The 55,320-nt window shown below is 56.5% G+C and carries 57 protein-coding genes and 1 pseudogene (1 of these 58 only partly in view); 14 read left to right on the top strand and 44 right to left on the bottom strand.

Annotated elements, in window-relative coordinates:
* The 13 genes from ftsZ to mraY all read right to left on the bottom strand — a co-directional run.
* A protein-coding gene (ftsZ, locus tag ACO6EE_RS10500; protein WP_064087023.1) for a cell division protein FtsZ crosses the window boundary here: on the bottom strand, positions 1-144 show its 5' portion. 1,029 nt of this gene lie to the left of the window's left edge; the window shows 144 of its 1,173 coding nt (coding positions 1-144); the start codon lies at positions 142-144; the stop codon falls past the left edge of the window.
* A gap of 99 nt (positions 145-243) precedes the next feature.
* Complete coding sequence (gene ftsA, locus ACO6EE_RS10495; RefSeq protein WP_023887031.1) at positions 244-1,482, bottom strand: cell division protein FtsA; 1,239 nt, start codon at positions 1,480-1,482, stop codon at positions 244-246.
* A 128-nt stretch (positions 1,483-1,610) separates the two neighbouring features.
* The gene (locus tag ACO6EE_RS10490; RefSeq protein ID WP_485960951.1) at positions 1,611-2,366 is read right to left on the bottom strand and encodes a cell division protein FtsQ/DivIB; all 756 of its coding nucleotides are present in this window, start codon (positions 2,364-2,366) and stop codon (positions 1,611-1,613) included.
* Complete coding sequence (locus ACO6EE_RS10485) at positions 2,350-3,270, bottom strand: D-alanine--D-alanine ligase (RefSeq protein WP_485960950.1); 921 nt, start codon at positions 3,268-3,270, stop codon at positions 2,350-2,352. The genes ACO6EE_RS10490 and ACO6EE_RS10485 overlap by 17 nt, the downstream gene beginning before the upstream one ends.
* A 73-nt stretch (positions 3,271-3,343) precedes the next feature.
* Complete coding sequence (locus ACO6EE_RS10480) at positions 3,344-4,390, bottom strand: hypothetical protein (RefSeq protein ID WP_485960949.1); 1,047 nt, start codon at positions 4,388-4,390, stop codon at positions 3,344-3,346.
* 3 nt (positions 4,391-4,393) lie between these two features.
* Entirely contained in the window at positions 4,394-5,443 is a 1,050-nt protein-coding gene (locus ACO6EE_RS10475; protein ID WP_485960948.1) for a hypothetical protein, read from the bottom strand.
* The gene (murC, locus tag ACO6EE_RS10470) at positions 5,436-6,833 is read right to left on the bottom strand and encodes a UDP-N-acetylmuramate--L-alanine ligase (protein ID WP_485960947.1); all 1,398 of its coding nucleotides are present in this window, start codon (positions 6,831-6,833) and stop codon (positions 5,436-5,438) included. The genes ACO6EE_RS10475 and murC overlap by 8 nt, the downstream gene beginning before the upstream one ends.
* Positions 6,834-7,153: 320 nt before the next feature.
* A complete protein-coding gene (gene murG, locus ACO6EE_RS10465; protein WP_485960946.1) occupies positions 7,154-8,224 on the bottom strand; it encodes an undecaprenyldiphospho-muramoylpentapeptide beta-N-acetylglucosaminyltransferase in 1,071 nt (356 codons plus the stop codon).
* 10 nt (positions 8,225-8,234) lie between these two features.
* Entirely contained in the window at positions 8,235-9,389 is a 1,155-nt protein-coding gene (gene ftsW / locus ACO6EE_RS10460) for a putative lipid II flippase FtsW (RefSeq protein ID WP_070630751.1), read from the bottom strand.
* A 110-nt stretch (positions 9,390-9,499) separates the two neighbouring features.
* Positions 9,500-10,117: a hypothetical protein gene (locus ACO6EE_RS10455; protein ID WP_485960945.1), complete on the bottom strand. Its 618-nt coding sequence runs from the start codon at positions 10,115-10,117 to the stop codon at positions 9,500-9,502.
* A 43-nt stretch (positions 10,118-10,160) separates the two neighbouring features.
* On the bottom strand, positions 10,161-11,504 hold the full coding sequence (gene murD / locus ACO6EE_RS10450) for a UDP-N-acetylmuramoyl-L-alanine--D-glutamate ligase (RefSeq protein WP_485960944.1): 1,344 nt from the start codon (positions 11,502-11,504) through the stop codon (positions 10,161-10,163).
* A 98-nt stretch (positions 11,505-11,602) separates the two neighbouring features.
* Positions 11,603-11,908 (bottom strand): hypothetical protein, encoded by a 306-nt coding sequence (locus tag ACO6EE_RS10445; protein WP_485960943.1) that lies wholly within the window; start codon positions 11,906-11,908, stop codon positions 11,603-11,605.
* A 109-nt stretch (positions 11,909-12,017) separates the two neighbouring features.
* Positions 12,018-13,100 carry a phospho-N-acetylmuramoyl-pentapeptide-transferase gene (gene mraY, locus ACO6EE_RS10440; protein ID WP_485960942.1) on the bottom strand — a complete coding sequence of 361 codons (1,083 nt, stop codon included), beginning with the start codon at positions 13,098-13,100 and terminating at the stop codon, positions 12,018-12,020.
* Positions 13,101-13,384: 284 nt separating this feature from the next.
* On the opposite strand from mraY, the gene ACO6EE_RS10435 reads away from it, so the two are divergent.
* Positions 13,385-14,152, top strand: a complete 768-nt coding sequence (locus ACO6EE_RS10435; protein ID WP_485960941.1) for an alpha/beta fold hydrolase — start codon at positions 13,385-13,387, stop codon at positions 14,150-14,152.
* Between the two features lie 93 nt (positions 14,153-14,245).
* On the opposite strand, the gene ACO6EE_RS10430 is transcribed toward ACO6EE_RS10435, so the two are convergent.
* The 7 genes from ACO6EE_RS10430 to mraZ all read right to left on the bottom strand — a co-directional run bounded on the left by ACO6EE_RS10430 (position 14,246) and on the right by mraZ (position 21,782).
* Positions 14,246-15,304, bottom strand: coding sequence for an MBL fold metallo-hydrolase (locus ACO6EE_RS10430; protein ID WP_485960940.1), 1,059 nt, complete (start codon positions 15,302-15,304; stop codon positions 14,246-14,248).
* Positions 15,294-16,676: a UDP-N-acetylmuramoyl-tripeptide--D-alanyl-D-alanine ligase gene (locus ACO6EE_RS10425; RefSeq protein ID WP_485960939.1), complete on the bottom strand. Its 1,383-nt coding sequence runs from the start codon at positions 16,674-16,676 to the stop codon at positions 15,294-15,296. Before ACO6EE_RS10425 ends, ACO6EE_RS10430 begins: the two co-directional genes overlap by 11 nt.
* 113 nt (positions 16,677-16,789) lie before the next feature.
* The gene (locus tag ACO6EE_RS10420; RefSeq protein ID WP_485960938.1) at positions 16,790-18,271 is read right to left on the bottom strand and encodes a UDP-N-acetylmuramoyl-L-alanyl-D-glutamate--2,6-diaminopimelate ligase; all 1,482 of its coding nucleotides are present in this window, start codon (positions 18,269-18,271) and stop codon (positions 16,790-16,792) included.
* 20 nt (positions 18,272-18,291) lie between these two features.
* The gene (locus ACO6EE_RS10415) at positions 18,292-20,028 is read right to left on the bottom strand and encodes a peptidoglycan D,D-transpeptidase FtsI family protein (protein ID WP_485960937.1); all 1,737 of its coding nucleotides are present in this window, start codon (positions 20,026-20,028) and stop codon (positions 18,292-18,294) included.
* A gap of 89 nt (positions 20,029-20,117) precedes the next feature.
* Entirely contained in the window at positions 20,118-20,381 is a 264-nt protein-coding gene (gene ftsL / locus ACO6EE_RS10410) for a cell division protein FtsL (RefSeq protein WP_023887048.1), read from the bottom strand.
* On the bottom strand, positions 20,374-21,330 hold the full coding sequence (gene rsmH, locus ACO6EE_RS10405; protein WP_485960936.1) for a 16S rRNA (cytosine(1402)-N(4))-methyltransferase RsmH: 957 nt from the start codon (positions 21,328-21,330) through the stop codon (positions 20,374-20,376). The genes ftsL and rsmH overlap by 8 nt, the downstream gene beginning before the upstream one ends.
* Positions 21,327-21,782, bottom strand: a complete 456-nt coding sequence (gene mraZ, locus ACO6EE_RS10400) for a division/cell wall cluster transcriptional repressor MraZ (RefSeq protein WP_485960935.1) — start codon at positions 21,780-21,782, stop codon at positions 21,327-21,329. The genes rsmH and mraZ overlap by 4 nt, the downstream gene beginning before the upstream one ends.
* A 259-nt stretch (positions 21,783-22,041) precedes the next feature.
* Here mraZ and ACO6EE_RS10395 point away from each other — a divergent pair, with 259 nt between their 5' ends.
* The 5 genes from ACO6EE_RS10395 to ACO6EE_RS10375 all read left to right on the top strand — a co-directional run bounded on the left by ACO6EE_RS10395 (position 22,042) and on the right by ACO6EE_RS10375 (position 25,762).
* A complete protein-coding gene (locus tag ACO6EE_RS10395; protein WP_485960934.1) occupies positions 22,042-23,193 on the top strand; it encodes a class I SAM-dependent methyltransferase in 1,152 nt (383 codons plus the stop codon).
* A 258-nt stretch (positions 23,194-23,451) separates the two neighbouring features.
* The gene (locus ACO6EE_RS10390; RefSeq protein ID WP_485960933.1) at positions 23,452-23,991 is read left to right on the top strand and encodes a transposase; all 540 of its coding nucleotides are present in this window, start codon (positions 23,452-23,454) and stop codon (positions 23,989-23,991) included.
* Positions 23,981-24,481, top strand: coding sequence for an aldo/keto reductase (locus ACO6EE_RS10385; protein WP_485960932.1), 501 nt, complete (start codon positions 23,981-23,983; stop codon positions 24,479-24,481). Before ACO6EE_RS10390 ends, ACO6EE_RS10385 begins: the two co-directional genes overlap by 11 nt.
* Positions 24,435-25,559 (top strand): low temperature requirement protein A, encoded by a 1,125-nt coding sequence (locus ACO6EE_RS10380; RefSeq protein ID WP_485960931.1) that lies wholly within the window; start codon positions 24,435-24,437, stop codon positions 25,557-25,559. The genes ACO6EE_RS10385 and ACO6EE_RS10380 overlap by 47 nt, the downstream gene beginning before the upstream one ends.
* Positions 25,556-25,762, top strand: a complete 207-nt coding sequence (locus ACO6EE_RS10375) for a hypothetical protein (RefSeq protein WP_485960930.1) — start codon at positions 25,556-25,558, stop codon at positions 25,760-25,762. The genes ACO6EE_RS10380 and ACO6EE_RS10375 overlap by 4 nt, the downstream gene beginning before the upstream one ends.
* 432 nt (positions 25,763-26,194) lie before the next feature.
* Here the strand turns inward: ACO6EE_RS10375 and ACO6EE_RS10370 are convergent, their stop codons facing one another.
* From ACO6EE_RS10370 to mnmM, 3 genes are all read right to left on the bottom strand, one after another.
* Entirely contained in the window at positions 26,195-26,566 is a 372-nt protein-coding gene (locus ACO6EE_RS10370) for a SirB2 family protein (protein WP_023887054.1), read from the bottom strand.
* 160 nt (positions 26,567-26,726) lie between these two features.
* Positions 26,727-27,164, bottom strand: a complete 438-nt coding sequence (locus ACO6EE_RS10365) for a hypothetical protein (protein WP_485960929.1) — start codon at positions 27,162-27,164, stop codon at positions 26,727-26,729.
* Between the two features lie 5 nt (positions 27,165-27,169).
* Complete coding sequence (mnmM, locus tag ACO6EE_RS10360) at positions 27,170-27,754, bottom strand: tRNA 5-(aminomethyl)-2-thiouridylate-methyltransferase MnmM (RefSeq protein ID WP_485960953.1); 585 nt, start codon at positions 27,752-27,754, stop codon at positions 27,170-27,172.
* 108 nt (positions 27,755-27,862) lie between these two features.
* Between mnmM and gshA the strand changes: the two genes are divergently transcribed.
* Positions 27,863-29,206 (top strand): glutamate--cysteine ligase, encoded by a 1,344-nt coding sequence (gshA, locus tag ACO6EE_RS10355; protein WP_485960928.1) that lies wholly within the window; start codon positions 27,863-27,865, stop codon positions 29,204-29,206.
* A gap of 184 nt (positions 29,207-29,390) precedes the next feature.
* Here the strand turns inward: gshA and ACO6EE_RS10350 are convergent, their stop codons facing one another.
* From ACO6EE_RS10350 to rpe, 4 genes are all read right to left on the bottom strand, one after another.
* Positions 29,391-30,728, bottom strand: a complete 1,338-nt coding sequence (locus ACO6EE_RS10350; RefSeq protein ID WP_485960927.1) for a sodium-dependent transporter — start codon at positions 30,726-30,728, stop codon at positions 29,391-29,393.
* 341 nt (positions 30,729-31,069) lie between these two features.
* Complete coding sequence (locus tag ACO6EE_RS10345; protein WP_070630723.1) at positions 31,070-31,618, bottom strand: carboxymuconolactone decarboxylase family protein; 549 nt, start codon at positions 31,616-31,618, stop codon at positions 31,070-31,072.
* Positions 31,619-31,918: 300 nt separating this feature from the next.
* Entirely contained in the window at positions 31,919-33,631 is a 1,713-nt protein-coding gene (locus ACO6EE_RS10340; protein WP_485960926.1) for a proline--tRNA ligase, read from the bottom strand.
* Between the two features lie 270 nt (positions 33,632-33,901).
* A complete protein-coding gene (gene rpe, locus ACO6EE_RS10335) occupies positions 33,902-34,585 on the bottom strand; it encodes a ribulose-phosphate 3-epimerase (protein WP_485960925.1) in 684 nt (227 codons plus the stop codon).
* Between the two features lie 183 nt (positions 34,586-34,768).
* Between rpe and ACO6EE_RS10330 the strand changes: the two genes are divergently transcribed.
* Positions 34,769-35,176, top strand: coding sequence for a Spy/CpxP family protein refolding chaperone (locus ACO6EE_RS10330; RefSeq protein WP_003822497.1), 408 nt, complete (start codon positions 34,769-34,771; stop codon positions 35,174-35,176).
* A 134-nt stretch (positions 35,177-35,310) separates the two neighbouring features.
* Here ACO6EE_RS10330 and ACO6EE_RS10325 read toward each other — a convergent pair whose 3' ends face one another.
* The 12 genes from ACO6EE_RS10325 to ACO6EE_RS10270 all read right to left on the bottom strand — a co-directional run bounded on the left by ACO6EE_RS10325 (position 35,311) and on the right by ACO6EE_RS10270 (position 47,391).
* On the bottom strand, positions 35,311-36,546 hold the full coding sequence (locus ACO6EE_RS10325) for a sugar transferase (protein ID WP_485960924.1): 1,236 nt from the start codon (positions 36,544-36,546) through the stop codon (positions 35,311-35,313).
* Positions 36,547-36,600: 54 nt separating this feature from the next.
* Positions 36,601-37,464, bottom strand: coding sequence for a glycosyltransferase family 2 protein (locus tag ACO6EE_RS10320; protein WP_485960923.1), 864 nt, complete (start codon positions 37,462-37,464; stop codon positions 36,601-36,603).
* The gene (locus tag ACO6EE_RS10315) at positions 37,461-38,285 is read right to left on the bottom strand and encodes a beta-1,6-N-acetylglucosaminyltransferase (RefSeq protein WP_485960922.1); all 825 of its coding nucleotides are present in this window, start codon (positions 38,283-38,285) and stop codon (positions 37,461-37,463) included. Before ACO6EE_RS10315 ends, ACO6EE_RS10320 begins: the two co-directional genes overlap by 4 nt.
* A 24-nt stretch (positions 38,286-38,309) precedes the next feature.
* Complete coding sequence (locus tag ACO6EE_RS10310; RefSeq protein WP_485960921.1) at positions 38,310-39,395, bottom strand: glycosyltransferase family 52; 1,086 nt, start codon at positions 39,393-39,395, stop codon at positions 38,310-38,312.
* Positions 39,388-40,587 carry an oligosaccharide flippase family protein gene (locus ACO6EE_RS10305; RefSeq protein ID WP_485960920.1) on the bottom strand — a complete coding sequence of 400 codons (1,200 nt, stop codon included), beginning with the start codon at positions 40,585-40,587 and terminating at the stop codon, positions 39,388-39,390. The genes ACO6EE_RS10310 and ACO6EE_RS10305 overlap by 8 nt, the downstream gene beginning before the upstream one ends.
* Before the next feature lie 437 nt (positions 40,588-41,024).
* Complete coding sequence (gene pseI / locus ACO6EE_RS10300) at positions 41,025-42,077, bottom strand: pseudaminic acid synthase (RefSeq protein WP_485960919.1); 1,053 nt, start codon at positions 42,075-42,077, stop codon at positions 41,025-41,027.
* Positions 42,078-42,129: 52 nt separating this feature from the next.
* Positions 42,130-43,758 carry a UDP-2,4-diacetamido-2,4,6-trideoxy-beta-L-altropyranose hydrolase gene (gene pseG, locus ACO6EE_RS10295; protein ID WP_485960918.1) on the bottom strand — a complete coding sequence of 543 codons (1,629 nt, stop codon included), beginning with the start codon at positions 43,756-43,758 and terminating at the stop codon, positions 42,130-42,132.
* A 31-nt stretch (positions 43,759-43,789) separates the two neighbouring features.
* Complete coding sequence (locus tag ACO6EE_RS10290) at positions 43,790-44,296, bottom strand: hypothetical protein (protein ID WP_485960917.1); 507 nt, start codon at positions 44,294-44,296, stop codon at positions 43,790-43,792.
* A 57-nt stretch (positions 44,297-44,353) separates the two neighbouring features.
* On the bottom strand, positions 44,354-45,109 hold the full coding sequence (locus tag ACO6EE_RS10285) for a pseudaminic acid cytidylyltransferase (RefSeq protein ID WP_485960916.1): 756 nt from the start codon (positions 45,107-45,109) through the stop codon (positions 44,354-44,356).
* A gap of 235 nt (positions 45,110-45,344) precedes the next feature.
* Positions 45,345-46,070, bottom strand: a complete 726-nt coding sequence (locus ACO6EE_RS10280) for a nitroreductase family protein (protein WP_485960915.1) — start codon at positions 46,068-46,070, stop codon at positions 45,345-45,347.
* Between the two features lie 93 nt (positions 46,071-46,163).
* On the bottom strand, positions 46,164-46,889 hold the full coding sequence (locus ACO6EE_RS10275; protein WP_485960914.1) for a leucine-rich repeat domain-containing protein: 726 nt from the start codon (positions 46,887-46,889) through the stop codon (positions 46,164-46,166).
* A 76-nt stretch (positions 46,890-46,965) separates the two neighbouring features.
* Positions 46,966-47,391: a YqaA family protein gene (locus ACO6EE_RS10270; protein WP_485960952.1), complete on the bottom strand. Its 426-nt coding sequence runs from the start codon at positions 47,389-47,391 to the stop codon at positions 46,966-46,968.
* Positions 47,392-47,537: 146 nt separating this feature from the next.
* Between ACO6EE_RS10270 and ACO6EE_RS10265 the strand changes: the two genes are divergently transcribed.
* Positions 47,538-47,762, top strand: a complete 225-nt coding sequence (locus tag ACO6EE_RS10265; RefSeq protein WP_485960913.1) for a DUF1653 domain-containing protein — start codon at positions 47,538-47,540, stop codon at positions 47,760-47,762.
* A 156-nt stretch (positions 47,763-47,918) separates the two neighbouring features.
* Complete coding sequence (locus ACO6EE_RS10260) at positions 47,919-48,731, top strand: formate/nitrite transporter family protein (RefSeq protein WP_064086905.1); 813 nt, start codon at positions 47,919-47,921, stop codon at positions 48,729-48,731.
* Positions 48,732-48,801: 70 nt separating this feature from the next.
* Here the strand turns inward: ACO6EE_RS10260 and pseC are convergent, their stop codons facing one another.
* The 3 genes from pseC to pseB all read right to left on the bottom strand — a co-directional run bounded on the left by pseC (position 48,802) and on the right by pseB (position 51,688).
* Positions 48,802-49,959 (bottom strand): UDP-4-amino-4,6-dideoxy-N-acetyl-beta-L-altrosamine transaminase, encoded by a 1,158-nt coding sequence (gene pseC / locus ACO6EE_RS10255; RefSeq protein WP_485960912.1) that lies wholly within the window; start codon positions 49,957-49,959, stop codon positions 48,802-48,804.
* 83 nt (positions 49,960-50,042) lie between these two features.
* Complete coding sequence (locus ACO6EE_RS10250; RefSeq protein WP_485960911.1) at positions 50,043-50,513, bottom strand: hypothetical protein; 471 nt, start codon at positions 50,511-50,513, stop codon at positions 50,043-50,045.
* Positions 50,514-50,689: 176 nt separating this feature from the next.
* Positions 50,690-51,688 (bottom strand): UDP-N-acetylglucosamine 4,6-dehydratase (inverting), encoded by a 999-nt coding sequence (gene pseB / locus ACO6EE_RS10245; RefSeq protein ID WP_485960910.1) that lies wholly within the window; start codon positions 51,686-51,688, stop codon positions 50,690-50,692.
* A 250-nt stretch (positions 51,689-51,938) separates the two neighbouring features.
* On the opposite strand from pseB, the gene ACO6EE_RS10240 reads away from it, so the two are divergent.
* The 4 genes and pseudogenes from ACO6EE_RS10240 to ACO6EE_RS10225 form a co-directional block, all read left to right on the top strand.
* Positions 51,939-52,469, top strand: a complete 531-nt coding sequence (locus ACO6EE_RS10240; protein WP_485960909.1) for an alpha/beta hydrolase — start codon at positions 51,939-51,941, stop codon at positions 52,467-52,469.
* A 315-nt stretch (positions 52,470-52,784) separates the two neighbouring features.
* Positions 52,785-53,213, top strand: coding sequence for a 50S ribosomal protein L13 (gene rplM, locus ACO6EE_RS10235; RefSeq protein ID WP_023887079.1), 429 nt, complete (start codon positions 52,785-52,787; stop codon positions 53,211-53,213).
* Positions 53,214-53,225: 12 nt separating this feature from the next.
* Positions 53,226-53,618 (top strand): 30S ribosomal protein S9, encoded by a 393-nt coding sequence (gene rpsI, locus ACO6EE_RS10230; protein WP_003822527.1) that lies wholly within the window; start codon positions 53,226-53,228, stop codon positions 53,616-53,618.
* Between the two features lie 126 nt (positions 53,619-53,744).
* Positions 53,745-54,069, top strand: a pseudogene (locus ACO6EE_RS10225) (transposase); the annotation flags it as partial.
* A 69-nt stretch (positions 54,070-54,138) separates the two neighbouring features.
* On the opposite strand, the gene ACO6EE_RS10220 reads toward ACO6EE_RS10225, so the two are convergent.
* Positions 54,139-54,663 carry a hypothetical protein gene (locus ACO6EE_RS10220; RefSeq protein WP_485960908.1) on the bottom strand — a complete coding sequence of 175 codons (525 nt, stop codon included), beginning with the start codon at positions 54,661-54,663 and terminating at the stop codon, positions 54,139-54,141.
* A 12-nt stretch (positions 54,664-54,675) separates the two neighbouring features.
* Positions 54,676-54,954, bottom strand: a complete 279-nt coding sequence (locus tag ACO6EE_RS10215) for a hypothetical protein (protein ID WP_485960907.1) — start codon at positions 54,952-54,954, stop codon at positions 54,676-54,678.
* Positions 54,955-55,320 lie beyond the last annotated feature (366 nt).

Raw genomic sequence — 55,320 nt, 5'->3', positions numbered from 1 at the left:
GGTGTTGGCACTAATAAACTCAACGCCTTGCACCGTGTTGTCTATCATATTGTTAATAGCATTACAGCCACCGCCACCAATACCGATAACTTTAATGACTGCCGGACTGGCTGCGGATTCGACAACATCATAAACCAACTGCATTTAACACTCCTTTTGCGCCCCGGAAGGCTACCTGAAAAATGAAATCGCCCGTATTATAAAGGTTTGAACGGATTTTGTGTGCAAGAATAAGCAAAAAGCTTAGAAATTGTTTTTCAGCCACTCTTTGAGGCGGTAGAAAACAGAATCTCCCTCTGCAGCCTGTCGCACGGTGTTATGCGTGCCATGTTGGCTGCTGTATTCGGCAGCGGTTTGCAGGAGGCCGATGGCGGTGGCGTAGCGCGGGTTACGGATGCGTTCCGACAAACCGCCCATTTCCTTCGGCACACCGACGCGGGCGGGCAGGTTGAATACGTCTTCGGCCAGTTCCACCACACCGGAAAGCAAAGAGGCTCCGCCGGTGAGCACCACGCCGGAGGTGAGCACTTCTTCGGGGAAACCGGAACGGTGCAGTTCATTGCGGGTCAGTTCCAAAATTTCTTCCACGCGCGGGCCGATAACGCTGGCCAACACACGGCGTGAAATCTGGCGCGGGCTGCGGTCGCCCACGCTGGGCACTTCAATCATTTCATCCAAGCCATCGCCGGTAGCCAAGGCCACGCCATGGTTGATTTTGATGTATTCGGCGGCGTTGTAAGGGGTACGCAGGGCTTGCGCCAAATCGCGGGTAATCAAATCGCCGGCCACCGGGATTACCGCAGTGTGTCGGATTGCGCCGTTGGTGTACACGGCGATATCGGTCGTGCCGCCGCCGATATCGATGACGCACACGCCCAGTTCTTTCTCGTCTTCAGTCAACACGGCACGGCCGCTGGCCAAGGGCTGCAGAATCATATTGTCGATGTGCAGGCCGCAGCGTTCGATACATTTTTGAATGTTCTGCATGGCAGTAACCGCACCGGTTACGATATGAATGCGCGTATCCAGACGCACACCGCTCATGCCGATAGGCTCGCGCACGCCGGGCTGGTTATCAATGATGTATTCCTGCACCACGGTGTGCAGAATCTGGTGATCCGGCGGAATATTTACAGCTTTAGCGGTTTCGATGGCACGGTCGATGTCGGCCTGCGTTACTTCGCCTTCCTTGATTTTCACCACGCCTTGCGAATTCATACTGCGGATGTGGTTGCCGGCAATGCCAGTTACCACGCTGCCGATTTGGCAATCGGCCATCAGCTGGGCTTCTTCCATAGCCTGGGTAATGGCTTGGGCGGTGGCATCAATATTGGTTACCATGCCGGCTTTCAAGCCGTGTGACGGCGCTTGGCCAAAGCCGATGATGTGGATTTCTTTGTCGTCTTGCACTTCGCCGATTAAAACGATGGTTTTCGAGGTGCCGATGTCCAGCGCGCCCACCAATTGTTTGTTGTTTGACATAACTCTGTCTCGCTTATTGTTAAAATGGTTGTTTATAGCTAAAGCTCTCATCTTCCTACTGCGTTGGCTCGTCTTGCCGTACCAGTTGTACTGTCTGCAACTTGCCGTCGTGTAGAAAAATCACTGCTTCAGTCATGCCCGCCCGATTGCGGTTGTTGGTTGTTGTTATCTTCATTTGCCGCGCCCTGTTTGTAGCGCACGGCAAAGCCATCTTTATAGCGCAAATCCACGTATTGTACGTCGGCTGCGCGTTCTTTCAAGATTTCGTGCCATGCCTGCACAAAGCGGCGCAAACGATCTTGCGCGTCGACGCGGCCAAGATGCAGCCGGATGCCGTTCTCCAAAGCCAGCTCCCGCGAGGAGCGCGAGCTGTAGTCCATACGGCTGATTTTCAGATTAGTCGGCGCCAAGATGGCTTGGAACTCAATAAATTCCTCCACCATAATTTTACGCATTCCGGGCGTACCTGCAAATACGGGAAAGTTTTCATCGGTAGGCGCATCGAAGCCTTTGCCTTCGCTATCCACCAGCCCGCCGCCTTCCCAGCGCGCCACCGGCTGCCGCTCTTCCACCCGGATTTGCACCGTATCCGGCCAGATTCGGCGCACTTCCACCTTAGCCACCCAAGGCAGCGTTTCAAACGCCTGCCGTGCTTCGTTCAAATCGGCTTTAAATATATTGCCGCGGATGTGGCGGTGGGCGGTTTGTTGCAGTTGCGTGGCACTTAAGCGATGCAGTTCGCCGTCAATCTTCACCAGCTTTACCGGGAAATACGGCGAATTCATCATCCACATCACCGCTGCCACAATCAGGCCGACAGCAGCCAAAAGATAGAGGCTGCTGTTGATGCGTTTGAGCGCGCCGGCGTTATCCCAAAGTCGCATGGCTCAATACTTCAACGCATAAATCGGCAAAATCCAAGCCGGTTTGCGCGGCGGCTTTCGGCACCAGGCTGTGGCTGGTCATACCGGGCACGGTGTTGATTTCCAACAAATAAAGCTTTCCGCTTTGGCTGCGCAGGAAATCCACCCGGCCCCAGCCGCGCCCGCCGATGGCTTCAAAACCAGCTTTGGCCAGGCGGCGGATTTCGGCCTCACCAGCTGCATCCAAATCGCTGGGGCATTGGTATACCGTGTCGTCGCGGAAATACTTGGCGTCGTAATCGTAAAACTCGGTGGCCGGGATGATGTGGATACTGGGCAGTGCCTGTTGGCCGAGCACGGCGCAGGTGTATTCGCCGCCGTCGATAAAGCGTTCGGCGATGATTTCGCCGTGCAGATGGCGTTCGCGCAACTCGCGATACACTTTGGGCAGTTCGCCCGCCTGCTTCACTTTCACCACGCCCACGCTGCTGCCTTCGGCGGCAGGCTTCACAAACATCGGCAGGCCAAGCTCCGCTTCCACAGCGGCAAAATCCGTATCATCGTGCAACACGGCAAAATCGGGCACAGGCAGGCCGAGCGCCTGCCAAATCAGTTTGCAGCGGTATTTGTCCATGCCCAGTGCGGAGGCGGCCATGCCACAGCCGGTATAGGGGATGCCGATGGAGTCGAGTAGCGCCTGCACGGTGCCATCTTCGCCATAAGTGCCGTGCAGCACATTGAAGGCTACCTGAAAACCCTGCGCTTTCAATTGCAGGATGTCTTGTTCTTTCGGGTCGAACCGGTGGGCATCGATGCCTCGGCTCTGCAAGGCGGCCAATACGGCCGCGCCGCTGTCGAGCGACACTTCGCGCTCACTGGAAAATCCGCCGTTCAATACGGCCACTTTGCCAAACTGCTTGTTCATTTGCTTTACTTCTTTCTTGCTTCTACTTTCAGGTAGCCTCATCAAACGCCCGTCTGAAAGGCTACCTGAAAACTTAAAACCGGTAATGCCGCCAGCTCGGGTCGTATTCGCATATGGCCTGCGGCTTGAGTTCGGCAAACTGTTCACACAGTGCCTGTGCTTTCTCCATAAGGCGCTCCGGCTCGCCGGTGGCGGCAAATATGGTGCGCTCGCCCCGCGTGAGATTGGTGACGGCAATCGTGCCGATGCCTTGTTGCCGGTGACAGGCTTCGGCATCGAATTCGTCTTGCAGCCGGTAGGCCGCCATCAGTGCGTCTTCGCCGTTGATTTCGCAGCGTACGGAAACGCACCAGCCCATATCTGCCCGGCCGAGCAGGCTGTTGGCCGACTCGTTGCGCAGCAGCACCAGGCCATCTTGTTCGTTTTCTTCATCTTCATCGCGCTGATAGGCGGTATACTGCCATTCCGGCTCGGGATAGAGCGCATCGCGCCCCAAGGCTTTCCATACTTCGTCTATTTTTTCAGGTAGCCTGTGCAGCGGCACGGCTTCCGGCGGCATAGTATCCACAAAACCCAGTGCGCCCACTTTCACCACCGCGTCCCACTCGCCCAACACATGGTCGAGCATAATCAGCGCCAGCCGCTGCGCGGTTTCCAAATCTTCTGCCTTGGGCGGCTTGGCAAAAGCCACGTCCAGCGCGGGCAGGCCGCGCCATTCTCCGCAGCGCGCCAAAATATCCGCCGCCTGCATTTCCACGCCGCCCATGCGGATGGCAAACTGCTCGGGCGAGCCCAGCCGTTGGCGGAAACACAGCACCGAACGCTCGGTGGATTCCGCCGCTGTGGCAATCAGCGCCAACACTTGCGGGAAGTGTTCCAAATCGCCGTTGGCGCTGAATACCAGCGCTCCGTCAGCCGGCGGTCCTTCCAATTCTACCACCACGCCTGGGCAGTATTCGTGCAGCAGGTTGTTGGCCTCGGTAACGAAGGCCACCGGGTCTTCCAGCGCTGCGAGCCGCGCCTCTTCGCGCCGCCACACCGTCCAAAAACAATGGGCATTATCTTGCCATTCGCTCAAGCTGTGCCGCCCGGCGGCTTCGTTGGTATCTGATTTCGTCATCTTTTATCCTTGCAAGCGGTAATGCCGCCATGATGGGTCGAACACACAGTTGGCCTGCGCGTCCAGCCGCTCGTAGCGTGCGGTGATTTCCCGCACCTTTTCCCACAATCCTTCCGGCTCGGCCACCATGGCAAAGGCGGTGTATTCGCCTTTTTCCGCATCGGCCAGCATAGCAGTCAGGATGCCTTGCTCATGCTGCCCGACGCAGCCGGAAAACTCGTGTGCCAGTTCCTGCGCCAGAGCCTGGCTCATGTCATCATACACTTCGCAGCGCACGCTCAAACACCAGGCCAAATCAGCGCGCCCCAGCAGCGAAGCAGCCGATTCGTTACGCACCAAAATTTTGGCTGGCTCGCCATCATCGTTTTCCGAGCCATACACACGGAATTCTGCCTCGCCGCTCGGATACACACCGTTGTGCCCCAGCTGGGCGCGCCACAACTGATCAAAGGCAGCAGGCAGCTCGGCCAGCGGCAACGCGCCCCGAGGCGGCTGCTCCACCAGCTCCACATAGCCGGTTTTCACGTTTAAATCCCACTGCCCCAAAGCCTGCGCCAAGAGCAACCACACCGCCAGCCGGCGGTCGTCGGCATCGGTGCCGGCGGGATTATCGTTCACAAACACCCGCAAATGCACCAAACCATCACTACCGGGCGCACAGGCTACCTGAAACTGACTGCCGGAAAGCTGCGTTTTGCCAAAACCGGCCTTGCGCTGCGGCAGTTCCGCAGCCCGGCAGCGCCGCAGCAAGGCCTGCACACCGAATGGCAAGCCCGGCGGTGCGGCCTCCGCCAGCAACACCGCATCGGCCATCGGCTCCAGCCGGCCCCCGCTGCTGAAGGCTACCTGAAACTTAGCACCGGCATCAACGACATAATCCGACACCGCCTGCAAAAACACGCCAGGAAAATAGTGATGCAGCAGATAGTTGCCGCTGTTCACCAACGCCACGCAACCCCCGCTGGCCTGCCAAGGCTGCTCCCACTGCCAGCTTTGCCAAAAAGCAGCGGCACGCTGCCGCGCCTCTTGGCGGCGTTTCAGGAAATCATCCATGCGCGGCTAAATCCCGCAAAGCCTGCGGCACTTTGTTGATGCTGCCTGCGCCCATATTCAGCAACAGGTCGCCGTCTTGCAGCATATTGAGCAGGGTGGCGGGCATATCGGCCACGTCGGCGCAGTAAATCGGCTCCAGCTTGCCGGCCACGCGCAGGGCACGGGTGAGGGCGCGGCTGTCGGCAGCCACAATCGGCTCTTCACCGGCGGCGTATACATCGGTCAGCACTACTGCGTCGGCAGTGTTCAACACGCGCACGAAGTCTTCAAACAAATCGCGGGTGCGGGTGTAGCGGTGCGGCTGGAATGCCAATACCAGGCGGCGTTCTGGATAGGCGCCGCGGGCAGCGGAGAGCGTAGCAGCCATTTCCACCGGATGGTGGCCGTAGTCATCAACCACCAAGGCACTGCCGCCTTGCGGCAGCTTGATTTCGCCGTAGCTTTGGAAACGCCGTCCCACGCCGCCGAAACCGGCCAACCCACGCTGGATGGCTTCCACGTCCGCGCCGCACTCCAGCGCCACACCGATGGCAGCCAGCGCGTTGAGCACATTGTGCCGCCCCGGTGCGTTCAGCCGCACTTCAAACGGCGCGATTGAGCGTTTGTTCAGGTGCACGGTAAAGCACATCTGCGCGCCTTCGCTGTGCACATTATCGGCGTAAATATCGGCGGTTTCGTCTAAACCATAAGTGACAAACGGTTTCTGAATTTCCGGCAGAATGGCACGCACATGTTCGCTATCAATACACAAAAATGCCTTGCCGTAGAACGGCATACGGTGCACAAATTCCACAAAGGCCTGGTGCAGCTTGTCCACGCTGTGATCGTAGGTGTCCATGTGGTCGGTGTCGATATTGGTTACCACGGTAATCACGGGCGTGAGATACAGGAAAGAGGCGTCTGATTCGTCGGCCTCAGCCACAATATACTGCCCGCCGCCGAGCTTGGCGTTGGTGCCCGCAGCGGTGAGCTTGCCGCCAATCACGAAGGTCGGGTCGAGGCCGGCAGCGGTGAGGATGGAGGCAGTGAGGCTGGTGGTGGTGGTTTTGCCATGCGTGCCGGCAATGGCGATACCTTGGCCGAAGCGCATAATCTCCGCCAGCATCATGGCGCGCGGAATCACCGGAATGCCTGCCTCGCGGGCGGCCAACACTTCCGGATTATCCGGCTTGATGGCGGTGGAAGTAACCACCACGTCCACGCCCTCGATATGCTCTGCCGCATGGCCGTGGAACACTTTGATGCCCATATCGGCCAGCTGGCGCGTTACCGCGCTTTGCGCCTGATCCGAGCCGGATACGTCGAATTCTTTATACAGCACCTCGGCCAGGCCGCACATGCCAGAGCCGCCGATGCCGACGAAATGGATGCGTTTTACTCGTTGCTTCATAGTTATCACTGCTTCCCGGGCAGCCTTTGCAGACAAAACCGCTATTGTATAGCGGATAAACATTTTTCGATACAACGCAGGCAGGAGAAAAATCCATATTGCAGCTGAGGCTACCTGAAAAATAGCTGCCCAGAGCACGGCCTCAGCAAAACCTTTCAGCCATCGGCCATACTAATCATCAAGCATGCATACCAACAGCACATTCAAATTGTTTGGTTTGGCGGCGACTTTTACTTCCCAAGCAAGCGAACATTGAGCTCCCTTTACTGTTTGAGGCTACCTGAAACTTTAAAACCGCTTTTCAGGTAGCCTCAAACCGATCATCTGCCCACTGCCGCCAGTGCCGCTTCCGCCACCTTGGCCGCACTATCCGGCTTGGCCATTCGGCGGGCATTTTGCGCCCATTGGCGGCAAGTATCGCGATTGAGGCCGCCCAACACCGAAGCCAGTTTCTCAGCAGTCAATTCGCTCTGCGGCAAGAGCAGCCCGGCCTCGCCGGCGGCCACGAAACGGGCGTTGGCGGTTTGGTGGTCGTCCACCGCATAGGGGTAGGGCACGAGCAATGCGCCCACGCCGGCAGCCGCCAACTCGGCAATGGTAAGCGCGCCGGAGCGGCACACCACCAAATCTGCCACGCCGTAAGCTGCGGCCATATCATCAATAAATTCGCTACATTCAGCCTGCACACCGGCTTCGGCATAGCGCTGGCGCAAGCCTTCCAGCTTGCCGCGCCCGCTTTGGTGGCGCACTTGGGGGCGTTGCTCGGCAGGCAGCAGGGCCAGCGCTTCGGGCAGCAGACGGTTGAGAATATCCGCGCCCAAACTGCCGCCGGTAACCAGCAGCTTCAGGCTACCTGAACGCTCAGCAAACCGCTCTTGCGGCGCGGGCAATGCGGCAATATCGGCGCGCACGGGATTGCCCACCAGCCCGTTTTCATCGCTAAACGCCTTGGGGAAGGCATACAGCACGCGGCTGGCCAACTTGGCCAAAATCCGGTTGGAAAGCCCGGCCACGGCGTTTTGCTCATGAATCACCAGCGGCACGCCGCACAGCTTGGCTGCCACGCCACCGGGCACGGTAACGAAGCCGCCGAAGCCGATGGCGCCGTCCACCTGATGCTTACGGATGATGCTTCGCGCCGCACGGATGGTGTGCCACAGCGTGAACGGCAGCATCAGCTTGCGTTTGAGGCCGTTGCCGCGCACGCCTTTAATGGCCAGGGTTTCGATTTCGATGCCATGTTGCGGCACAATACGCGTTTCCATCGCGCCCTCGCTACCCAGCCACACCACCTTATGCCCGCGTTCGCGCAGCGCGGCAGCCACCGCCAGCGCGGGGAAAATATGCCCGCCGGTACCGCCGGCCATCAGCAAAAAGGTTTTCACGCCCATATTCGGCTCCTTACACTGCAAAACCACGCATTTTGCGCCGGTTTTCATAATCCACCCGCAGCAGCAGCGCCACGGCTATCAGCATGGCCACCAGCGCCGAGCCGCCGAAGGAAACCAGCGGCAGGGTCAGCCCCTTGGTGGGCAACAGGCCGATGTTCACGCCGATATTGAAAAAGCTCTGAATACCCAGCCAGATGCCCACGCCGCTGGCCACAAACGCGCCGAAAAACTGCTCCAAATCGCGCGCCATTTTGCCGATGGAAAACGAGCGCCACACCAGCCACAAATAGCAGGCGGTGAGCAGCATCATGCCGAGAAAACCGAATTCCTCGCCAATCACGGCGGTGATGAAATCGGTATGCGCCTCGGGCAGGTAGAAGCGTTTTTCCAAGCCTGCGCCCAAGCCTACGCCCGTCCAGCCGCCGCGCCCGATGGCCATCAGCGCATGGGTGAGCTGGTAGCCGCTGCCCAGCGGGTCGGCCCACGGATCGAGGAAGGCGGTCACACGCGCCATGCGGTAGGGCGAAATCAGCACCAGCGTTACCATGCCGCTCAGGCCGGCCAATACCACCACGATAAACCAGCGAAACGGCAGTCCCACCAAAAACAACAAGCCCACGCTGATCACCGACACCACCACAAACGAGCCGAAATCCGGCTGCAGCATAATCAGCCCCAGCCCGCAGCCCACCGGCAACGCCACCCAGCACACTTTCTTCAAATGCTGCAACACTTCGGCACGGCGCATGAAAAAGCCGGAAAGATAAAGAATCACCGCCAGCTTGAAAAATTCGCTCGGCTGCAAATTGGCCACACCCAAAGGAATCCAACGCCGCGCACCGTTCACATCACGCCCCACCAGCAACACCGCAATCAGCATCAGCAGGCTGATCACCAGCAGCACCATCGAATACTTCTGCCAAGTACGCATCGGCACCCGGAACGCCACCAAAGCTGCGCCGCCGCCCACGCCAATATAGGCCGCCTGGCGGATAAGAAACGCCCATTTATTGCCGCCGCCCTGCCCGGCAAAGGCCACCGAGGCGGAATACACCATCACCAGGCTGAAGCCAAGCATCAGCACCACCAGCCACAGCAGCGATTGATCGATGGTGTGGCCGTGGCGCAGGATTTTGCGGTCGAGGAGTTTGGATTCGGTAATCATTCGGGTACTTCAAGTTACTTCAAAAATCAATGGAACAAGGTTTCAGGTAGCCTTTTTGGCTTCAACAGAGGCTACCTGAAAATTCTGCTTTATTTCAAACTTGCGGCAAACTAACCGCAAGGATACTGCTTAGGGTTGGCAATCGCCTCCGCCAACAAAGCCGCCTGCTTGGCGGTTTCTACATCTGCGGAAGCGGCCAAACCCGCTATCAGGTCGCGGTTTGCCGCAAACAATTCTAAAACAGACACGTGTAAATAATGCCTATCTAATGTTTTGCTTATTTTAAGAAACTCGTCGTCCATCCTGCCATTGAAGGCGGGATCGAACAGCTTGGCTTTAAATATGCCGTATTTCAGCGCCTTGCCCTTGGTTTCTTTAAACGCCTGGGCCTGCGGAGATTGGGCGCTATAGTTGGCCGCTTCAAACAGCGTACTCATTCCCTTGAGCAACCAGGCCTTATTCGGCTTCTCTTCCGCCAGCAACGCCAGGCAAACCTTCAGCCCCCAGGGCGACAATTTCACCAGCCAAGCCTGCGATTCCAAGCTGTCAATCAGCCGCTCGTAATCTTTTTCCACCGCAGAACCGGCCAATATATTCAAAATGTTCTGCTGCACCCCTTTGGCGTGGGTTTCATAAGGCGTGCCAAACCGGCGCCACGGAAAGTTTTCCAGAAAGGTGTGCAATACCATTTGTGTTTTCCCAATCAGGCTTGCCTGCCGCTGCGGCATTTTCAGATAGCCTTTTGGCTTGGACAAAGGCTACCTGAAAACATTACAAAGCCTCAAACGCCTCAATAAACACCTGCGAGCGGTGCGCATAGCCTTTAAACATATCGAAGCTGGCGCAGGCGGGGCTGAGCAGCACGATGTCGCCGGGCTCGGCCAGGCGGTAGGCGGTTTGCACCGCTTCCTGCAGGCTGGCGCAATCCATCATGTCCACGCCGCAGCCGGCCAGGTCGCGGCGGATTTGCGGCGCGTCTTCGCCGATGAGCAGCACGGCACGGGCTTTGCCGGGCAGCACGTTTTTCAGCGGGGTGAAGTCCTGCCCTTTGCCCTGCCCGCCGGCAATCAAAAACAGCGGGCTTTGCAGGCCGGCGATGGCGGCTTCGGTGGCACCCACATTGGTGCCTTTGCTGTCGTCGATAAACACCACACCGTTTTTCTCGCCGATTTTTTCCACGCGGTGCGGCAGGCCTTTGAAGGTGCGCACATGGCGCAGCAGTTCGGCACGCGGCAGGCCGACGGCTTCGCACAAAGCCAGCGCGGCCAGCACGTTGGCGGCGTTGTGCAGGCCTTGCAGCGGAATATCGGCGGCGGCAATCAGCGTTTCCGCGCCGTGTTTCAGGTAGCCTGATGCGGCGTCAAACCAATAATCGGTTGCCTGCTGCAGCGAAAAGCGGCGCACTTCACGGCCGCTGCGTTTCATGGCGCGGCACAGCGCATCGTCGGCATTGATCACCTGCACGCCGCTGCCGCGGAAGATTTTGTCTTTGGCGTGGGCATAGTCGAGCAAGTCGTCGTAGCGGTTGAGGTGGTCTTCGGAAATATTGAGCACGGCGGCGGCGGCAGCGTTCAAATGGTCGGTGTTTTCCAGTTGGAAGCTGGAAAGTTCGAGCACCCACACATCGGCACTCTGTTCCAGCCGGTCTTCATAGGCTTCGAGCACCGGCGTACCGATATTGCCGGCCACCACGGTATCCAGCCCGCATTCGCGGCACAAATGGCCCACCAGGCTGGTTACAGTGGTTTTACCGTTGCTGCCGGTGATGGCGATGATTTTGTCGCGCTTGCCGGAAAGCTCGTGTGCCAAGATTTCCACATCGCCCAACACACGACCGCCAGCCTGTTTGAAAGCTTCGATTTCGGGCGTGCGCTCGCTGATGCCGGGGCTGAGTGCCAGAATGCCGAAACCTTCGGCCAATGCGTTTTTCAGGTAGCCTGTATGGCAGGCCAGGCCGGGGAAACGCTGTTGCAGCTCAGCTTGTTTGGCTGCCGGAAAATCAGCATCATAAGCGGCTACCGCCGCGCCTTTGCGGCGCAGGAAATCCAACATGGAAATGCCGCTGCCGCCCATCCCGGCCACGAGGATTTTTTGGTTTTGCCATTCGTTTTTCATTCTATTCTCCATGCCGCCCGGTTTTGCGGCGGCTGCTTTCTCAGTTTTTCGCTTCGCTGTATTTTGACTGCGTTGAGACTTATGCTTTCAGGTAGCCTTTACTGCGCACTCGCACTGAGCAGTAACTTCGCCAGCAACAGCCACGGCAGTATAACCCCGCCGATATATACGATCAGCCACAGCACCAAGCTATCTACCAGCCGCCGCAGCAGGGCGAAATAAGCCCACGAATACAACCCCCAAAACGCAGCCGTAATAGCTCCTGCCATCACATCGCCGTCAAAAAAGACGAACAGAAAGGTGACGCCGGCAAAGCCCAGCGCCCATTGCCAGGCAGAGGAACTTTCGGCGGAATCCTGCAATTTAGCGAAAGTGAGCAAAATCAGCAGATGCAGCAGCCCCATAACAACACCTCTCTGTTTAGTTCAATTTATTTTGGCTTCACAGAAGCCTACCGTGTTCGCTTTCAGGTAGTCCCCCCCCTTTAACCCGATAAGGCTACCTGAAAACCGTTTAACGGATTTTCAATGTGCTCAAGCCCACCAGCACCAACACAATGGTAATGATCCAGAAGCGCACCACCACCTGCGTTTCCTTCCAGCCCTTCTGCTCGAAATGGTGGTGGATCGGCGCCATCAGGAAGATGCGTTTTTTGGTTTTCTTATACCAGCCCACCTGCAGCATCACCGACAAAGCTTCCACCACAAACAGGCCGCCCATAATCACCAATACAAATTCCTGCCGCACGATTACGGCCACCGCGCCCAGCGCCGCGCCCAGCGCCAACGCGCCCACGTCGCCCATAAACACCTGCGCCGGCGCCGCGTTGAACCACAAAAAGCCCAAACACGCGCCGCACATGGCCGCGCAGAACACCATCACCTCGTTCGCCCCCGGCACGAAAGGCAGCTGCAGATAGCGTGCAAACTGCCAGTGCCCGGTGGCATAGGCAAACACCGCCATCCCGCCGGCCACCAGCACCACCGGGAAAGCCGCCAGGCCGTCCAAGCCGTCGGTCAGATTTACCGCGTTGGATGTGCCGACAATGGTGAAATACGACAGCACCACAAAGCCCAGCACACCCAAAGGCAGCGCCACTTGTTTGAAAAACGGCACGATTAAAATATTGTTCGCCGAATTGCTCGCCACATAAAACAGCAGCAAGCCGGCCGCCAGCGCCACACTGCTCTGCCACACCATCTTAAACTTGGCCGACACGCCGTGCGGATCTTTATACACCACCTTGCGCCAGTCGTCGTAGAAGCCCAGCGCGCCCGTGCCCAGCAGCACGCCGAGCAGAATCCAGATATACGGGTGCGACACATTGCCCCACAACAGCGTGGACACCGTAATCGACACCAAAATCAGCACCCCGCCCATGGTGGGCGTGCCCGCCTTGGCCAAGTGGGTTTTCGGCCCGTCGCTGCGGATGGCCTGGCCGGCTTTGAGCTCGGTGAGCTTGCGAATGGTCCACGGCCCCAGCATCAGGCTGAACGCCAACGCCGTAAGCGCCGCCATCACTGCGCGGAAAGTGGTGTATTGGAAAATGTTCAGCGCCGAAATCCAGTTGCTGAGTTTGGCCAACCATAAAAGCATAAAACTTCCTTAAATCATTTCTCGTAAGTTCAATTTAAACCGGTACTGCATTGTCTCGCCGTACTGTACTACTTTGCATAATCTGCGGCTCGCCGCCTTGTCCTGATTTAAATTGAATTCGCTTAATTAACCTAGGCAGCCGGAAATAGAAAAGGCTACCTGAAACATCATTATCTGTATTGCGCCCACTGTAAAATGGGCAAATGTGGCATTATAAACTAAGCCGCTACCCAAGAGAGACTACCTGAAAACCGAAATTCCCACTGCCATGCGAGGTACAAACTATGCAAACCATGCACTCCCACAGCGCACGCTGCCGCATCCGATTTATGGATCTACCAGCCCATGCAGGCAGAAACAGTATCCCTTGCTTATTTATCCACGGCCTAGGCTGCGCTGCCAGCTACGAGTACCCCCGCATCGCTGCCAGCCCGGCCTTGGCAGGCCGCCGCACTATCCTGCTTGACTTGGCAGGTCACGGCTACAGTGAACGCCCACAGGATTTTTCCTATTCCACCAGTGCGCAAGCCGCAATCGTATCCGAACTGGCCAACCATCTTAACTTGCCGCACTTCTATCTCTATGGGCACAGCATGGGTGGCAGCATCGCTATTGAAGCCGCCGAACAGCTCGGCAGCCGTGTGCGCGGACTCATGGTAAGCGAATGCAACCTGATTGCTGGCGGCGGTATATTCAGCCGCAACATTACCGCACAGAATGAAGCGTATTTCATCCACAATGGCTATGCCGAATTGCTAAATAACGAACTCTCGCCGTGGGCGGGCAGCCTACAAAGTGCTGCCCCGTGGGCATTGTGGCGTAGTGCATATCATTTAGTGAACGGTATATCGCCCGATTGGCTGTACCGCCTCTCCTCCCTGCCCCAACGCAAAATTTATTTAGTTGGCGATCGTTCCCTGCCCAACACAGACTACGACCTTATCCTTCAATACGGTATTCCCTGCGCCGTGATTGCCGATGCCGGGCACTCGATGTCTTGGGAAAATCCGGAAGGCTTGGCTACCGCTTTGGCGGAATTTATGTGCGCTTGAGCTTGGGTTACCAACATGGCTGTTTTTGTTTCAGCCCACTTTGAACCAGGAAGGCTACCTGAAAGCAAACGAAGCCGAATTTGTCCAAACCGCTCACACCTCTTCCCACCATAATTCAGTTTCCGTATCCGCATCAAACACCTGCCCGATCAGCGGCGTGAGCACTGGCAGACCGCGCTCGATGGCCAGCGGAATGCTGCAGCGCACGGATTCGTCCCAATCGTGCATGGCCAGACTGAACGCGCCCCAGTGAATCGGCATCATGCGGCGCGCGCCCACGTCGATGGCGGCCTGTACGGTTTGTTCGGGGAACATGTGGTTGTCCGGCCAGCGGCGGTCGTATTGACCGTTTTCCATAAAAGCCAGGTCGAAACCGCCGAAATGCCGGCCAATGTCGGCGAAGTGGCTGCCGTAGGACGAGTCGCCGCTGAAATAAAGCCGCTGGCCGCCGCCTTCGATGGCCCAGCCTGCCCACAGCATGCGGTTGTGGTCGGCCAGGTTGCGCGAGCTGTCGTGGCGGGCGGGGGTGGCGGTGAATGTTACGCCGCCAACGGTATGTCTCTGATACCAATCCGCCACCGAAATGTTTTCTGCCTTCACACCCCAGCGGCGCAACAGCACTTCCATGCCCATCGGCACCAGGAAATGTACCCTGTTATCCGCCACGCTGCGCACGAAGGATTCCTCCAAATGGTCGTAGTGGTTGTGGCTGTAGAGGATGATGTCGAGCGGCGGCAGTTCATGCGGTGCGGCGGGCGGCGGCTGGAAGCGGCGGAACATTTTATTGTGCGGCGCCGCGCTCATGCCGAACACGGGGTCGGTGAGGATGTTCAGCCCGGCCACGCGCATCAGCAAGGTAGAATGGCCGAACCAAACAAACCGCGCATTTTGCTCATTTTTGCTGCGCAGAAACTCGCTCTGCTCGTTTTCAGGTAACCTTTCCTGCTGCATGAAGGCAGCAAAATCAGGCTTCTCAAACGGTAGCCGCTGCGCGGGAAAGCGGCCTTGCCGGCTGAGCATTTTGAACGCTCCGCCGAAATCCAGCGGCTGCAATCGGCGTTTGGGCTCCGGGTTGAAAAAGCGGCGGCGGATCGGGTCGTAGTGGTTGCTGGCCGGATAGAGCGGATAACCGCCGTGCGGCCTACGCTTCATGACCCTGCAAGGCGGCCACCACCTCTTCCATCTGCATAAAACGCGAACCTTTCACCAACACCGAAGCCTGCTCCGGCAATTCGTGCACCAGCACCTGCTGCAACGGGTCTTTGGCGGCAAACCACAGCCCGGCCGCACCAAAGGCTTCGGCGGCTTCCACGCTGAAATCACCCACAAAATAGGCGGCTTCGATGCCCTTATCCCGCGCATAGCGGCCGATTTCGGCATGCAGGGCGGGAGCCTCGTCGTTGCCCAATTCGCCCATATCACCCATCACGAAAATACGCGGAGCAGGCAGCTCGGCCAGCACATCCAGCGCGGCCTTCATGCTGTCGGGGTTGGCGTTGTAGGTGTCGTCGATAATCGTGCTGCCGCGCAGGCCGGCTTTGCGTTGCAAACGGCCTTTGATGTTGGCAAACCCGGCCAGCGCGACGGCGCTTTCAGGTAGCCCCACGCCCGCCTGCAAAGCCAGCGTGGCCGCGGCCACGGCATTGGCCACGTTGTGTTTACCCGGCACCGGCAGCTCTACCGCCGCGCATTGGTCTTGCCACACCAAATCGAAGCGGCAGCCCAGGGGCAGCAGCTGAACGTTTTCGGCATGCACTTCACCCTTGTCCACGCCGAATTCGATTTGGCGCAAATTCAGGGCGCGGCAGGCGGCGCGGAACACTTCGGCGTATTCGTCTTCCGCCGGAATCAGCGCCGTGCCGCTTTCAGGTAGCCCGCGGTAGATTTCGCTTTTGGCGCGGGCAATATCGCCCACGCCGTCGAAACCGCAGCCGATATGCGCGCGCAGGGCATTATTGACCAGCGCGGCATCGGGTCGGGCGATGCGGGTGAGCGCATCGAGCTCGCCGAAATGGTTCATGCCCATTTCGATAACGGCATAACGCTGCTGCGGCCGCAGGGCAAGCAGGGTGAGCGGCAGGCCGATATGGTTGTTGAAATTGCCGGCGGTGGCCAACACAGCCGCTTCGCCGAATTGGCGGCGCAGGATGGCGGCCAGCATTTCCTTCACCGTGGTTTTGCCGGAAGAACCGGTGATGCCGAGCACCAGCGGGTTCACCGCTTCGCGCCAAGCGGCAGCCAGGGTTTGCAGCGCCGCCAACGTGTCGGCCACCGGCAGGCTACCTGAAAGCGCAGCGCAATCTTGGCGCGATACCAGCACCAAAGCGCCCTGCTCCAACACGGCAGGCACAAAATCGTGGGCGTCGTGTTTATCGCCCACCAAGGCAACAAACAAATCAGTGCCGCGCTCATCGGCAGCGGCGGCTTGGCGGCTGTCGGTGATAACGCGGCGGATAGGCAGGTTATGCTGTGGCGCGAGCAGATTCAGGGCGCGGCAGACAAAAGCTAAATCGAGTGTGGGCATGGGCATTCCATTGAAAATATTACGGGGCGGCAGGCTACCTGAAAAAGTATTAACGCTTTCAGGTAGCCCATGGCAAGCTCAAAAGGCTACCTGAAAATCCGATGCGCCTGTTTTCAGGTAGCCTCATCCAGCGCGACTTCGGCGATTTCAAAATCGGAGAAATGGTGTTTTTCGCCCTGTACGTCTTGATAGGTTTCGTGGCCTTTACCGGCAATCAGCACGATATCCTGCGGTGCGGCGCGGTGGATGGCAGTTTGGATGGCCACTCGGCGGTCGGCCTCCACCAGTGCGGGCTGCGGCACAGCAGGCAGGATGTCGGCAATAATGTCTTGCGGCTCTTCCATGCGCGGATTATCGCTGGTAATCACCACTTTATCCGCGCCCTGCACGGCGGCACTGCCCATCAACGGGCGTTTGCCGCGGTCGCGGTTGCCGCCGCAGCCGAACACGCACCACAGGCTCGCGCCCTGCGGTTTGATTTCGCGCAGGGTGGCCAGCGCTTTTTCCAGCGCGTCGGGGGTGTGGGCATAGTCCACCACCACCAGCGGGCGCCCTTCGCGGCTGATGCAATCCATGCGGCCGGTGGCGGGGCGGATTTGCGCGAGCACGCGCAATACGTCGGGCAGCGAATAGCCTTCGGCGCACAAAAGGCCGACGCAGGCAGCGAGGTTTTGCGCATTGAACCGCCCCAAGAGCCGGCTGTGGATTTCGCCACTGCCCCAAGGCGTATCAAAAGCTACCTGCATGCCCTGAGCGGAAGCGGCAAAGCAGGTGATTCGGATATCGGCTTGTTCATTGAAGCCGTAGCCATACACGTTCAAATTTGGGCGGTCGGCGCGCAGCCCGGCGGCCAGCTCGCAGCCGAATTCGTCATCGGTATTGATGATGGCGTGCTGAAGGCTCTGCCAATAGAACAGTTTGGCCTTGCTGGCGCCATAGGCGGCCATGCTGCCGTGGTAATCGAGGTGGTCGCGGGTGAGATTGGTGAAGATGGCGGAGGAGAAAGGTGTGCCGACCACGCGGTTTTGGTCGAGGCCATGGCTGGATACTTCCATCGCCACGGCTTTCGCACCCTGTTGTTTGAATTGGTGCAGCAGGGTTTGTACGCGCACAGGATTGGGCGTGGTGTGGGTGGTTTCTTCGAGCCGCCCCCAGAAGCCGTTGCCCACCGTGCCGATGATGGCGCAGGGCGTGCCGAGCAAATCGGCGGCTTGGGCAAGCCATTGTGAAATCGAGGTTTTGCCGTTGGTGCCGGTTACGCCCCAGCAAGAAAGGCTACCTGAAAAATTGCCGTAGAGTTTGGCTGCCAACAGGCCGGCATTTTGCTTCAGATGTGGCACGCCGAGGTTGGCGATTTGCCACTCCGGCTGCCAAGCGAAACCGTCACCGCTGTCCCAAAACACCATCGCCGCGCCATTGGCAATCGCGGCGGGAATATAGTTGCGGCCGTCGGCATATTCGCCCTGGCAGGCCACGAATACGTCGCCCGGCTGCACCAGGCGGCTGTCCATACGCAAAATGCACCCCGCCGCCACATCGGGCGGCAGGGTGCAGTTGTCGGGCAAGTCAAACTGTTTGTCCTTCAAGCAATACATGGTCGGCTCCAAGCACCGATTTATTTGGCAGCAACTTGCTGCACAGGTTTGGTGGGCGTTACGCCCAGAATATTCAGCGAACCGGCCATGATGTCTTTGAACACCGGCCCGGCCACCAGGCCGCCGTAATAGCCGTTTTGGGTAGGCTCGTCGATGTTCACCGCCACAATCACGCGCGGATGCTCGGCTGGAGCGAAACCGATGAAGGTGGCCATGTGTTTGTTGTCGGCATAGCGACCGCCCACCAGCTTGCGTGCGGTACCGGTTTTCGCGCCCACGTTGAAGCCGGGCACAGCGCCCTGCGTACCGGTGCCGCCGGGCTCGGTAACAGATACCATCATGCGGCGGATAGCGCGTGCGGTTTCAGGCTTAATCACCTGCTCGCCCTGCGGCGCGGTACTCTGGCGCAGGAAACTCACTGGCAAAAGTTTGCCGTCGCTGGTGAAGATGGTGTAGCTGTGTGCCAGCTGCAGCAGGCTCATCTGCAAGCCGTAGCCGAACGACATGGTGGCCTGTTCGATGGGCCGCCAGTTGCGCCAGTCGCGCACCAGGCCGGGCGATTCGCCGGGGAAACCGGAGTGCATGCGGCGGCCGAAACCGACTGATTTATAAAAATCGTGCATCTCTTCTGGCTTAAACATGGCCGAAAGCTTGCTCACGCCCACGTTAGAAGATTTCTGCATGATGCCGCGCAGGGTGAGCGAAGGGTAGTTGTGCGTATCGCGCACGGTAGCCGGGCCAATATTATAAGTATTGGTGTTGAACACCATGTTCTCGTTCACTTTGCCCGAATCCAAGGCTTTGGCAATCGGGAAAGGTTTCATAGCCGAGCCGGGCTCGATCATATCGGTCACCGCACGGTTGCGGCGCAGGGCGATTTCGGCACCGCCTGGCTGGTTCGGATCGAAATCCGGCAGGTTTACCAAAGCAAGGATTTCGCCGGTTTGCGCATCCAACACCACTGCGGTGCCGGCTTTGGCCTGATGGTAGCCAATAGCCTGCGCCAATTTATCGTGCGCCAGCGATTGAATACGCTGATCCAGCGAGAGTACCATATTGCGCCCGTCTACCGCATCGCGGTTGCGCGGCGAATCCAATTGATCAACATAATTGCCTTTATTGTCGCGCAGCACCACGCGCGCGCCGTCTTGGCCGCGCAGATCGTCTTCACGCGAGAGCTCCAAACCTTCTTGGCCCTTGCCGTCGATATTGGTGAAGCCGATAACGTGGGAGAACAAATTGCCCATCGGATATTGCCGCTTGGGCTCGGTTTGGAAGGCCAAACCCTCAATTTTCAAAGCCCGCACTTTGGCAGCGGTTTCCGCGCTCATCTGCCGTTTCAAAAACACGAAATCGCTGTTGGTGCGCGCCAGGCGGTCGGCGATAGTTTCCACCGGCACTTCGATGATTTCGGAAAGCTGCTCCAGCTGCTCTTGGCTGGGCATTTTATCCATGGCAGAAGGGATGGCATACAGCGAATCGGTGGGTGCGCTCAAGGCCAGTACTGCACCGTTGCGGTCGGTAATCGTGCCGCGGTTGGCCTGCTGCACCAAAGTGCGCACAAAACGCTTATTGCCCTCGGTTTGCAGGCGGTCTTGCTCCACCGTATGCAAATGTACGCTCCAGCCCGCCGCTGAGGCGAAAGCCAAAGCAAAAACCAGCAAAACAAAAGCAATCCGGCCATTGGTGCTCACCGGTTTCTTCTGTTTAACTGGTTTCTGCCGCATCTGCGGCTTGTAATCGCTTTTAATCAGCATGGTATTTACTCTCTACTCTGCCGCACACACGGCAGCAAAACTGCTTATTTAATATTATTCAACTACTTTTATTAGCTTCATTCGCCTAGTTAATATTGCAAACGCACGATTTTGGTGTTCTGCATGGTGGGCGGCTGCAACTGTTGCTGCTGAGCCGCCTCTTTGATGAAACTATGGTTGGCCAACTTGGCCTGCTGCCATTGTAGGCGGCGGTATTCCTCTTCCAAATCTGCCTGCCGCTGGTGCTCTTTTTCCAGCACAATAAACGATTCGCGCGAGCTGTCCTGCACCGACACCACGCCCAATGCAGAGAGCACCACCAACACAAACAGCATAATATTCAGCTTATTCATCTGCAAACTCTCCCGCCGTCCGCTCGGCCACGCGCAACACAGCGGAGCGTGCACGCGGATTGGCTGCGGTTTCTGCTGCCGAAGCCCGCTGTGCCTTACCGATTTCCCGCAAGGGCGGTTCGGGGCGTTCGCTTTCGCGCACCATCACCCACTTGGGCAGCGGTGCCGGGCGGCTGTGGCGGCGGATAAACTGTTTCACTATCCGGTCTTCCAACGAATGGAAGGCAATCACTGCCAAACGCCCGCCGGTTTTCAGGTAGCCTGCGGCCTGCGGCAACACCGCGCTTATTTCTTCAAGCTCACGGTTGATGAAAATCCGAATGGCTTGAAACGTCCGTGTCGCCGGATCTTGGCCGCGTTCGCGAGTACGGACGGCTTGTGCCGCCAACTGCGCCAGCTGGCCGGTTGTAAGGATGGGGCGCTCTTGCCGCTGCTGCACAATGGCGCGCGCAATCTGGCTGTTAAACCGCTCTTCACCATAATCTCTGATTACCTCGCGAATCTCTTCTTCGCCGGCCTCGGCCAGCCATTGCGCGGCGGTTTGGCCGCGCGTGGTATCCATCCGCATATCCAGCGGCGCATCGTAGCGGAAGCTGAAGCCGCGTTCGGCATCGTCGATCTGCGGCGAAGACACGCCCAAATCAAACAACGCACCGTCTACCGCTTCAATACCCAATTCTTTTAAGGCTACCTGAAAGCTGGAAAACCCACCGTGCACCACTTGTACGCGCTTGTCTGTTTCCGCCAACTGCCGCGCCACAGCAATGGCCTGCGGGTCTTTATCAAACACCACCAGCCGGCCATTTGCGCCCAGCTTCGACAGAATCAGGCGGGAATGCCCGCCGCGGCCGAAAGTGCCGTCCACATACACGCCGTCCGGCTTCACTGCCAAAGCGTCCACCGCCTCGTGCAGCAGCACGGTAACGTGTGCCAATTCCTGCGCGCTCATAGGCGGAACCCGGCTTTGTCGAGCTGTTCGGCCAATTCGTCCGGATCCATATCCAGCACCGCGTTCATATTGGCTTCCCAACGTTCGCGGTTCCACAGCTCCAGCCGGTCGGCACGCCCCACCAGTGTTACTTCTTTATCAAACTGCACGCGGCGGCGCAGGCTCGGCGGCAGCAAAATCCTGCCCGAAGCATCCAAATCCAGCGTTTCGGCGTGATTCAGCATCAAATCGCGGAACATTCTGGCCGCCGGATTGCCCGACACATTCATCGCCTGCAAATTTTCCGACGTTTTCTGCCATTCCGCTTCCGGATACATCACCAGATGCGTACGAGCCTCCACGGTAACCACCAAAGACGGCGTGTAGTGGCGCGCGAGCAAGTCGCGGAACTTGGCCGGAATCGCCAAGCGCCCCTTGCTGTCGATGCTCAATTCATGTACGCCGCCAAACACTTTTTCCCACCTTCGGTTGATTTTTGGAACTGAAAGGCACTTTGCCCCACAATTCCCCACGAAGCGACACTATACGGCAAAGCAGCGGCATCGGTCAATTGCAAACACAGTAAAAATCTACGATTAACAAACTGTTTTTACATAAGATAGTTAGTCTCAATCATCACGCTTGCCGTTTTCCGCGCAGCCCCGATTTTGCCTCCTAGCAGCAAGCCTTTATAATTGCGCACGTTTTCCAGATTATTCGCATAATTGCTCTATGAACCGCCCTACTCTGCCCGCCCCCGGCCCCGAAGCCCTTGCTGCCTCACAGGCACTGTGTGGCCTGATACAACAACGCATTCAGGCCAACCACGGCTTCCTGCCCTTTGCCGACTTCATGCAACTTGCGCTCTACCAACCGCAATATGGTTACTACACCGGCGGCGCGCACAAAATCGGCGCTGCCGGCGACTTCATCACCGCCCCCGCGCTCACCCCGCTGTTCGGGCAAACCCTCGCCATCCAGCTTCAATCCCTGCTGCCGCAAACCGCCGGCAATATCTACGAATTCGGTGCAGGCACCGGCGAGCTGGCCGCCCAGCTGATCGGCAAACTTTCAGGTAGCCTCCGGCACTACTACATCATCGAAGTTTCCCCCGATTTAGCCGAACGCCAACGCCGCCACCTTGCCGCCGCCCTGCCCCAACACCAGCACCAAATCACGTGGCTCACCGAGCTGCCCGCCGAATTCGACGGCATCGTCATCGGCAACGAAGTGCTCGACGCCATGCCCTGCGACATCGTGCGTTATCAAAGCGGCCAATGGCAGCTGATGGGCGTGGGGCTGGATGCAAACCAACAATTCCAATGGCAAAGCGCCCCCCTGCCGGCCGAGCTGCTGCCTGCTGCCCAAAAGCTACTGCCCACCATCGATGGCTACACCAGCGAACTGCACCTGCGCCAGCAAGCCTTCATCCGCACCCTCGCCCAGAGCCTCACACGCGGCGCCCTGCTCTTTATCGACTACGGCTTCGATGTCGCCCAGTATTACCATCCCCAGCGCAGCGGCGGCACCCTCATCGGCCACTACCGCCACCACGCCGTACACAATGCCTTCGAGCACATCGGCCTCACCGACCTTACCTGTCATGTAAATTTCACCGCCATCGCCGAAGCCGCCTGCCAAGCCGGGCTCGACCTCATCGGCTACACCACCCAGGCCGCCTTTCTGCTCAACCTCGGCCTCACCGACCTGCTTGCTGCCCAAGGCGAACCGGAAAGCCAAGCCTACATCCGCGCCGCCACCGCCTGCCAAACCCTCCTCGCCCCGCAAGAAATGGGCGAACTCTTCAAAGTTATCGCCTTCGGCCGCAATATCGATCCCAACTGGCCAGGCTTCGCCCTCGGCGATCTGTGCCACAAGCTGTAACCGTCGGTTGCCAATCAATATTTTCAGGTAGCCCAACAAGCCAAGCCTGCCAATAACAAAACGCTTGCGGAATCATGCTCCGCAAGCGTTTTGTTTTCCTTGTTGCCTTGATGACATTGCCGAAAGCCTAAAGGCTACCTGAAAGCTGCACGGCGGGCATTTATGCCCACTTAGGTTTTCAGGTAGCCTCTGCCTATGCAGAGGCTACCTGAAAATCAAAGGGCTGACGTAGATTAGCAGTTATGCCAGGCTACGAAAATGCAGATAACCAATTGTAAATTAAGCAAGAGAGTTCAAAAGAAACTACTTGAATTTTTTGTGCTCCAAGTTACCGCCCGTTCCGCTGCCGATATTTTGGGCATTCAGCCCAACTCCGCCATTCTGTTCTACCGCAAAATCCGTATGGTCATCAGCCATCATTTGGCCTTGGCTGCCGATGAGGTTTTTGAGGGCTCTGTCGAGTTGGACGAAAGCTATTTCGGCGGACGGCGTAAAGGCAGACGTGGTCGCGGTGCGGCAGGAAAAGTGGTTGTCTTCGGCATTCTGAAACGCAACGGACGGGTCTATACCGTTGTGGCGGATAATGCCAAGTCCGAAACCTTATTGCCTGTCATCAAAAAGAAAATCATGCCGGACGGTATTGAGAATTTTTGGAATCAGGCAAAACGCGTCTTGCGCAAATACAACGGAATCGATCGCAAATCTTTCCCGCTGTTCTTGAAAGAATGCGAATTTCGGTTTAACTTCGGCACACCGTCCCGGCAGCTTAAAATCCTGCGGGATTGGTGTGGAATTTAGAGCTAATCTAGTACAGATCCTTGATTTTTGCGCCGAACGACACATCGGCTTTGTGGCATACAGCCCTTTGGGTAACGGCTTTTTGAGCGGGCGTTTCAATGCAAGTATCGAGTACGCCGACGGCGATTTCCGCCGCACGATGAAGCGTTTTTCGGCGGATGTGATGACGAAAAACCAGCCTGTGTTGGACTTGCTGCACGAGCTTGCCGCCGCCAAATCCGCCACCGCCGCGCAAATCGTGTTGACGTGGGAATTGGCGCAACGAGATTTCATCGTACCGATTCCGGGGACAACCAAAAAACACCGCTTGGCGGAAAATCTCGGCGCCATGCAAATTCGTTTGAGTGCCGAAGAATTACACGCCATCAATCAAAAACTGAACGAAATGGATATCGATAAAACTGTTATTCTTCATCAAGTTATTCATCACAACCGGAGGGCTTATGCCTGTTGGAGAGAAAAAAGTCGGGCTGCCCGAGCTGTTTTATGATTTGGTGTTTGTGTATGCCTTGTCCCGCACCACCGAGCTGGTGCACCACGTCGACGAAGCCGATTACGCCACGTTTCTGATTTCGCTGGTGATTATATTTACCGTTTGGTTATACCAGAGCATTTACATCAACCGCTTCGGCGACAACTCTTGGCGGGATCGGCTGTTTTTGTTTGTCGATATGTTTTTGCTGCTGTTTTTGTCCAATGCGGTGGGCAGCGACTGGCTGGCGAATTTTGTGCCGTTTAATCTTGCGCTGGGGCTACTGGTCGGCAGTGTCTGCCTGCAATATCTGTTGCAGCTTGCTCGTCACGCTTCCCCCGAACAACGCCGCAGAATCAAGCTGGTGGCGGGGTTGCGCGGATTGACGGCGGCGACGGTGCTCGGTTCGCTGTTATTTCCCGCCAATATCGGGCAGTGGGTTGCGCTGGGCGGTTTCGGCTTGGGTTGGATTTTGCCCGCCTTTGTCAGCCACAAGCAACCTGCGGTGAATTTTCCGCATCTACTCGAACGCCTAAACGGGCTGGTGATTATTTTTTTCGGCGAAACCGTGATCGACATCGCCCCTTATTTCCATGCGGCGAAGTTTGAAATCGGCGCACTGCCCGTGATTGTGATTCTGTTTGCGATGTTTACGGTTTATGTGATGCAGTTTTCCTATTTTATCGACGAACACAAAGCGCAAAACTCGGGCGCATTGCTCTCGTACAGCCATTATGCCGTACTGATCGGCATCGCTTTGGCAACGGTGGCACTGGCGTGGCTGCACCAGCACCAAAACAGCACCGCTACCGCTGAGTCCGCCCGAATGCTGTGGCTCGGTTTGGGCGTGTTTTATCTCGGGGTTGCCTCCAACACGCCGCACAATAAGCACGAACACCACCGCCCGCAACGGCTTTGGATTTTTCAGACGACCTTATTCGTTATCGGCGCAGGGCTGACCGCCGTTTTACCGCCGCAGCCCCTTGTTATCTTAACCACAACGGCATTGATGACCGCTGCGATTGCCATGGCAACGGTGTATTTTGAACGCCACACCCGACAACTTTCACAAACAAACCAGGAGCTGAAACAATGAAAATTTCCCAAAAACTCACCGCACTTGCCGCCTTAACCGCTGCGACTACTGCTTTTCCCGCCCCCTTAACCATTGAACAACAAGGCACATTTGCCGTGGGCGGTACGGTAGTTACCAGTAAAGCAAGCCGTAGCCCGCATGAAACCTCCAATCCCGACGCTGTGTGGTCAATTGCTGCCCACGCCCCCCTTCGGGCTACCTGAAAAAGTGCAGGCTGCTTTTCAAAGCCACAAAACAACTCAAAAGCAGCCTGCACATTCAAAGGCGCACAGACAAAGTAAGCCGTAGCCCCGCACAAGACCTTCAAATTCTGATGTAGCCTGGGTTAGCCGCAGGCGTAACCCAACAAATTAAATTGTGGAATGTGGGTTGATCAACCCAACCTACGCCCTGCTTTATTAACAGGCTACCTGAAAAATGAATTTCAGGTAGCCTACTCATTTATGGGTGCAGGGTGTGCACGGTACGCACGCACATGGCTTTGGAGTAACGGACAACGGCATGCGTGCCTGTGGCACGCACCCTACACACCGTGCAAGCTTTCCTGCAATAAAGGCTACCTGAAATTTTAGCTACGCAGAAACTTCGCTGCGCTACGTTTTCAGGTAGCCTTTTCAATCAGCAAACAGCCGATGTTAAAACATCGGCTTATACGTGGCCAGCCAATAAATGGTGCAGAGGCAGCCGATCGATAGGGCATAGCCGATCCACCATTTGGCCGAGCGTGGCGGGCTTTTCAGGCAAAACATGCCCACCAGCACATACAGCACCACCAAAATCAGTTTCACGCCCAGCCAATCGGCATTGCCGAAAGGCACGTAGCGGGTGATGGTCATCAGCATCATGCCGGTGAAGAGCAGCAGGGTGTCGTTGATGTGCGGCACAAAGCGCAGCACTTTGGGCACGGGGCGGCTCGGCAGGATGGTTCGCATCCAAAAGCGCAGGTTGAACAGAACCACGGTAATCACAACGAATACCAGATGGCTGTGTTTCACGATAAGGTACATGGGTGCTCCGAATGTGTTTGATTGAGTGTGTGATGGGGCGGCAGGCTACCTGAAAGTTGCGCGGACGCCAATAGCCCGTTCGTGGGATACGGTGAATTTAAACCGCATCAGCTCGCCTTACCCCATTCTTATTTTAAGCCACAATGGCTTTCAGGTAGCATTACCAATCGTGGTCGATACAGCCGCGTTCATCGGCCAGACGGTAGGCAGCATCGAGCTGCGCCTGCATGGTGGGCGGCAGGGCGTCGCGTTCGCCGCTGCGGTAGCGTTGCCAATAGGGCGAAAGGTTGAAACGGCAGGTTTCGGCCAGCTCGCTCTGAATCATGATGAGGTGGCAGACGGTGTAGCCGAAAGCATCTTGCGCATCGAAGGCCGCCAGTTCGATCACGTCGCCCGGGTAGAAGGTTTGCCCAAAATCGGCGCTTACGTAGCCGTTTTGTTCATGCACGATTTGCTTGAGCGCAGCGACATGGCGTTCGGCTTCCATGCCGTAGTCGAAGCGGCTGATGCGGTGCAAGGTATCGTCGCTGGCCTGTCGGATGTAGGGAAACAGGGCGGGCGGGAAGGCGGAGATGCTGGGTTTGTGTTTTTTAGCCATCGGTTTCAGGTAGCCTTTGGGTTGGCAGAGGCGTTATGCTTTTCAATCGCCATCAAATAAGGCGGACGGTTGCGGCGGTTGATAAAGCCGTAGTGCAGCACGGCAAACTGTTGTTGCGGCAGGGTAGCCGCCCATTCGGACACAGCCTGAGCTTCGAGCGCGCCCGCCTCGTGGCCGGGATAAAGCACCACAGCCAGCAGCCCGCCGGGGCGCAGGATGTGCACGGCTTGCGCCAAAGCGGAAAGGGTGCTGCCAGTTTCGGTGGTGAGCGCTTTGTTGCCGCCGGGCAGGTAGCCGCAGTTGAACACGATGCTGTGCACGGGTTCGTTTACATATTGCGTCAAATCGGCATGGCTCTCGGCAATCAGGCGCACTTGCTTTTCTTCTCCGGCTGTCTGCAAACGCGCCTGCGTGGCAGCCAAAGCCTGCGGCTGGATATCGAAGGCATACACACGCCCGCCGCTGCCCACGCATTGCGCCAAAAACAGCGTGTCGTGGCCGTTACCGGCGGTAGCGTCCACCGCAATGCCGCCTTCGGGCGTGGCTTGGGCGAGCAGGCGGTGGGCGAAAGGAAGGATGTTGTCGAGCATAGAATAAAACGGGATAGCCTGATGGTATGTAGGGAAATTCGCTGTAGCGGCACGGGCTTGGAGTATAATGCCCGCCATCTGCACACACTTTTTTGAAAGGAGCTCAGCATGGGTATTCCGGTTATTTCCCCGCAATACGCGCAATATCTGCTGGATTTTGAAACACTCATCCTGCAAAAGCAAGCCGAAATCGAGGCCTGGTTCCGCAGCCAGTGGAAACGGCACAAGCCGCCGTTTTACGGCTCGGTCGATATCCGCAACAGCGGCTACAAAATGGCCAGCATCGACATGAACCTCTTCCCCGGCGGCTTCAACAACCTAAACACCCAATTCAGCCCGCTGGCCGCCGCTGCCGCCACCGACGCGGTGGAACGCTACTGCGAAACGGCCAAATCCGTGCTGATTGTGCCGGAAAACCACACGCGCAATACGTTTTACTTGGAAAACGTGTATGCCCTGAGCAATATCCTGCAACAGGCCGGCTTTGCCGTGCGCCTGGGCAGCCTGAACCCCGAAATCACCGAGCCGTCCGAATTCAAAACCGCGCTGGGGCACACCATTTTGCTCGAGCCCCTGCTGCGCACCCGCGAGCGCGTGCATCTGGCTGACGGCTTCTTGCCCTGCCTCGTGTTGTTGAACAACGACCTCTCCGGCGGCGTGCCCGAAATCCTGCAAGGCATCCGCCACACCGTGCTGCCGCCCCTGCACGGCGGCTGGACCACGCGCCGCAAAACCGCCCACTTTGCTGCCTACAATCAAGTGGCCGCCGAATTTGCCGAGCTCATCGGCATCGACCAATGGCAGATTAACCCCTATTTCGAGAAAGTGTCCGGCCTCAACTTCCACGAACGCGAAGGCGAAGACGCCCTGGCCGCCGCCGTGGAACGCGTGCTGGCTAAAATCCAGGCCAAGTACGACGAAAAAGGCATCACCGACAAACCCTTCGTCATCGTCAAAGCCGACGCCGGCACCTACGGAATGGGCGTGATGAGCGTGAAATCCGCCGACGAAGTGCGCGCGCTCAACCGCAAAAACCGCAACAAAATGGCCACCGTGAAAGAAGGCCTGGCCGTAACCGAAGTGATTGTTCAGGAAGGCATCTACACCTACGAAACCCTCAACGGCGCCGTGGCCGAGCCGGTGGTGTATATGATCGACCGCTTCGTGGTGGGCGGTTTCTTCCGCGTGCACGAAGGGCGCGGTACCGACGAAAACCTCAACGCCAGCGGCATGCGCTTCGTGCCATTGAGCAGCAATGTACCGCAAACCGACAGCAGCGGCGACGACCCGGAATTTCTTGCCGGCAGCAAGCGCGTGTTTGAACAATGGCAAACCCTCGGCCAGCCCGACCGCAGCCAAACCTGCGACTGCGCCGGCAACCGCCTGTATGTGTACGGCGTGATGGCTCGGCTCTCGCTTTTGGCCGCTTCGATTGAGTTGGATAACTACTGATATCGCCAGCAAAGGCTACCTGAAACTTTCGCTATGCAGCGTTTTAACTGCGTTGAAGCCCACGCTTTCAGGTAGCCTCATGTTGCAGCCATGGGTAACTGATAAACCAGTTCTCATAAATAAGCCGGCAAACCGTTCTTTGATACAGTTTGCCGGCTTATTTATTCTTTTCAGGTAGCCTGAGTTAAATCCAACCCAACGTATTGGCAAACACCAGCAAAATCGCCACCGGCGCGAGGAAGCGCAGCGCATTGAGCCACAGCGCAATCACAGCCTGCGGCACGCTGCTGCCTTCGCGCATGTGCTCGAATACATCGCTCTTCTGCCGTATCCAACCCACAAACACCGCCACCAAGAGCGAGCTGATCGGCATAATCAGCGCGGTAATCATGTAGTCCCACAAGTCGAACAGCGTTTTGCCAAACAGCTTCCATTCGGAGAGCACACCAAACGAGAGCGCGGAGGGAATGCCGACAATAAAAATTGCCGTACCGATCAGCCAAGTGGTTTTGCTGCGTTTACTTTCATCTTCGCGGATGGCGGCGGCAATCACGGTTTCCAGCATAGAGAAGGCGGAAGTGAGCGTGGCAAACACCACCAGCAGCATAAACACAGCAAACAGAATTTGACCCAACGGCAGCTTCATAAACACGGCGGGCAGCACCACGAAAATCAGCCCCGGCCCCTGACCCGGCTCAAAGTTGAAGGCGAACACAGCGGGGAAAATCACCAAACCGGCCAACAAAGACACCAGCAAATTCATCCACATAATACTGTTTCCGGAGCGGAACAAATCCTGTTTCTTGTCCAAATAAGCGGCATAAGTAATCATGGTGGACACGCCTAAGCTCAGCGCGAAAAAGGCCTGCCCCAGCGCGGTGAGCATGGTTTGCGGCGTGAAGTGCGACCAATCGGGCTTGAGTAGGAAGGAGATGCCCGCCGTCGCGCCATCCAGCGTGAGCGAGCGCACCGCCAGCAATAGCAGCAACACAAACAGCGCGGGCATCATGTATTTATTCGCCCGCTCAATGCCTGCCGCGATGCCGCTTTTCACCACCCACACCGTCATCAGCATAAACAGCCCCTGATAGGCGATTGAGCCGGCCGGGCTGGAAATCGTGCTGCCGAACAGCGCGCCGAAATCTGCATTCGGATGGATGCTGCCGTCAAACGCGTGCACCACATAATTCAACACCCAGCCGCCCACCACGCTGTAGAACGACAGCAAAATAAAGCAGGCAAACACTCCCATGCGCCCGATCCACGGCCACAGGCTGTTCGGTGCGAGCGTTTTAAACGCATCCACCGCGTTTTTGCCGCTCTTGCGGCCGATATAAAACTCGGCCAGCTGCACCGGCAAGGCCACCAATACGGTGAAAATCAAAAACATCAGCACAAACACCGCACCGCCGTTAGTGCCGGCGGTGTAGGGAAATTTCCAGATTGCGCCCAAGCCGATGGCAGAGCCGGCGGCAGACAAAATAAAGCCGATTTTAGACGACCAGGAAGCAGGGGATTTCATAAAACTGCAATAATCCAAAACGATTCAGAATGGCGTGATTTTAACAAAAACAAACATCCAAACCGCCGCCTAAACTGCACTGCTACGGTATTACGCAGTTTTCCTGCCCGAATCGGCGGGCATACAGTCTCGGCTGATGAATGTTTTCTATATCTATAGCATTTTATGCTATATAAAATAACAAATAGCAAGTTTATTGCTTAAATAATATATTTCAGATTATCAAACAGATAGTTATACCAATATCACTAGTTTTGGCTGACTATAAAACAAGCAAGACAAAAGCTACCTGAAATTTCAGGTAGCCTTGGTCTCCGCTTACCGCAGCAAGCTGCGTGTGTTTAAGCGTAATCGCGCAATTCAGGGTTGATATCGGTTTGCGCCAGGTTGTTGGTGTAGTTGCACAGGGTGGCCAGCGCCACGCCCATCACCACTTCCACCGATTGCTGCTTGTTGTAGCCCGCGTCTAGAAAGGCTTGCAGCTCGGCATCGGACACCGCGCCTTTTTTCGCCATCACGGCTTGGGTGAAGGCTGCCAGAGCGGCCAGTTTGGCGTCGTCGAATTCGGCGGGGTTCAAATTGCGCGAAGCTTGAACGGCTTTTTCGGAGAGCAGTTTTTTCAGCGTGGCGATTTTGGTGTGGCCGGCCACGCAGAAACCGCACTCGTTGGTTTTGGCGGCAATAATCTGCACCACTTCCACCTCGCCCGGAGTGAGGCTGTTGGCGGCATTGAGCTTGCCCACTTCCTGATAAAACGCCAGGGCTTCTGGCGCATTGGCCAACACGCCGATGAGGTTGGGGATAAAGCCGTTGGCCTTGAGCGCGGCTTCCACGCGCGGCTTGGCGGCTTCGGGAGCGGTTTCTACGGTGTGGACGGGAAGACGTGCCATGATTGGGTTCCTTTATGCTGTGTTGTGGGGAAAGCGGCATTGTAGCGGAAAGCGCGCCGGTGGCTAAATAACGGTTTGTGCGGATCGATAGAACTCAGAGGCATAAAGGCTACCTGAAAGCCGGTCCAACGCTTTATCTGCGTTGACGCTTCGCTTTCAGGCAACCTTTGGCACGTCTTGCTCAGGCTTAAAATGAATGCAGGTTTGATGCGCCAAAGGTGGATGATAGCGAAGCCTGCCTGCGGCAACATAAAAGGCTACCTGAACATATTTTCAGGTAGCCTTCCCTCGCATAAGCCTTTAAGCCAGCAAACCTTTCAGCTTGGCGGCAATCTCGCCCACCGCCACCAGTTCGGTTTCGCCGCTGCGCCGTTCGGTGTATTCCACTTTGCCTTCCTTCAGGCCGCGGTCGCCGATGGCGATGCGGTGCGGGATGCCCAACAGTTCGCTGTCGGCCAGCAGCACGCCGGCGCGTTCGTCGCGGTCGTCGAGCAGCACGTCCACTCCGGCGGCGGTGAGTTCGGCGTAGATTTTATCGGCGGCCTCGCGCACGGCTTCGGATTTTTTGTAGTTCATCGGCACGATCACGGCTTGGAACGGCGCCATGGCGTTGGTCCAGATGATGCCGCGCTCGTCGTTGTTCTGCTCGATGGCGGCGGCCACGATGCGGGTGATGCCGATGCCGTAGCAGCCCATTTCCATGATTTGCGATTTGCCGTTGTTGTCTAAGAACGAGGCGTTCAGCGCGGCGGAATATTTGTCGCGCAGCTGGAACACGTGGCCGACTTCGATGCCACGTGCGAGTTTCAGGTAGCCTTTGCCATCGGGGCTGGGGTCGCCGGCGATCACATTGCGGATGTCGGCAAATTCGGGCTCGGGGCAGTCGCGGCCGAAGTTGAAGCCGGTGTAGTGGTGGTCGTCTTCATTGGCGCCGATCACGGTATCGGCCAGTTTTTCCACGGCGAAGTCGGCATACACTTTGCCTTTGAAGCCCACCGGGCCGAGCGAGCCGCCGTTTGCGCCGAATTTTTCTTTAATGGCTTCGGGCGAAGCCATGGCCAGCGGGCTTTTCACGCCGGGCAGTTTTTCGGCTTTGATGTCGTTGAATTCGTGGTCGCCGCGCAACAGCAGCAACACGAGTTCGCCCTCTTCTTCGCCTTCCACCACGATGGATTTGAGGGTGCGTTCAATCGGCATTTGCAAAAATTCTACCAACGCGGAAATGGTTTTCACGCCCGGGGTGTGCACTTTGGCAAGCGCGGCTTGCGCAGGGGCGCGTTCGCCGCTTTGACGCAGAGTGGGGGCGAGCTCGATATTGGCGGCGAAATCGGATTCGCTGCTGTAGGCGATGACGTCTTCGCCGCTTTCGGCCAACACTTGGAATTCGTGCGAACCGGTGCCGCCGATGCTGCCGGTGTCGGCGGCCACGGGGCGGTAGTCGAGGCCTAGGCGGTCGAACACGCGGCAGTAGGCGTTATACATGGGCTGGTAGCCGTCGCGCACCAGGGATTCGTAATCGGCGTGGAAGGAATAGGCATCTTTCATCACAAACTCGCGCGCGCGCATCACGCCGAAGCGGGGGCGGCGTTCGTCGCGGAATTTGGTTTGGATGTGGTAGAAATTTTTCGGCAGCTGTTTGTAGCTGGTGATTTCTTTGCGCACGATATCGGTGATCAGCTCTTCGCAGGTGGGGCTGAAGCAGAAGGTGTTGTCGTGGCGGTCGGTGATGCGCAGCAGCTCGTCGCCGTAGAAATCCCAACGGCCGGATTCTTTCCACAAGTCGGCGGGTTGGATGACAGGCATCAAAAGCTCGATAGCACCAGCACGGTTCATCTCTTCGCGCACCACGGCCTCCACTTTGCGCAACACGCGCAAGCCCATGGGCATCCAGGTATAAAGACCGGAGGCGTTGGCCTTAATCAGCCCGGCGCGCAGCATGAGCTTGTGGCTGGCCAGCGCGGCTTCGGCAGGGGCTTCTTTGAGGGTGGAAATAAAGAACTGGGAGGCTTTCATGGCAGGCTTTCTGCGAAATTAAGAATAAGCGGGGAATTGTATCAATGTTTCAAACGGGCTGCAGCATGAGGCTACCTGAAAACTGCGGTTTGGTTTTTCAGGTAGCCTGCAACACGGGCTACCTGAAAAAGCTTGGGCGGAAGCACTCAATTTCCCCTGCCCAGCTGCCAGACGCAAGCCATACCAAGTATGCCAAGGCGGCTCACGCAGCAGGAAGAAATGAAGCGCTTCCGCTATATCTGTAAAAGTTTCAGGTAGCCTTTTACCGTATCAACTACCGGCCTTTTCCAACTGCCGCCGCATTTCGGCAATCACCGCTGCGTAGTCGGGCTGATTGAAAATGGCGGAGCCGGCCACGAAGGTGTCGGCGCCAGCGGCGGCAACTTCGGCAATATTGTCGGCCTTGATGCCGCCGTCCACCTCAATCAAGATACGGCGGCCGCTTTCGGCAGCGTAGAGGTCGGTGAGCGAGCGCACCTGTTCGATTTTCTCCAGCGTGTGCGGAATAAATTTCTGCCCGCCAAAGCCGGGATTAACCGACATCAGCAGCACCACATCGAGCTTGTCTAAAACGTGTTCCAACACATACACCGGCGTGGCGGGGTTGAGCACCAGCCCGGCGCGGCAGCCGCTGTCGCGAATCAGACTTAAGCTGCGGTCGATATGGCGGCTGGCTTCGGGGTGGAAGGTGATGATATCCGCCCCGGCCTTGGCAAAGGCCTGAATCATTTCGTCCACCGGCTCCACCATCAAATGCACATCCAGCGGCACGGTGGCATAGGGCTTGAGCGCAGCGCACACCATCGGCCCGAAAGTGAGGTTGGGCACATAGTGGTTGTCCATCACATCAAAATGGATCCAGTCGGCCCCGGCGGCAATCACGCGCTGCACTTCTTCGCCCAAACGGGCGAAATCAGCAGATAAAATGCTCGGAGCGATACGGTAGTGGGTCATGTTGGTGCTTTCTTCTATAAATGGGATTATAATTCATCGCACATCGTGCCAAAAACGTAGTGATTTCCACTACATTGTTGTTTACACAGGTTTACCAAGATTATACCGTGTTTCACGCCGTCATTCGTATACTGGCGGCAATAAATTTACTTGGTTCGACACTGAATCTAAAGAGTTAATCCCATGACTCCCCTCCCCCGCCGCCAAACCCTTTGCCGGATTGTGTTTTCCACCGTCCTGCTCACTGCCGGCAGCCTTGCTTTGGCCGACAGCCCCAACTGTGATATGCGCCAGCTTGCGCTCAGCAGCAGCCAACAAGAGCAGCTGCGCCAAGTGCGCGCCGAATACCGCCAACGGATGGACAACCTCGTGGCACAATCGCGCAACCTGCGCCAATACACCACGCAGGCTTCCAACTTGGTGCTCTCCGGCCCGGTGTTCGATGAAAACATGGCACGGCATTATGTGAACGAAAAATACACCCCGCAGATGCAGCGCGAAGTGGAAAACCTGCGCGCCCAACACGCCCTGCTGCAAATCCTCACGCCGCAGCAGCGGCAGGAATGGCGTCGGCATTGCCAGTATCAATAAAATACCCTGCCCTATTGGAAAGGCTACCTGAAATTTCAGGTAGCCTTTATTGTTTGGCCGGCGACGTAGGTAAGGCTACCTGAAAGGGTAAGCCTCAATATAAATCAAATGAGGTTCTCGCAGAAAACCAAACCCTATCTCGCGCCGAAACCGGTAATGATTGTTTTCAGGGTTTTAAACAGAATCAGCACGTCCAGCGCGAAGGAGAAGTGCTTGATGTAGTAGAAATCGTGCTCGATTTTCACTTGGGTTTCGTCTGTGTTGCCCGCGTAGCCCTGCATCACCTGCGCCCAGCCGGAAAGGCCGGGGCGCACGATGTGGCGGTAGCCGTAGAACGGGATGCTTTGCTCAAACTGCTGCACAAAGGCTTTCTGTTCGGGGCGCGGGCCGATGAGTGCCATGTCGCCTTTGATGATGTTCCAAAACTGCGGCAGCTCGTCCAGCCGGGTTTTGCGGATGAAGCGGCCAGTGCGGGTAACGCGCGCGTCGCCTTCCTGCGCCAGTTGCGCGCCGTGTTTTTCCGAATCGCACACCATGCTGCGGAATTTATAAATTTTAAACTCGCGCCCGCCGCGGCCCACGCGGTTTTGCACAAACAGCACCGGCCCCGGGCTTTCCAGCCGGATGGCCAGCGCGGTAGCCAGCATCAGCGGCAGGGTGAGCGGCAGGCTGGCCACCACCATCAAGGCTTCCAGCGCCTGCTTAATCGCCATATAGGCCGGGCTGGGCAGCAGCGAGCCCAAATCGTTTTCATACATATGTCGGATTTTCACGCGGCCGGTGAGTGATTCTTCCACCTGGCGGATGTTGTAAACCGCGATGCCGCGCAAGGTGCAATCGGCTAGGAAACGCTGCCAATCCGCCCCCAAATCGGGCGCATGCAAATTGGTCACTACCGTGTTCACACGGGCGGTTTCAGGTAGCCTCGGTTCGACTAGCTCGTGCCAACGGATATTGGATAGCTGCGGCAAATCGCGCATACCTTCCACGTCGATATAGTACAGATGGCGGATGTGCCGCTTTTCCAACCAGGTTTCGGCAAACAGATACAGCACCGTGAGCGCAAACCCGGCGGCCAGGTAATATACCGAATACGGCAGGCGCAGCATGGCAGCAAACACCAGCGGCAGCCCCAGCCCGATGGCCGATACCGGAATCACCGATAGTTTGGAACGCTCGCCGGGAAAACGCGTCAGGTTGCGGCTCAAAGCGTAGGAGAGCAGCAGGCCGGCCAAGAGCAGGCTGTAGCTGGAAAGATTGGTGGCCGTGGGATGAGTCCACTCGCGCGGCGGCCAAAACCACCATGCCGGCGTAATCAGAATCACCAAGGCCGCGGCGACAAAGCGCAGAATCATTTTTATCGTTTTCATTATTTCCGTTATTTCTCGTGTGGCAGCTGGGTCAATCCCACAGGCTACCTGAAATTATTTCCGCAACAACACCCGATACACCCACTGCCTCGCCCCGTTCGGCAACAGCCGCACCGGCAATCGTAGCAGCACGTTTTTTGCCCACTGCGCCACGCTCAAAAAGCTCGCGCGGTAGAACCGCCACTGCATGGCCAGCTCGTTTTTCGCATACGCCCAGCCGCCGCGCCGCCGGTACATTTCGTCGCCTGCGCGCGCATACACCAGCACTTCGGGCAGGTTGGCGAAACGGCAGCCTTGCAGCAGCATACGCACCCACAAATCATAATCCTCATACAGCGGTGCGTGCTGATAATTGCCCGCCACGAGCACTGCTGATTTGCGGTAGCACACCGTCATGTGGTTGATGGGATTGCGGCTTTTGGCAAAGCGGGCAATTTCCTCGTGCGAGCAGGGCACGCGGCGGCTGTGCGCAGCATCGGCCGGCGTATGTTCAAACTCGTCAATCTGGCTGCCGCACACACCAATCTGCGGCTGCGATGCCACAAAAGCCAGCTGCCGCTCGAAACGCTCGGGGTGGCAGATGTCGTCGGTATCCATGCGGCATACCCATTCGTGCGCACAGGCCTCTAAGCCGGCATTCAGCGCCCGCCCCAGCCCCACGTTTTGCGGCAGCCGCACAATCTTCAGCGGCAAACTAGCTGAAAAGCTTGTTACCACGGTTTCCAAGCTTTCAGGTAGCCCGCCGTCATACACCAGCACAATTTCGTTCGGCGGCAGGGTTTGTGCGGCCAAGCTGGCCAAACATTGGCGCAGATATTCCGGCTGTTCGCGCGCATACAGCGACATCAACACGGAAAACGGCGGCGTGCTTTCCACAAAAAGGCTACCTGAAAGTTGGTTTTGCGCTGGCACCGTCATGCAGCTGCTCCTTCTGTCTCGTCTAAAAAGCGCAGCGCGGTATCGTCGTCCACTTTGCGTGCCAGCCAGTTTGGGCTGTGGCGCAAGGCTTGCAGTTCAGCCAAAGCCAGCGTATCGGGATGGTTGCTGCCCGGAGCGAAACGGATGTGGCGATGGTTGTTTGCCCACAGCTTGATGCCTGCCGTTTCAGGTAACCTTTTCACCAAATATTGGAAGAAATGCTCGTCCGGGCAAAGCTTCTTGCGAAAGAAGGCGCATGCCTGCTCATCGGCCGCGTTCAGCAGGGCTGCCAAGGCAGCACGGTCGGCAGAAAACCATTGGCTGCCGGCATAGGCCGTTTGCGCGGCGGGCAGGATTTTATCAGCCGCCTGAAACGCTTTGGTGAGCAATTTGCCGGGCAGGCGGCGCTGCCAAGCGGTGTCGGCGTGCGGCGTGTTGAACCGCACGCGGTAGCGCAGGCGCGGCGCGGCGCGGCATTCCAGCAGCAGGCTGCCGCTTGGTAGTTCGGCAAATTCGCGTTCGATTTGCGCAGGAGATTGCAGCAACACGCAGTTGCCACTCACCAGGTGCACAAAGCGGATGTCTGCATCGGCCAGCGCGGCACGCATCAGATGCAGCGTGGCTTCCACCATGCTGAAGCCCGCCCAGCAGATGTTGACGCGCTGCGGAATCAGGCGCGCATTCGGCGGCAGGGGCAGCAACGCGCCGATATCCGCCTTGGCATCGTAGTGCAGCAGCAGGCGGATTTCGGGGTGGCGCTCGGCCAGCCGCAGCCAATACAGCGGCGGGCGGTGGCACAAAATTAAAAAGGCGCTGCTCATAACGCTAAACAGTTATCGTGAAACTCACTCAATATCGATAATCGGAATGCCCAACTGCGCCATCACTTCATAAATCCGCGCCACGCCGGGCGTGTGAAAGGCGGCTTCTGCGGGGCGCACGGCATACACGGTAGTACGCGGGAAGGCGTACACATTCAGCGCGGCGGTGCTGACGAGGTGGTACACCTCGAAGCGGGTATCAGGCTCGCGGCGCAGGCTTTCCAATAGATAGTCTTCAAAAATCAGCGGGCTGGCAATGTATTCGGCGCCCGATACGCGGTAGGTTTCGCGCGGGTGCGGGAAATATTCGCCAATCTCAAAACGGCGCAGCAGGCTTTCGGCCAGCGCGGCGTTATCTGCCACATTAGGCAGTAATGGCTGGCCGAGCAGGATGCAGCGGGTGCGGGTGGGCACGGGATTTGTGGCAGCCATGCTGGCCATATTTTTTTCAGGTAGCCTTTCGTTTAAGCCACACTCATCCACTGCCCCATTTTCGCTTCTCAGCACCTCTCTGCCTTCGCTTTGGCGAAGCCCACCCTGCCCGCTTTCAGGTAGCCCTTGCCCGGCTGCCGCCCACAAATCCAGCGGCACGGTGGGCGCGGCAATATTGGGCTGGCCGGGATAGAGCGTGTGGTGCCGACGCGAGAGGCGGCGCAGGCCTTCGGTTTGCAGGCGGATGCCGCGCAGGCGGTTCATCAGCTGCCGCTGGCGGTTGCTGCTATTGCGGTAGAGCACACTGCCGGGAATCAGGTTACCCGTGCCGTCGTCGAAGGTTTCCAGTGCGGCAAAGCGGATGCGGTTCAGCACATATTGCACGTTCGGATTATCGATGCTGGCGGCAAAGGCGGTGGCGTATTCTTTATCCAGCCCGCGCAGCAGGCGGGGCAAACCCAGCTCGCGCCGCCATTTGCTTTGCGGAATCAGGGCATATTCGGCATGGCGGCTGCCCGCAGAGGCTACCTGAAAATAATGCCGAAACTTAGCATTATCCGCATCTTCGTAGCACAGCATCAGCAAATCGAACGGCTCTGCGCGCTGCGCCATCAGCCGCTGCGCCATCAAGGCCTGCAGGGGCGTGAGGCAGATAATTAAATTCGCCAAATCAGCCATACGGTTTCACCTGCCGGAACAATATCGGGAAAATCAGCGCGTTGCCGGCAATCATCGCCAGCGGCACCCATTGGATGCCCACCCGCGCGGTGAGAAGCAACACCAGCAGATAGCCGCCCGCCGAGAGCAGCGAAGTGAGCGCGATGCGCTGGTTTTGCGCGTGGTAAAACAAATAATTCACCTGCAAATAATAGGGCACGGTTAAACCGAAACCAAGCAGAAACAGGCAGATATAGTAATGCACCCCCGCATACTGCGCTCCGAGCAGCCACAGAAACAGCCGCTCCGGCATCAGCCAGGCCACCAATGCCGGCAACGGCGCAGCCAAGAGCGAGAGCAGTGCCCAGCGGCGCACCGTGGCCGCCGTGATTTTGCCGCTGCGCAAGGCTTGGTAGTAATACGGCACGGTGGCTTTGTTTAGCGCCATCAACAGCACGCCCAGCACGCTGGCGGTTTGGTAGCCCGCCGAATACACGCCCAGCGTGGCAGCGGAATAGCCCTGATAAATCACCACGCGGTCGAACTGCCCTTTCACATAATTGCCCGCATGATGAATCACCAAAGGCAGGCCGAGCGCGAAAATATAGCGCAAAGCCTGCCGCACCCGCCGCCGGTTGAAACCCAGCCGCTGCCCGCCACTTCGCCGATAAAGCAGATAGGCCGCCAGCGACACCAGCGCATTGCCGACAAACAGCGCCAAGAAACGCCGCTCCACCGGATAATCCGCACTCATTTCCAACAGCCACACCGTGAATACGGTGGTAAACAGGCTGCTGCCAAACTGAATGGCCGTATAGGACAAGGCCTGTTTGCGGCATTGGCGCAGGCTCAATTGCGTGGCCAGCACCGTTTGTGCCGCTGCCGCACACACCACCGCCGCCAGCGCCAGCGAATGCAGCTGCCATGCTGCCAATAGGCCGATGAGCGCGGCAAAGGCGGTATACAGCGCGCCGGCATACACCACGCTGTGCAGGTTGCGCTGGCCATACACATAGTAATACCGCGTAACCGCGCCATCCTGGCTCATGCCAAAGCCGATAAGCAGCAGCGAAAACGCCGCCTGATAATACGACAGCTCGCCAAACCCCGCCGTGCCCAGCTTGCGCGTGAGATAAGGCAGCAGCAGGAAAGGCATGGCCTTGGCCAACATTTCGCCGACAAGGTAGATGAGGCTGTCTTTGAGAATCTTCATGTTTCACTACGAAGCTAATATTAAACTTCCTACATATCCAAGCACAGAATATTTGGCACAAACGGTTGGGCTGCGTCCTGCTCTGCTGGCACAGCCGAACGGAGTGCGGTTTTTCGGGGAATAAGGGCTTGCATGCCCGAAGCGGCGAAGCCGCAAGTTGCGAGCCTGTCCGAAAAACCGTGTGCAGTGAGGGAAGTTTGGCAAAGCCAAACCTGTGCCCGCAGTCGCCTTTCTTTGCTTCCTTTCTTTGGCGAAGTAAAGAAAAGGAAGTGCCCGCGCCGGCATGAGGCGCAAAGGTGAACAAGGCATAAATGAGAAAGGCTACCTGAAATTTGGCAAACTGCTTCAAACACAACAAAAAGCGAATTTCCAGCTTCGTTGGTACTCATGTTTTCAGGTAGCCTCTAACACCGCCGTGAGGCTACCTGAAACTTTTTCTACTCTTCCACACAATCCCAATCGGTTGCCGTATTAGCCGCCACATCGCGGCGCAGGTGTTTGCCGATGAGCGCGTCGTAATGCTTGGGCGCCAGCCCGTAGCCGGGGCGCACGCTGCGGATGCAGTCGGCGCCGATGGTGTCGCCCGCTTGCATATCTTTCACAAAATACAGCGAACGGCGGAACTGGATATTGCCCTGCTCGCTCGATTTCAAGCCGTAATCGGCCTGCCCCAGCGCCTGCCAGGCGGTATGGCTGCTGCGGCACAATTCGGCCAAATCCTGCGACTCTAAAGAAAAACTGTCGTCCGGGCCGCCGCCGTTTCTGTCTAGCGTGAAGTGTTTTTCGATCACGCACGCACCGAGCGCCACGGCGGCAATGGCGGTGGTGTTGTCTAACGTGTGGTCGGACAAACCCACCGGCACGCCGAAGCGCTGCGCCATATCGGGCAGGGTGCGCAGGTTGTAATCCGCCGCCGGTGCGGGGTAGCCGCTCACGCAGTGCAGCAGCACCAATTCCTTGCAGCCGCCTTCGCGCGCGGCGGCCACGGCTTCGGCGATTTCTTCGGCATCGGCCATGCCGGTGGACACAATCATCGGCTTGCCGGTTTGTGCCACATAGCGGATCAGCGGCAAATCCACCGCTTCAAACGAGGCGATTTTGTAAGCCGGGGTGTCGAGGCTTTCCAGCAGATCCACCGCCGTAAAGTCAAACGGCGAGCTGAAAATGGTGATGCCTTGCTCGCGGGCAAAATCGAACAGCGGCTTGTGCCATTCCCAAGGCAGATGCGCTTTTTGATACAGCTCGTGCAGCGTTTGCCCGTCCCACAGGCCACCTTTGATTTGGAACTCGGGCGCGTTGCTGCGTAGAGTAATGGTGTCGGCAGTGTAGGTTTGGATTTTGACGGCATCGGCACCGGCAGCCTTGGCCTGTTCTATGATTTTGAAGGCGGTTTGCAGGCTGCCGTTATGGTTGGCCGACATTTCGGCAATGATATAGGGCGAATGGGCAGCGCCGATGGGGCGGCCGTTGATCTGGAATGTGGGTTTCATGGGTGGTTTCGGTTTCAGGTAGCCTTCATGGGGGAGGCTGCCGTTTTAGTGTTTAATACAAAAAATCTTCGGCACGAAGCACAAATGACAAAGCCTGCTGCGTATCCTGCCCGGCTGCCTTATCGGTCGGGCAGAAACCGAGTTTGCGGTGCATGGCCAGGCTGGCGGCGTTATGCGGCAACACCTGGCCGTACACTTCGCGCATATTCAGGCGGCAGAAAGCGTATTGTAACGCCAGCTGCCCCAATGTGCCGCCGTGGCCTTGACCGCGCGGGCAATCGGGCGCGAGGTAGAAGCCCCATTCGCAGAGGCCGCCGCCCAAGTGCTTAAAGCTGGCATAGCCCTGCGCCGTGCCGCCGGTTTCATACAGCAGCATGGTGAACTCGGGGTTGGCCAGCTGGCGGGCAAACCATGCCTGATGCCCATCCCAAGCGATTTCCCCGCTATCAAACATAAAGCGTCGGATCTCGGGATGGTTGCGCCACTCAAACAGGCGGCGGCAATCGGCAGGCGACGCAGGGCGCAATACAGCAGGCGCGAAATCAGCCAAATTATTGGCTGCCCGCAACACCCCGCGCCCATCGCACAGCGCGGCGGCGCGGCGGCTTTGCTCTGCCCGCAGGGCAGGCGCTTCGGACAGCAGTCGGGCCAAGCTGGCAGGCAAATCCGCCATATTGGCCACACTCGCCACTCCGGCCTGCTGCAAGGTTTCTGCGATGCCGCGTTGGTTTTCCGCCAACACCAGCATCATGGTGGGCAATCCCAGGCAGCAGCGTTCCCACGAAGTGCTGCCCGCCGCGCCGATGGCCAAATCGGCTTCGGCCATCAGTTCGGCCATATTGTTGGCGCCCACCAGCACGCGGCAAGGATACGGCATGCTATCGGCAAAAGCCTGCACGGTGGCGGTGTGCGGCGCGGTTTTGCCCATCACCACGGTAACGCGGCAGACAGCAGGCAGGCTACCTGAAAGCGCCTGCAGCACCGCCAACGTATGGTTATCCTTATCCACGCCGCCCAAGTTCACTAAAATATGCTTCAGGTAGCCTGTTTCGGCTTGGGCAGCACGGCGTTGCAGGCTCGCCTCGCGCCACCGTGCAAACTCTTCGCGCAACAGGGCGTAGCGCGTACCAGTGAGCAGACGGCAGGCGGGCGGCACCAGGCCGGCGTAATCAGCGGGAGTGTGGCCGAGATTTTGATCCAGCAGCAAATCGGCGGCGTGGGGGCGGTCAGCCAAGTCGTCGATCGCCATCAGGCGGCTGCCTGCAGCGGCTTTGGCAGCCAGTTCCCACTCGGCGGATAAGGCGTAGTGGTCGCAAATAATCCAATCCGGCGCAAAAGCGCGGATAGGCGGCACGCAATCGGCGGCATCCTGCGCCTGCGATACGGGCAGCCAATGGGCATGAGCTAGCTGAACGCACGTTGCTGCCTGCGCTTCGCTTTTGCTGCGCAGAAGTTCACCGCGCTCGCTTTCAGGTAGCCCTCCGGCCTGCGGCGGCACGGGCAACAACACTAAGCCGAAACCGGCGCGCTCGATGGTTTCGCCCAAATGGCCGGGCAGCGCACGGCAGATAAAGCGCACCTCATGGCCGCGCCGCGAAAGCTCGTGCGCCAGCGTGAGGCAGCGCATGATGTGGCCGCTGCCGATTTGGAGGGACGCGTCTGCACGGATGAGGAATTTCATGTTCTACAACTTTCAGGCTACCTGAAAATATCTAGCCGTTTTCTTTTATCAATTCAAACGGCAAGCCCGACCTTTCCGCTAGCTGCCGCGCGAAGATTTTGGCACGACTCTGATCGTGGCTACTTTTGAGCAAGATTTTTCCACCGTTTCGCAACAACAGCCACACCTTCCCTTCTCCAGAAAATCCTCCAGAAAAACAAATATTTTGAATTTCACTATAAGCAAACTCATACTGCGTCCGCCACGACAATTTGCGCCATACAAAAACATTCAACACCAGCTGCTTACTATCACGCAGTGCACAAATTTTATAAGCGCTTTTGATGCGCCTCCAAACAAAAATTGGGAAACCAAGCAGCAAACCGCTGGCTACAATTAGATAGAACCAAGCACGAACGCCATCCGCCTCGCCATCACTCAGCCAACGCAGCAAGGTGGTCCACATCACGATAATCCATGCATAAGCAAGTAGATAAATCCAAATCTGATTTCTGCCAAAAGTATATTGCACCACCCGTTTTTCTCTACTAAACATCATCGTCTCCTTAATTCAGGCTACCTGAAAACTAGTACAGCAAACTGCTATGCGGCAACATCACTCCCCCCGCTCCCGCAACACGCGCCACATCACTTCCGCACGCGCCCAATCTTCCGGCGTATCAATATCCTGCACACGATAGCGCGGCAATTTCACGGCAGCAGAACGGCTGTTGAAAATCGGTTTTCCCGCCAGCCAAGCCTCGGCACTGCCCCAATAAAACTGCCCCGCATCGTGCCAAGCGTGCTCCAAATCCTGCGAGCGCACGGCAAAATTCTCCGGCTGAAACATCGACACGCCGCCCTGCCCGTCCAGCCGCAGGGCACGCTGGATAGGAAAGGGGAAATCGGTTACCGAAAAGGCATAATCGCCGCCGCTTCGGCGCAGCGTGTCCAGCCCGCGCTGTAAATCAGTTGGGCGCACAAACGGAGCAGTGGCATACAGGCAGCAGACTTCGGACAAGGCTGGCTTGAGGCTACCTGAACAATCCGGCTGCCCGCTCTTGCCGTGCAGCAATCCGCTGCGCTCACTTTCCGCCAGCAGCGCGGCAACGGCATGGCGCATCACGGTGCCGGTGGTGGCGAAATCATCCGCCAGCTCAGGCGGGCGCACAAACGGGGTTTCCGCACCATATTGCCGCGCCACGGCGGCGATTTCTTCATCATCGGTCGACACCACCACACGGGTAAAGCAGCCGCTATCCAGCGCCGCTTCGATGGAATAGGCAATCATCGGCTTGCCGTTGAATGGCTTGATATTTTTGCGCGGAATGCGTTTGCTGCCACCACGGGCAGGAATGATGCAAAGGGTCATGGAGTAGCGGTTTCTGCCAGCCTTTGGGAAGGCGTGGCGCATACAGTTTATTAAGGCGGGGATTATAGCTGATTTGGGTAGGCCGCCGCAGCGGTTTGCGATGTGCGCAGGCAGGGATTGTGGCGGGTACAACAAGGGTTTCGGCGGGGCTTGGCATGGCAAATATAAAATCCGCCCGTTTATCAAAAAGGCTACCTGAAACTTTTCAGGTAGCCTCAAATTTGTGTGCGGCACTTCAAATATGCCGATACACCTCGTCAAACGGCAGGCGGTAGCGCTCACCCCAAATGCCGTGGCCTTCCTTGCGGATGCCGCAGAAAACAACCATGTTGATTTCAGCGCCGCGCGGCAGGTTCAAAATGCGTTTCACGCGGCGGCTGTCCAGCCCTTCCATCGGGCAGGTGTCGTAGCCCGCTTCAGCCATAGCGAGCATAAAGGTTTGTGCCGCCAAGCCGCAGCTTTTGTGCACCACGATACGCATATCGGCTTCAGACACGTCGCGCATCATCGGGCGGAACAGGCCGATGCTCCATGAGAGCATTTTGCGAAACGCGCCGAGCAGGCCGAAGCAGCGGGCATAAACAAAGGGCATGAGCTTGTTGCGGTAGCCTTCTTCCGCCTGAATGCGTTTGGCCTGTTTTTCGGGCGGACTGTTGCGTTGGATGTTGCCGCGCTCAAAATCGAGCACAGTTTGGGCGCGGCTGCGGTACAGGTCTTGGCGGGTAACGAACACCACCATCTGCGGCGCGGTGGCGGCGGCTTTCTGCCCGAGGCAGGCTTCGGCAAGCTGCTTCAACACAGCAGCATCGGTGATGTGGTAGAACTCATAAAGCTGCATATTGGAGCTGCTGGGGGCAAGCTGGGCGAGACGCAGGCATTGGCGCACGGTATCGGCATCAATGGGAGAGTCGCCGTAGTGGCGCACGGAACGGCGGCGTTCGAGGACTTGTTGCAGAGTCATTGGTGTTCCTTTCAGGAGGGATTTCAGGCAGCTTTGGGAGGCTACCTGAAAATGGTGGCCTTCGCTCTAATACCACACAATAGGCTGTATGGGTTAGGCAGCGGCAACCAGTTCGGCAAATTCGGCTTCGATTCGGGCAACACGTTTGGCATCGCAGCTTAGGCATAGAAATCTACCGCGCCGACCGATGGCCAACTGCAAGGCGCCACCGCAGCGGCTGCATTCGCCCCCGAGTTGCTCAAACGCGCGGATGGGCGTTTCCAACTGTGGGTTCAAGTGTTTGGCCAAATAGGCAAACTGCTGTTTTTCAAAATCATTGGAAATACGCAGCCGCCGCAGATGGCGGCATTGCGCCAGGATGCGGATGTCGTCGTCGGCCAGCTTGGTATTAGTGAGCGAGAAATCGGTTAAGGCGGGCAGCTCGGCAACGGGGGCGATGCTGTCTAGCTGCAAGGGCGGGGTGCCGTAGCCTTGGTTGCCGGAGAGGTGCAGCGTGGTGAGCTCATTTAGGCTGCCGATGCCGTCCAGCCGGCGCAGTTTGGCAAAGTGAAAGAGAACGAGCGTCTGCAATCCTTCGATGCGGAAAACGGGCGATAAGTCGGTGATTTTGCCGCCCCATTCCAGCGAGAGGTGCCGCAAGGCGCGCAGCGGGGCGAAATCGGGCAGCTCTGGCGCGGTGATGTGGTAGAGGTGCAGGCTTTGAACCTGTGTGGCGCGCAGCACGGTCGGCCAGTTTTTGGCAGCGATATTGCGGATGTCGAGCTCGGCGGCGGTGAGGAGTTCGGTTTCGTCGATGTCTTTTTGGTTGAGCAGCAGCATGGTTTCTCGGTGTCAAAGCAGTGAGCGGTAGGGATTGGATGCGGAATGGGAGGTGTTTGCGTTTTTCAGGTAGCCTTCAGGCCTCCTGCAACAGCCAGCCCATCCCCTGCCAAATCAAAGCATAGCGGACAAACTTGCCCACTGCCAGCACTGCCGTGCATGCCCACGCGTTCAAACGCAGCCAGCCGGCAGCCAGGGGCAAAGCATCGCCAGCCACGGGCAGCCAAGCCAAAAGCAGCAGCCATGTGCCGTACCGCTGCAGCAGGTTCACGGCACGGGGAGACAGCTTGCTTTGGCCGCGCTCCGGCAGTTGGCGGCCGAGCCAATAGGAAGTGAGGCTGCCCAAGGTGTTGCCGCTGCCTGCCGCCAGCCAGGCCGCCCACGCGGCTTCTGGGCGCTGCCATAAGAAGGCGGCAAACGCGGCCTCAGACGTACCGGGCAGCAGCGTGGCGGAAGTGAAAGCGGAAAACCACAGCGCAGCGAGTAGGAAGAAATCAGACATCATCAATGGCGTTGCAGGCTACCTGAACAATGAAAATAAGGTTTCCGAAAAAAGCCGTGTTGCGGCACAACTAAAACCAGAACACCCAAGCAAGCAGCCAACAGGTTTAGGCTATAATCAGGGCTTCATTTTACAAGGAAAACGCCATGCCCCACACCCTGCCCCGCGGCCTCTATCGCCACTACAAAGGCAATCTCTACGAACTGCTGCACACGGCACGGCACAGCGAAACGGAAGAGCCGCTGGCTGTGTACCGTGCGCTTTATGGCGACTACGGCGTGTGGGTGCGCCCGCTGGCGATGTTTGCGGAGGAAGTGACAACAGAAAACGGCTCTGTGGCGCGGTTTGCGCTGGTGAAGGCGTTTGACTGACGGCTGAAACACCGAAGGCTACCTGAACGTACCCCTTGCTTCTGCGCCCAACCGGCTTATAACCGGCAGCAATTTCCATAAAAGTAATCATTCTTTCACAAAATGCCGTGTGCTTGATACAGTTTGCCGACGTTGAACTGCCGATAAGGACAAGCCATGAATTTTGTGAAACCGGAACATTTGCGCGACTTCTACCCCCATGAAATCTTGCAGGATTCTCTGCAGAAAGCTCAGGCCAAATCGGGCTCGAGCCTGAAAACGCTGGCAATTTTGAGCTTTCTGGGCGGCGGTTACGTGGGCTTCGGCTATTTGGCGTTTTTAAAAGTGGTTACCGGCATTCCGCCCGAATGGTCGGGGCTGGCCAACTTACTGGGCGCGGCCGTGTTCCCGATCTGCCTGATTTGTATTCTGATTGGCGGCGGCGAGCTGGCCACGGGCAATATGATGCTGATGGGGCTGGGCTGGTTTGGCAAAAGAATCAATGTGGCCAACCTGATGCGCAACTGGCTGATCGTGAGCTTGGGCAATTTGGCCGGGGCTTTGTGTATGGCATATTTCCTCGGGCATTTCGTGGGCTTGACCGAAGGTGTGGCGGCGGCGAAAACCGTTGCCATTGCCGAAGCCAAGGTGGGCATGAGCTTTGGCCGCTCATTTGTGTCGGCCATTGCCTGCAACTGGATGGTGTGCATGGGCATTTGGTTTTATTTCGGCGCGAAGCAGACTTCGGGGCGGATTTTGGCGATGTGGTTTCCGGTGATGACCTTTGTGCTGATTGGGCTGCAACACTTTGTGGCCAATATGTTTATCATTCCGGCCGGCATTTTTGCGGGGGCGAATGTGTCGTGGGGGCAGTTTTTTGCCAATATGATTCCTGTGTTTCTAGGTAACGTGGCCGGCGGCACGGCGTTTGTGGCGGCCTCGTATCTGCACGCGTATAAGCATTTATTGAAAGACGATTATTCGATTTAGCCGGCATACCGCGCTATTAAAAGGCTACCTGAAAACTGGTTTCAGGTAGCCTTTACCGTATTGGTGTGCACTAGCCGAAAGCGCGCGCCAACACATCCACTACTTTATCCTGTTCGGCTTCGGTCAGCCCGAAATACAGCGGAATGCTGATTGCGCCGGCGTAGTAGGCTTCGGCGGCAGGGAAGTCGCCCGGTTTGAAGCCGAAGTGTCGGCGGTAATAAGGCTGAGTGTGGACGGGGATGTAGTGCACGTTGGCACCGATGCCGTTTTGCCGCAGGAAGTCGAACACTTGACGGCGGGTTTTGCCGCTGTCGGCTCGCACTTGCACAGGATAGAGATGCAAGGCGGAGCGGCTTTCTGGATGGCGCTGCGGCAAGATGAGCGGCAGGCGGGCCAGCAGGCGGTCGTAGCGCGCGGCGAGCTCGTGGCGGCGGGCGACGAATTCGTCGATGCGGGTCATCTGGCTCACGCCGAGCGCGGCTTGCAGCTCGGTCATGCGGTAGTTGTAGCCGAGGTCGATTTGCTGGTAATACCAAGCGCCGTCCGGCTCTTGAGTCATTTCTTCAGGATTGCGGGTGATGCCGTGGCTGCGCAGCAGAGCAAGTTTTGCCGCAAGCTCCTGGCTGTTGGTGAGGGCGGCGCCGCCTTCGGCGGTGGTGATGATTTTGACGGGGTGGAAACTGAATACGGTGATGTCGCTATATTGGCAGCTGCCGACTTTGCCGCCCTGATAGCTGCCGCCGACGGCGTGGGAAGCGTCTTCAATGATTTTGAAGCCGTATTCTTTGGATAATGCGTGGATTTCCCGCATATCGCAGGGTTCGCCCGAAAAGTGAACCGGCACCACGATTTTGGGCAGGCTACCTGAAACTTTGGCCGCCTGCAGCTTGGCTTCCAGCGCGGCGGGAGACATATTCAGGGTGTGCGGGTCGATGTCCACAAAATCCACATCGGCACCGCAATAGCGGGCACAGTTGGCGGAAGCGGTGAAGGTGATGGGGGATGTCCACAGGCTGTCGCCTTTGCCTAAGCCGAGAGCGAGACAGGCGAGATGCAGGGCAGAAGTGGCACTGTTTACGGCCACAGCATGCTGCGCGCCACAGTAATTCTTCAGGCTGTCTTCAAAGGCAGGCACTTGCGGGCCTTGGGTGAGGAAGTCGGATTGGAGCACACGTACAACGGCAGCTATGTCGGCTTCGGAAATGGTTTGGCGGCCGTAGGGGATCATTTTAGGGATTTCTCCTTTGCTTGGATTGTTGGAGTTTTCAGGTAGCCTTTTAGGATTGGAGGCTACCTGAAAATTTGTAATATCTAGGGATTGGATAAATACGGATACAGCCGTTCACGCCCGTCTTGGTACACCATCACCGTATCGATTGCCTCAACCGCCATGCCAGTGCCGTGATACAGGCATTTTTGCTGCGGGTCGGGGGCCAGCCCGCTGCCGAGATAGCCGATTTGCAGAGGCTTTTGTTCGGCAGCACGGCGTTGCAGCAATGCGGCAGCAGCTTGGGTTTGTTCGGCGGTAGGATGGCCGGGGTCGAGCCCGCCGATGCCGATATTGAGTTTATCCCAAAAAGTGCGCTTGGGTGGAATAATGCGGACGCGGTATTGCGTGCAGCCGTCCGCATGAATTGTACGCCCTGTTTGACGGACGGCAAACCGATAGCTGCCTTGGCTGCCGGAAACGCCGGTTATATAGGCTTCCGCAGCATCGCCGCCTGCAAGGGCGGGGAGGGGGAATAGAAGAGCGAGAAAAACTAGGAAAGTAAAGTTGCGCATGGATTTCGGGCTACTTGAAAACTGAAAATGTATGGGCAACGAGTGCCATCCTACTTCTTTGCTTTGTTGTAGAAGACATGTGCCAGGATTCGTCGCTGTCTTGGCCGGTAGGATGCAGGCTGCTTTTTTAGGGTTTTGCAGCCGTTAAAAAGCAGCCTGCACTTTCATATCCGCACTCAAATCGCGCCGATTTTCTCTTTGTTCGCCTCAATCCACGCCTGTAATTCCTCGCGCGTCATCCATTCCGCGTTGTTGTCGCTGGCATACACGAAGCCTTCGGGCACTTTCACACCGTTTTTGATGCGCTCGGGTGTTTCGTCCCAGCCGTTGATGACGGGCAGGATTTTGAAGTGTTCGGGATATTCGTAGGTGTGGAACGAGTCTTCCGCGCCAATCATCTGCTCGTGCAGTTTTTCGCCGGGGCGGATGCCGACGGTTTCCTGCGCGCATTCGGGTGCAACGGCGGCAGCCAAATCGCAAATGTTCATGGACGGGATTTTTTTCACATAAATTTCGCCGCCCACCATGTCGTCAAACGCGTGCCACACGAGCTCCACGCCCTGTTCCAGCGAAATCATGAAGCGGGTCATGCGCGGGTCGGTAATCGGTAGTGTGCCGCGTTCGCGCTGGGTGAGGAAAAACGGAATCACCGAGCCGCGCGAGCCCATCACGTTGCCATAGCGCACCACGGCGAAGCGGCAGCCGTGTTCGCCGGAATAGGCGTTGCCGGCCACGAAGAGTTTGTCGCTGGCGAGCTTGGTCGCGCCGTATAAATTGACGGGGCTGCTGGCTTTGTCGGTGGACAGGGCGACGACGCGCTTCACGCCTTTGTCGATGCAGGCGTCAATCAGGTTCATTGCGCCGTTGATGTTGGTTTTCACGCACTCGAACGGGTTGTATTCGGCGGTGGGGACGATTTTGGTGGCGGCGGCATGGACGACGTAATCCACGCCGTCGAGCGCGCGGTAAAGGCGGTCTTTGTCACGCACGTCGCCGATGAAGAAGCGCACGCGTTTGTCGCCCTGAAATTTTTTCGCCATTTCCCACTGCTTCATTTCGTCGCGGGAGAAGATGATGATTTTTTTGGGATTGTATTTGGCCAGGGTCATGGGCACGAAGGTGTTGCCGAACGAGCCGGTGCCGCCGGTTACGAGGATGGTGGAGTTAGAAAGCATGAATAACCTGTTGTTTTAGCTTAATGGAATCGCTGATTCCACCGAGAAATCATTTTAATGGAAACAGCGTAATATGAAGTGGCGGATTATAGCACCGGCATTCGGCGGCTTCTATCGTGCCGCAGGCTACCTGAAAGGCGGTAGTACACAGCCCAAATAGAAATAACAGCGTGGATTCAGCTCGCCTCACTCCTATTTAAAGTAGCCATACATTACAATGGCGCTTTTCCCCTACTCCACCCTATCATCTATGTCTGTTGCTCAAGACCTTACCCTGCTCCTCGTGCGCGATGCTGCCGAGCCAGAAATGTGGATAGATATCTGGGCACGCAGCTACCCGCTCGTGCAACAGGTAGCCTGTGCTGCCGACGAAGGCATTGTCCACTGGCAACGTAAAATCAACACGGCGTGGCAGCTTATCCCCGGCCAGACCATGATTGTGGCACACGGCGCAGGCGTACCGGCCGTCATGGCCTGGCAGTTCCAAAACAGTATGCGCAACCAGCAACGCATCCGCGGCATGATTTTGGTCTCCCCCCTGCAATCTGCCTGTATAGATGATGAATGGCACACCCTGCAACGCGCACGCACCAACTGCAAAGCCGCTTTAGTAATCGGGCAAGATGAAAATCCGCTGTGCCCAGCTAACTGGGCAAACGATACCGCCACCTCCTGGCAAGCCCGCTTGTTACAAGCGCCGCAGCCCGGCCACCTCAACCAGCACTTAGGTGGCTGGCAATGGGGCATGCGGCTGATGCAGGAAATGTTGTGGGATAGCTAAAGAACAACACCGTTTTCAGGTAGCCTCTGCTTCAATATCCAACATTTCCTACACACACTCCATACCAATATAAAAACTCTCAACACATTGAAATAAATTAGGTTCACACCCACTCACTTAACCACATACAGACAATCAGAAATCAAAACCGAAAGCCTATTTTAGGTATACGGCATCCCGCCCTAATCCACCTTGCTGCAACAATAGTATAGGGATTACACCATAAATTCCGTTTCCGCTCAGGATAAACATTGACAGTAAACCGCTTAATCTTTAAAATTAAAGTTTTCTTATATTAATTTGGATTTTCCTGCTATGAAAACCTTCTCAGCCAAACCGCACGAGGTGAAGCGCGAATGGTATGTCATTGATGCCCAAGACAAAGTTCTGGGTCGCGTGGCTACCGAAGTCGCCCGTCGCTTGCGTGGCAAACACAAGCCCGAATACACCCCGCACGTAGACACTGGCGACTACATCATTGTAGTTAATGCCGACAAACTGCGTGTTACCGGTGATAAAAATGAAGGCAAAATCTACTACCGTCACTCTGGCTTCCCCGGCGGTATCTACCAGCGCACCTTCCGGGAAATGCAAGACAAATTCCCCGGCCGCGCCCTGGAACAAGCTGTTAAAGGCATGTTGCCCAAAGGCCCCTTGGGCTATGCCATGATTCGCAAGCTGAAAGTGTACGCTGGTAGCGAACATCAGCATGCCGCCCAACAACCCAAAGTATTGGAAATTTAAGGACACCATTTTATGAACGGTAAATACTACTACGGCACTGGCCGTCGCAAGAGTTCTGTAGCCCGTGTGTTCCTGCAAAAAGGTTCTGGTCAGATTGTGGTAAACGGTCGCCCCGTTGACGAATTTTTCGCCCGTGAAACCAGCCGCATGGTGGTGCGTCAACCTTTGGTTCTGACCGAAAATGCTGAAGCATTCGATATTATGGTAAACGTATGCGGCGGCGGTGAAACCGGCCAATCCGGCGCTATTCGTCACGGCATCACCCGTGCTCTGATCGACTACGATGCAGGTTTGAAATCTGCTCTGTCTCAAGCTGGCTTCGTTACTCGCGACGCCCGTGAAGTGGAACGCAAGAAATTCGGTCTGCGCAAAGCACGTCGTGCCAAACAGTTCTCCAAACGTTAATTCGTTTATATTACAGAAGAGCCGGTTTCCCCGGCTCTTTATTTATGCACAAGCATTTAAGGCTACCTGAAAATCTCAGGTAGCCTTAAATGCTTAAAGAATACTATTTATGACACCCTACCTTGTTCACCTAGCCGGCTGCTGATTATCCAGGAAAAGGTAAGGCCGGACAGCGTGGTTTATACTGATTGCCACAGTGCCTACAATGTATTGGATGTTAGCGAGTTTAACCACTTGCGCATCAATCACCGTACCTGTTTTGCAGACAGGCAAAACCACATTAACGGGATTGAGAACTTCTGGAGTCAGGCCAAACGTCATTTGCGTAAATCCAACGGCATTCCGAAAAAGTATTTCAAGCTGTATTTGAAAGAGTACGAATAGTGATTTAACAACAAGGAAATCTCAAATTGCTATGTTAAAACAAATGGTAAAAGATAGTTTAACCTAGTTATCTAGGACAACCCCTTATTATTTCTTATCAACGGAGTGTTAAAACACAGCCTAAAATAACAAACCCTTATGCATAGTTATTTAATATTACCTCTATACCTTTCTTTCCAAATTCTTCATACAAGGGAGAAGATTTATCATTTAATGATTTTTGTAGCTGATAGATTGTTACAAACCAATCTTTATCTAAAGAATCAAATAGCGATTTCGCTTTTTTATTATGAGTATTAAATGCAAATACACCCCAGTCAACAGGGTAATATTGTGCTGCACACCAACTAAGATTATGCGGTGTTATTACAACTCCTGTGAAATTAATTTCTTTCTCGTATATTATTTTACCTATATCTGTTAAATTATTATTTACTACATCCACATTGACCACAGGACTATCACTGACTGAAGTAAAAATATCTAATTCTAAATAATTATTTAAAATTAGAATATTGCTAAACTCATTTGCAAATTCTTTATTGCTAAATAATGGAAAATCAAAAAATAAAAATTTATTATACTTTAACTCTTTATTGAAGAAAAAGAAATCTGGAAATCTAAATTCATTTTTAGTCATAATTTCACTAAATTTATTCATAGAAATTATCTCCTATTTAATATTGTATCTAACACTCCCTTTTTTTAAATAGTAAACATTTGGCTGACTAGTTACATGACGTGAAAAACCATTTCTTTCTAGATTAATCATAACTTCTTCTTGTGATATATTGGCAAAAATCTGAGTAGACGAATTCCTAGTAGTCCCGCTTTCAAATTGAGAACTATTCGCTCGCATGTCATTAGCAGCCCTTTCAACATATGCTCTATGCTTTTCCTTGATATTATTTGATCTATTATGACGATTACCATTATTCAGATCAGGTGGCATAGGCGCGCCTGCAGCAGCTATAACCTGCTGGGGTTGTGTAGTAGTTGCTTTTGCTGACCGATTTTGTTTTTATCCTCCTTCATGAGACCCCTGCCCTTGATTAGCAGGAATGGTATTTAGATGTAAATATAAAATACTATACAGAATCCCTACGGCAGCTAGTTGGGTTCCAGTAGCCTTATTTGCCCCGCCAAAATAACTGTTTGCAGCACCTGATAATTTATTAGCTGCTCCTTTACTCCCCTCCAAAAGTCTGGCTGTATTACGATGCATATTACTTCCCATTGATGCAGAATTTTTGGAAATATTTAAGGGGCTGACGTAGATTAGCAGTTATGCTAGGCTACGAAAATGCAGATAACCAAT

Source organism: Eikenella sp., assembly GCF_057315495.1.
Note: the sequence above shows the minus strand (reverse complement) of the source record. Positions and strands in the feature narration are given on the sequence as shown.

Excerpts from the sequence above, each read along its gene's own strand:
- ftsA (WP_023887031.1), bottom strand. The coding sequence starts at position 1,482 with ATGTCAAACAACAAACAATTGGTGGGCGCGCTGGACATCGGCACCTCG.
- ACO6EE_RS10490 (WP_485960951.1), bottom strand. The coding sequence starts at position 2,366 with ATGCGACTTTGGGATAACGCCGGCGCGCTCAAACGCATCAACAGCAGC.
- ACO6EE_RS10485 (WP_485960950.1), bottom strand. The coding sequence starts at position 3,270 with ATGAACAAGCAGTTTGGCAAAGTGGCCGTATTGAACGGCGGATTTTCC.
- ACO6EE_RS10480 (WP_485960949.1), bottom strand. The coding sequence starts at position 4,390 with ATGACGAAATCAGATACCAACGAAGCCGCCGGGCGGCACAGCTTGAGC.
- ACO6EE_RS10475 (WP_485960948.1), bottom strand. The coding sequence starts at position 5,443 with ATGGATGATTTCCTGAAACGCCGCCAAGAGGCGCGGCAGCGTGCCGCT.
- murC (WP_485960947.1), bottom strand. The coding sequence starts at position 6,833 with ATGAAGCAACGAGTAAAACGCATCCATTTCGTCGGCATCGGCGGCTCT.
- murG (WP_485960946.1), bottom strand. The coding sequence starts at position 8,224 with ATGGGCGTGAAAACCTTTTTGCTGATGGCCGGCGGTACCGGCGGGCAT.
- ftsW (WP_070630751.1), bottom strand. The coding sequence starts at position 9,389 with ATGATTACCGAATCCAAACTCCTCGACCGCAAAATCCTGCGCCACGGC.
- ACO6EE_RS10455 (WP_485960945.1), bottom strand. The coding sequence starts at position 10,117 with ATGCCGCAGCGGCAGGCAAGCCTGATTGGGAAAACACAAATGGTATTG.
- murD (WP_485960944.1), bottom strand. The coding sequence starts at position 11,504 with ATGAAAAACGAATGGCAAAACCAAAAAATCCTCGTGGCCGGGATGGGC.
- ACO6EE_RS10445 (WP_485960943.1), bottom strand. The coding sequence starts at position 11,908 with ATGGGGCTGCTGCATCTGCTGATTTTGCTCACTTTCGCTAAATTGCAG.
- mraY (WP_485960942.1), bottom strand. The coding sequence starts at position 13,100 with ATGCTTTTATGGTTGGCCAAACTCAGCAACTGGATTTCGGCGCTGAAC.
- ACO6EE_RS10435 (WP_485960941.1), top strand. The coding sequence starts at position 13,385 with ATGCAAACCATGCACTCCCACAGCGCACGCTGCCGCATCCGATTTATG.
- ACO6EE_RS10430 (WP_485960940.1), bottom strand. The coding sequence starts at position 15,304 with ATGAAGCGTAGGCCGCACGGCGGTTATCCGCTCTATCCGGCCAGCAAC.
- ACO6EE_RS10425 (WP_485960939.1), bottom strand. The coding sequence starts at position 16,676 with ATGCCCACACTCGATTTAGCTTTTGTCTGCCGCGCCCTGAATCTGCTC.
- ACO6EE_RS10420 (WP_485960938.1), bottom strand. The coding sequence starts at position 18,271 with ATGTATTGCTTGAAGGACAAACAGTTTGACTTGCCCGACAACTGCACC.
- ACO6EE_RS10415 (WP_485960937.1), bottom strand. The coding sequence starts at position 20,028 with ATGCTGATTAAAAGCGATTACAAGCCGCAGATGCGGCAGAAACCAGTT.
- ftsL (WP_023887048.1), bottom strand. The coding sequence starts at position 20,381 with ATGAATAAGCTGAATATTATGCTGTTTGTGTTGGTGGTGCTCTCTGCA.
- rsmH (WP_485960936.1), bottom strand. The coding sequence starts at position 21,330 with ATGAGCGCGCAGGAATTGGCACACGTTACCGTGCTGCTGCACGAGGCG.
- ACO6EE_RS10395 (WP_485960934.1), top strand. The coding sequence starts at position 22,042 with ATGAACCGCCCTACTCTGCCCGCCCCCGGCCCCGAAGCCCTTGCTGCC.
- ACO6EE_RS10390 (WP_485960933.1), top strand. The coding sequence starts at position 23,452 with ATGCAGATAACCAATTGTAAATTAAGCAAGAGAGTTCAAAAGAAACTA.
- ACO6EE_RS10380 (WP_485960931.1), top strand. The coding sequence starts at position 24,435 with ATGCCTGTTGGAGAGAAAAAAGTCGGGCTGCCCGAGCTGTTTTATGAT.
- ACO6EE_RS10375 (WP_485960930.1), top strand. The coding sequence starts at position 25,556 with ATGAAAATTTCCCAAAAACTCACCGCACTTGCCGCCTTAACCGCTGCG.
- ACO6EE_RS10370 (WP_023887054.1), bottom strand. The coding sequence starts at position 26,566 with ATGTACCTTATCGTGAAACACAGCCATCTGGTATTCGTTGTGATTACC.
- ACO6EE_RS10365 (WP_485960929.1), bottom strand. The coding sequence starts at position 27,164 with ATGGCTAAAAAACACAAACCCAGCATCTCCGCCTTCCCGCCCGCCCTG.
- mnmM (WP_485960953.1), bottom strand. The coding sequence starts at position 27,754 with ATGCTCGACAACATCCTTCCTTTCGCCCACCGCCTGCTCGCCCAAGCC.
- gshA (WP_485960928.1), top strand. The coding sequence starts at position 27,863 with ATGGGTATTCCGGTTATTTCCCCGCAATACGCGCAATATCTGCTGGAT.
- ACO6EE_RS10350 (WP_485960927.1), bottom strand. The coding sequence starts at position 30,728 with ATGAAATCCCCTGCTTCCTGGTCGTCTAAAATCGGCTTTATTTTGTCT.
- ACO6EE_RS10345 (WP_070630723.1), bottom strand. The coding sequence starts at position 31,618 with ATGGCACGTCTTCCCGTCCACACCGTAGAAACCGCTCCCGAAGCCGCC.
- ACO6EE_RS10340 (WP_485960926.1), bottom strand. The coding sequence starts at position 33,631 with ATGAAAGCCTCCCAGTTCTTTATTTCCACCCTCAAAGAAGCCCCTGCC.
- rpe (WP_485960925.1), bottom strand. The coding sequence starts at position 34,585 with ATGACCCACTACCGTATCGCTCCGAGCATTTTATCTGCTGATTTCGCC.
- ACO6EE_RS10330 (WP_003822497.1), top strand. The coding sequence starts at position 34,769 with ATGACTCCCCTCCCCCGCCGCCAAACCCTTTGCCGGATTGTGTTTTCC.
- ACO6EE_RS10325 (WP_485960924.1), bottom strand. The coding sequence starts at position 36,546 with ATGAAAACGATAAAAATGATTCTGCGCTTTGTCGCCGCGGCCTTGGTG.
- ACO6EE_RS10320 (WP_485960923.1), bottom strand. The coding sequence starts at position 37,464 with ATGACGGTGCCAGCGCAAAACCAACTTTCAGGTAGCCTTTTTGTGGAA.
- ACO6EE_RS10315 (WP_485960922.1), bottom strand. The coding sequence starts at position 38,285 with ATGAGCAGCGCCTTTTTAATTTTGTGCCACCGCCCGCCGCTGTATTGG.
- ACO6EE_RS10310 (WP_485960921.1), bottom strand. The coding sequence starts at position 39,395 with ATGGCTGATTTGGCGAATTTAATTATCTGCCTCACGCCCCTGCAGGCC.
- ACO6EE_RS10305 (WP_485960920.1), bottom strand. The coding sequence starts at position 40,587 with ATGAAGATTCTCAAAGACAGCCTCATCTACCTTGTCGGCGAAATGTTG.
- pseI (WP_485960919.1), bottom strand. The coding sequence starts at position 42,077 with ATGAAACCCACATTCCAGATCAACGGCCGCCCCATCGGCGCTGCCCAT.
- pseG (WP_485960918.1), bottom strand. The coding sequence starts at position 43,758 with ATGAAATTCCTCATCCGTGCAGACGCGTCCCTCCAAATCGGCAGCGGC.
- ACO6EE_RS10290 (WP_485960917.1), bottom strand. The coding sequence starts at position 44,296 with ATGATGTTTAGTAGAGAAAAACGGGTGGTGCAATATACTTTTGGCAGA.
- ACO6EE_RS10285 (WP_485960916.1), bottom strand. The coding sequence starts at position 45,109 with ATGACCCTTTGCATCATTCCTGCCCGTGGTGGCAGCAAACGCATTCCG.
- ACO6EE_RS10280 (WP_485960915.1), bottom strand. The coding sequence starts at position 46,070 with ATGACTCTGCAACAAGTCCTCGAACGCCGCCGTTCCGTGCGCCACTAC.
- ACO6EE_RS10275 (WP_485960914.1), bottom strand. The coding sequence starts at position 46,889 with ATGCTGCTGCTCAACCAAAAAGACATCGACGAAACCGAACTCCTCACC.
- ACO6EE_RS10270 (WP_485960952.1), bottom strand. The coding sequence starts at position 47,391 with ATGTCTGATTTCTTCCTACTCGCTGCGCTGTGGTTTTCCGCTTTCACT.
- ACO6EE_RS10265 (WP_485960913.1), top strand. The coding sequence starts at position 47,538 with ATGCCCCACACCCTGCCCCGCGGCCTCTATCGCCACTACAAAGGCAAT.
- ACO6EE_RS10260 (WP_064086905.1), top strand. The coding sequence starts at position 47,919 with ATGAATTTTGTGAAACCGGAACATTTGCGCGACTTCTACCCCCATGAA.
- pseC (WP_485960912.1), bottom strand. The coding sequence starts at position 49,959 with ATGATCCCCTACGGCCGCCAAACCATTTCCGAAGCCGACATAGCTGCC.
- ACO6EE_RS10250 (WP_485960911.1), bottom strand. The coding sequence starts at position 50,513 with ATGCGCAACTTTACTTTCCTAGTTTTTCTCGCTCTTCTATTCCCCCTC.
- pseB (WP_485960910.1), bottom strand. The coding sequence starts at position 51,688 with ATGCTTTCTAACTCCACCATCCTCGTAACCGGCGGCACCGGCTCGTTC.
- ACO6EE_RS10240 (WP_485960909.1), top strand. The coding sequence starts at position 51,939 with ATGTCTGTTGCTCAAGACCTTACCCTGCTCCTCGTGCGCGATGCTGCC.
- rplM (WP_023887079.1), top strand. The coding sequence starts at position 52,785 with ATGAAAACCTTCTCAGCCAAACCGCACGAGGTGAAGCGCGAATGGTAT.
- rpsI (WP_003822527.1), top strand. The coding sequence starts at position 53,226 with ATGAACGGTAAATACTACTACGGCACTGGCCGTCGCAAGAGTTCTGTA.
- ACO6EE_RS10220 (WP_485960908.1), bottom strand. The coding sequence starts at position 54,663 with ATGAATAAATTTAGTGAAATTATGACTAAAAATGAATTTAGATTTCCA.
- ACO6EE_RS10215 (WP_485960907.1), bottom strand. The coding sequence starts at position 54,954 with ATGCCACCTGATCTGAATAATGGTAATCGTCATAATAGATCAAATAAT.